Annotated in this window: 34 protein-coding genes and 1 tRNA gene; 13 read left to right on the top strand and 22 right to left on the bottom strand. The window is 70.6% G+C overall.

Going from position 1 to position 40,524, the window contains the following annotated elements; all coding sequences use genetic code 11:
• Nucleotides 1-105: 105 nt before the first annotated feature.
• The gene (locus AC3RXY_RS13860) at nucleotides 106-1,341 is read right to left on the bottom strand and encodes a cell division protein PerM (RefSeq protein ID WP_491511507.1); all 1,236 of its coding nucleotides are present in this window, start codon (nucleotides 1,339-1,341) and stop codon (nucleotides 106-108) included.
• A 187-nt stretch (nucleotides 1,342-1,528) separates the two neighbouring features.
• On the opposite strand from AC3RXY_RS13860, the gene AC3RXY_RS13855 reads away from it, so the two are divergent.
• Entirely contained in the window at nucleotides 1,529-3,004 is a 1,476-nt protein-coding gene (locus tag AC3RXY_RS13855) for an NCS2 family permease (protein WP_491511506.1), read from the top strand.
• A 135-nt stretch (nucleotides 3,005-3,139) separates the two neighbouring features.
• Here AC3RXY_RS13855 and AC3RXY_RS13850 read toward each other — a convergent pair whose 3' ends face one another.
• On the bottom strand, nucleotides 3,140-4,501 hold the full coding sequence (locus AC3RXY_RS13850) for a helix-turn-helix domain-containing protein (protein WP_498224784.1): 1,362 nt from the start codon (nucleotides 4,499-4,501) through the stop codon (nucleotides 3,140-3,142).
• Between the two features lie 303 nt (nucleotides 4,502-4,804).
• Here AC3RXY_RS13850 and fepB point away from each other — a divergent pair, with 303 nt between their 5' ends.
• Genes fepB through AC3RXY_RS13825 form a run of 5 tightly spaced genes read left to right on the top strand, consistent with a single transcriptional unit; the run spans nucleotide 4,805 to nucleotide 9,604 of the window.
• Nucleotides 4,805-5,812 (top strand): Fe2+-enterobactin ABC transporter substrate-binding protein, encoded by a 1,008-nt coding sequence (gene fepB / locus AC3RXY_RS13845; RefSeq protein WP_491511504.1) that lies wholly within the window; start codon nucleotides 4,805-4,807, stop codon nucleotides 5,810-5,812.
• Nucleotides 5,809-6,867, top strand: coding sequence for a FecCD family ABC transporter permease (locus AC3RXY_RS13840; protein ID WP_491511503.1), 1,059 nt, complete (start codon nucleotides 5,809-5,811; stop codon nucleotides 6,865-6,867). Before fepB ends, AC3RXY_RS13840 begins: the two co-directional genes overlap by 4 nt.
• The gene (locus AC3RXY_RS13835; protein ID WP_491511502.1) at nucleotides 6,864-7,910 is read left to right on the top strand and encodes a FecCD family ABC transporter permease; all 1,047 of its coding nucleotides are present in this window, start codon (nucleotides 6,864-6,866) and stop codon (nucleotides 7,908-7,910) included. Before AC3RXY_RS13840 ends, AC3RXY_RS13835 begins: the two co-directional genes overlap by 4 nt.
• 36 nt (nucleotides 7,911-7,946) lie before the next feature.
• Complete coding sequence (locus AC3RXY_RS13830; RefSeq protein ID WP_491511501.1) at nucleotides 7,947-8,777, top strand: ABC transporter ATP-binding protein; 831 nt, start codon at nucleotides 7,947-7,949, stop codon at nucleotides 8,775-8,777.
• Nucleotides 8,774-9,604, top strand: coding sequence for a siderophore-interacting protein (locus AC3RXY_RS13825; protein WP_491511500.1), 831 nt, complete (start codon nucleotides 8,774-8,776; stop codon nucleotides 9,602-9,604). The genes AC3RXY_RS13830 and AC3RXY_RS13825 overlap by 4 nt, the downstream gene beginning before the upstream one ends.
• A gap of 101 nt (nucleotides 9,605-9,705) precedes the next feature.
• On the opposite strand, the gene sucD is transcribed toward AC3RXY_RS13825, so the two are convergent.
• Nucleotides 9,706-10,608, bottom strand: a complete 903-nt coding sequence (gene sucD / locus AC3RXY_RS13820; RefSeq protein WP_491511499.1) for a succinate--CoA ligase subunit alpha — start codon at nucleotides 10,606-10,608, stop codon at nucleotides 9,706-9,708.
• 29 nt (nucleotides 10,609-10,637) lie between these two features.
• The gene (sucC, locus tag AC3RXY_RS13815) at nucleotides 10,638-11,804 is read right to left on the bottom strand and encodes an ADP-forming succinate--CoA ligase subunit beta (RefSeq protein WP_491511498.1); all 1,167 of its coding nucleotides are present in this window, start codon (nucleotides 11,802-11,804) and stop codon (nucleotides 10,638-10,640) included.
• Between the two features lie 239 nt (nucleotides 11,805-12,043).
• Between sucC and AC3RXY_RS13810 the strand changes: the two genes are divergently transcribed.
• On the top strand, nucleotides 12,044-12,715 hold the full coding sequence (locus AC3RXY_RS13810) for a TetR/AcrR family transcriptional regulator (RefSeq protein ID WP_491511497.1): 672 nt from the start codon (nucleotides 12,044-12,046) through the stop codon (nucleotides 12,713-12,715).
• Nucleotides 12,716-12,874: 159 nt separating this feature from the next.
• Here the strand turns inward: AC3RXY_RS13810 and AC3RXY_RS13805 are convergent, their stop codons facing one another.
• The gene (locus AC3RXY_RS13805) at nucleotides 12,875-13,363 is read right to left on the bottom strand and encodes a hypothetical protein (protein ID WP_491511496.1); all 489 of its coding nucleotides are present in this window, start codon (nucleotides 13,361-13,363) and stop codon (nucleotides 12,875-12,877) included.
• Between the two features lie 91 nt (nucleotides 13,364-13,454).
• Here AC3RXY_RS13805 and AC3RXY_RS13800 point away from each other — a divergent pair, with 91 nt between their 5' ends.
• The gene (locus tag AC3RXY_RS13800; RefSeq protein ID WP_491511495.1) at nucleotides 13,455-14,903 is read left to right on the top strand and encodes a phytoene desaturase family protein; all 1,449 of its coding nucleotides are present in this window, start codon (nucleotides 13,455-13,457) and stop codon (nucleotides 14,901-14,903) included.
• Nucleotides 14,904-14,997: 94 nt separating this feature from the next.
• On the opposite strand, the gene AC3RXY_RS13795 is transcribed toward AC3RXY_RS13800, so the two are convergent.
• Nucleotides 14,998-16,020: a DNA polymerase domain-containing protein gene (locus AC3RXY_RS13795; RefSeq protein WP_491511494.1), complete on the bottom strand. Its 1,023-nt coding sequence runs from the start codon at nucleotides 16,018-16,020 to the stop codon at nucleotides 14,998-15,000.
• A gap of 71 nt (nucleotides 16,021-16,091) precedes the next feature.
• On the bottom strand, nucleotides 16,092-16,985 hold the full coding sequence (locus AC3RXY_RS13790) for a LysR family transcriptional regulator ArgP (RefSeq protein WP_491511493.1): 894 nt from the start codon (nucleotides 16,983-16,985) through the stop codon (nucleotides 16,092-16,094).
• A 69-nt stretch (nucleotides 16,986-17,054) separates the two neighbouring features.
• Here AC3RXY_RS13790 and AC3RXY_RS13785 point away from each other — a divergent pair, with 69 nt between their 5' ends.
• Nucleotides 17,055-17,705: a LysE/ArgO family amino acid transporter gene (locus AC3RXY_RS13785; protein WP_491511492.1), complete on the top strand. Its 651-nt coding sequence runs from the start codon at nucleotides 17,055-17,057 to the stop codon at nucleotides 17,703-17,705.
• An 88-nt stretch (nucleotides 17,706-17,793) separates the two neighbouring features.
• Here AC3RXY_RS13785 and AC3RXY_RS13780 read toward each other — a convergent pair whose 3' ends face one another.
• The 4 genes from AC3RXY_RS13780 to AC3RXY_RS13765 all read right to left on the bottom strand — a co-directional run bounded on the left by AC3RXY_RS13780 (nucleotide 17,794) and on the right by AC3RXY_RS13765 (nucleotide 22,639).
• Nucleotides 17,794-18,807 carry a sugar phosphate isomerase/epimerase family protein gene (locus AC3RXY_RS13780; protein WP_491511491.1) on the bottom strand — a complete coding sequence of 338 codons (1,014 nt, stop codon included), beginning with the start codon at nucleotides 18,805-18,807 and terminating at the stop codon, nucleotides 17,794-17,796.
• A complete protein-coding gene (locus AC3RXY_RS13775; protein WP_491511490.1) occupies nucleotides 18,804-19,766 on the bottom strand; it encodes a sugar phosphate isomerase/epimerase family protein in 963 nt (320 codons plus the stop codon). The genes AC3RXY_RS13780 and AC3RXY_RS13775 overlap by 4 nt, the downstream gene beginning before the upstream one ends.
• Nucleotides 19,767-20,019: 253 nt before the next feature.
• A complete protein-coding gene (locus AC3RXY_RS13770; protein WP_491511489.1) occupies nucleotides 20,020-21,504 on the bottom strand; it encodes a GMC oxidoreductase in 1,485 nt (494 codons plus the stop codon).
• A 28-nt stretch (nucleotides 21,505-21,532) separates the two neighbouring features.
• The gene (locus AC3RXY_RS13765; RefSeq protein ID WP_491511488.1) at nucleotides 21,533-22,639 is read right to left on the bottom strand and encodes a Gfo/Idh/MocA family protein; all 1,107 of its coding nucleotides are present in this window, start codon (nucleotides 22,637-22,639) and stop codon (nucleotides 21,533-21,535) included.
• A 101-nt stretch (nucleotides 22,640-22,740) separates the two neighbouring features.
• Between AC3RXY_RS13765 and AC3RXY_RS13760 the strand changes: the two genes are divergently transcribed.
• Nucleotides 22,741-23,934: an ROK family transcriptional regulator gene (locus tag AC3RXY_RS13760; protein WP_491511487.1), complete on the top strand. Its 1,194-nt coding sequence runs from the start codon at nucleotides 22,741-22,743 to the stop codon at nucleotides 23,932-23,934.
• Between the two features lie 191 nt (nucleotides 23,935-24,125).
• Here AC3RXY_RS13760 and rplA read toward each other — a convergent pair whose 3' ends face one another.
• The 9 genes from rplA to gabT form a co-directional block, all read right to left on the bottom strand.
• Complete coding sequence (rplA, locus tag AC3RXY_RS13755; protein WP_491511486.1) at nucleotides 24,126-24,815, bottom strand: 50S ribosomal protein L1; 690 nt, start codon at nucleotides 24,813-24,815, stop codon at nucleotides 24,126-24,128.
• Nucleotides 24,816-24,826: 11 nt separating this feature from the next.
• On the bottom strand, nucleotides 24,827-25,258 hold the full coding sequence (gene rplK, locus AC3RXY_RS13750; protein WP_491511485.1) for a 50S ribosomal protein L11: 432 nt from the start codon (nucleotides 25,256-25,258) through the stop codon (nucleotides 24,827-24,829).
• A gap of 240 nt (nucleotides 25,259-25,498) precedes the next feature.
• On the bottom strand, nucleotides 25,499-26,560 hold the full coding sequence (gene nusG, locus AC3RXY_RS13745) for a transcription termination/antitermination protein NusG (protein WP_491511484.1): 1,062 nt from the start codon (nucleotides 26,558-26,560) through the stop codon (nucleotides 25,499-25,501).
• Between the two features lie 59 nt (nucleotides 26,561-26,619).
• Nucleotides 26,620-26,889, bottom strand: a complete 270-nt coding sequence (gene secE / locus AC3RXY_RS13740) for a preprotein translocase subunit SecE (RefSeq protein ID WP_491511483.1) — start codon at nucleotides 26,887-26,889, stop codon at nucleotides 26,620-26,622.
• Between the two features lie 40 nt (nucleotides 26,890-26,929).
• Nucleotides 26,930-27,002, bottom strand: a tRNA-Trp gene (locus AC3RXY_RS13735).
• Nucleotides 27,003-27,242: 240 nt separating this feature from the next.
• On the bottom strand, nucleotides 27,243-28,598 hold the full coding sequence (locus tag AC3RXY_RS13730; protein ID WP_491511482.1) for an NAD-dependent succinate-semialdehyde dehydrogenase: 1,356 nt from the start codon (nucleotides 28,596-28,598) through the stop codon (nucleotides 27,243-27,245).
• Between the two features lie 35 nt (nucleotides 28,599-28,633).
• Nucleotides 28,634-30,103, bottom strand: a complete 1,470-nt coding sequence (locus tag AC3RXY_RS13725) for an NAD-dependent succinate-semialdehyde dehydrogenase (RefSeq protein ID WP_491511481.1) — start codon at nucleotides 30,101-30,103, stop codon at nucleotides 28,634-28,636.
• Nucleotides 30,104-30,151: 48 nt separating this feature from the next.
• Nucleotides 30,152-31,510, bottom strand: coding sequence for a flavin monoamine oxidase family protein (locus AC3RXY_RS13720; RefSeq protein ID WP_491511480.1), 1,359 nt, complete (start codon nucleotides 31,508-31,510; stop codon nucleotides 30,152-30,154).
• Between the two features lie 196 nt (nucleotides 31,511-31,706).
• Entirely contained in the window at nucleotides 31,707-33,062 is a 1,356-nt protein-coding gene (gene gabT / locus AC3RXY_RS13715; RefSeq protein ID WP_491511479.1) for a 4-aminobutyrate--2-oxoglutarate transaminase, read from the bottom strand.
• A gap of 217 nt (nucleotides 33,063-33,279) precedes the next feature.
• Between gabT and AC3RXY_RS13710 the strand changes: the two genes are divergently transcribed.
• Nucleotides 33,280-34,818 (top strand): PucR family transcriptional regulator, encoded by a 1,539-nt coding sequence (locus tag AC3RXY_RS13710; RefSeq protein WP_491511478.1) that lies wholly within the window; start codon nucleotides 33,280-33,282, stop codon nucleotides 34,816-34,818.
• Between the two features lie 129 nt (nucleotides 34,819-34,947).
• On the opposite strand, the gene AC3RXY_RS13705 is transcribed toward AC3RXY_RS13710, so the two are convergent.
• Nucleotides 34,948-36,303 carry an NtaA/DmoA family FMN-dependent monooxygenase gene (locus AC3RXY_RS13705; RefSeq protein ID WP_491511477.1) on the bottom strand — a complete coding sequence of 452 codons (1,356 nt, stop codon included), beginning with the start codon at nucleotides 36,301-36,303 and terminating at the stop codon, nucleotides 34,948-34,950.
• 170 nt (nucleotides 36,304-36,473) lie between these two features.
• On the bottom strand, nucleotides 36,474-37,910 hold the full coding sequence (locus AC3RXY_RS13700) for a helix-turn-helix domain-containing protein (protein ID WP_491511476.1): 1,437 nt from the start codon (nucleotides 37,908-37,910) through the stop codon (nucleotides 36,474-36,476).
• Nucleotides 37,911-38,214: 304 nt separating this feature from the next.
• On the opposite strand from AC3RXY_RS13700, the gene aceB reads away from it, so the two are divergent.
• Both aceB and AC3RXY_RS13690 read left to right on the top strand, forming a co-directional pair.
• Complete coding sequence (gene aceB / locus AC3RXY_RS13695) at nucleotides 38,215-39,846, top strand: malate synthase A (protein WP_491511475.1); 1,632 nt, start codon at nucleotides 38,215-38,217, stop codon at nucleotides 39,844-39,846.
• Nucleotides 39,847-39,957: 111 nt separating this feature from the next.
• Nucleotides 39,958-40,356 (top strand): YccF domain-containing protein, encoded by a 399-nt coding sequence (locus AC3RXY_RS13690; protein ID WP_491511474.1) that lies wholly within the window; start codon nucleotides 39,958-39,960, stop codon nucleotides 40,354-40,356.
• The last annotated feature ends 168 nt before the right edge of the window (nucleotides 40,357-40,524 follow it).

Raw genomic sequence — 40,524 nt, 5'->3', positions numbered from 1 at the left:
CGAGGGAGCAGCCGCCGCGCGGCCTGCCGAGTCACCAGGATTTTCGGGTGCGCGCACCCGAAAATCCTGGTGACTCGGCAGGAGGGGTGGCGAAGCCGCCCCTCCTCAGCGCACCGCGTCGTCGATCGACGGCATCCGCTGCTCGCGATGGAGGGGCATCGCGAGCAGCGCCAGGGCACCGACCAGCACCTCCACCCCGATCGCGAGCGCGAGCGGCCCGGGGTCGGGACCCACGTCGGCGAGACGCCCCGGCCCGATCGAGCCGGACCCGAGGGCCGCGGCGAGCGCGGCACCCCCACCCGCGAGAACCGCCGCGCCGACCGCCATCGTCAGCCGCGGCCAGATTCCCGGATCGCCCTCGAGGGAGACCAGCCGGGAGCGGGCGATCCACCCCGCGAAGGCGCCGGCGCCCACCGGCACGAGCGCGACGAGCAGCAGCCAGACCGACGACGCCTCCGGAACCAGACCGAGCATGGGGATGCCGGGCAGCACGCCCAGCTGGGTCCCCCCCGGGGACACCGCGGTTCCCACGCCGAGCGAGAATCCGGGTCCGGCCAGCCACGACAGAGCCCACACCAGAAGCGTCGGCAGATAGGCCAGCTGCGCGAGCCCGATCGTGACGACCCCCAGGCCATCGGCCCGCAGCGCCTCGAACAGCGCGATCACCTCACTGCCGCGCGTGAGCACGGCGATCACGACGAGGACGCCGGACGCGGCCGTCACGGTCACGAGCGCCGCGGCCGCGGTGCGCACGGCCTGCTCGGGAACGAGCCCCCATTCGCCCCAGCCGTCGCAGAGGTCGCGGAGGCGATCGACGACGCCGCCGTCTCCCTCGCTCCACGCGTACGTCACGGCACCGCAGAGCGCCCCGATGAGGTAGGCGCTCGCGGGGAACAGCACACCCTGCCAGAGTTCGGTGTCCGCGACCGCGAGCTGTCCGGTCAGCGCGGCTCCCGCCGCGATCAACGCGAAGACGGCTGTCCCGGCGAGCACGCCGATGAGCCACGACCCGGCCTGCGCGGCGCGGCGCCCGGAGCGCGCGGCGAAGGCCACCGTGAACACGAGGAAGGCCAGCGGCGCCAGCGACACGGCGAACACCGCGGCTTCTGGGGGGATGCCCAGGGCCGCCGTAGCGGTGTCCGGGATCGCCACGGCGACGGGAACGGCGTGCCCGAGCTGCCAGATGGTCACGGACGCCGGCCACAGCGCCGTCCAGTCGGCGCCACCGCCCAGGGCGATCGCCCACAGCAGCGTGAGGGGTGCGAGAAGCGCCGCGAGACCGGCGGCCGCGGCGACGGCCGCGTCGACGGCGGCGAGCAGGGCGACGAGGAGGCGGTGCATGACCTGTCGAGACTACGACGGACTGCGATGAGAACGCCCGGACGCTCCGCGTGCCTGCCGAATCACCAGTGTTTTCGGGTTGGTGGCCGGGGCCGCCAACCCGAAAACACTGGTGATTCGGCAGGCCGAGCGTCTCGACGCACGCCGGACATCCGCCGCACGGTACCCTCCTGTTCGGAGGTCCCCCATGACTGATACCCGCGCCGACGCGCCGCCCGCATCCACCGCAGAACCGAAGAACGCGCTCGACCGCTTCTTCGAGATCTCCCGACGCGGCTCGACCGTGGGCGCCGAGGTGCGCGGAGGCCTGGTGACGTTCGTCACGATGGCCTACATCGTCATCCTCAACCCCATCATCCTGTCGGGCAAGGAAGACATCGCCGGGAATGCGCTCGACTTCTACGCGGTGGGGGCGGCGACCGCACTCACCGCCGGCGTCATGACCATCCTGTTCGGCATCATCACCCGCCTGCCGTTCGGCTTCGCGGCAGGCCTGGGCATCAACGCCTTCATCGCGTTCAGCGTCATCGGTCACGTCACCTGGCCGGAGGCGATGGCCCTGGTCATCATCAACGGCCTCCTGATCGTGCTGCTGGCCGCCACCGGCCTGCGCAAGATGATCTTCGACGCGGTGCCCTTCCAGCTGAAGATCGCGATCACGGTCGGCATCGGCCTGTTCATCGCGTTCATCGGCTTCGTCAACTCCGGGTTCGTCACCGCCACCGGTGCATCGTCCCCGCCGGTGGGCCTGGGCGTCGACGGCTCCGTCGCCACCATCCCGAGCCTCCTCTTCGTCGCGACGCTGATCATCACCGGCATCCTGGTCGCCCTGCGGGTCAAGGGCGGCATGCTGATCGGCCTCATCACCGGAACCGTGCTCGCGGTCATCGTCGAGGCGATCTGGCACGTCGGACCGCGCACCTTCGACGCGGACGGAAACGTGGTCAACCCGGGCGGCTGGGGGCTCACGGTTCCCGCCCTGGAAGGCTCGCCGGTCAGCGTCCCCGACCTCAGCCTGATCGGGCAGGTCGACTTCGCGTTCGACATCGGCCGGATCGGTGCCGTCGCCCTGGTGATGATCGTCTTCACCCTGCTGTTCACGAACTTCTTCGACGCCATGGGAACCATGACGGGCCTGGCCAAGGAGGCCGGTCTCGCCGACGAGAAGGGCGACTTCCCGCGCATCAAGTCTGCGCTCGTGGTCGAGGGCGTCGGCGCGATCGCCGGTGGCGCGACCTCGTCGTCTTCTGCGACGGTGTTCATCGAGTCCGGCGCCGGCATCGGCGAGGGCGCCAGAACGGGTCTCGCGAATGTGGTCACCGGCGTCGTGTTCCTCGCGGCGATGTTCCTGACACCCCTCACCTCGATCGTGCCGACCGAGATCGCCGCAGCCGCCCTCATCATCGTCGGCGCCATGATGATGGCGCAGATCCGCCACATCGACTTCGCCGACTTCCGGGTGCTGCTGCCGGTGTTCCTCACGGTGTCCGTCATGCCCATGACGTACTCGATCGCCAACGGCATCGGTGCGGGCTTCGTCAGCTGGGTGCTGATCCACGCCTTCTCCGGCCGCATCCGGACGATCAGCCCGCTGCTGTGGGTCGTCGGCGCCGGCTTCCTGATCTTCTTCGCGCGCGGCCCCATCGAGTCCCTGTTCGCCTGACCGGCACCGGCTGCCCCGATCTGCACACGTCGCCCCGATCTGCGGGCGAATCCGCCGAACCCGTGTGCAGATCGGGGCATCGTCCGCAGATCGGGCACCCCGAACTCGGGCCCGAGCCCGGGCGGCCGAAGGTCGTCAGCTCGCGCGGCGGTCGGCGTCCGCCGCCGCCTGATGAATGCGATCGGCCATCTCTCGGCGCCAGCGCCCGCCCTCGCCCACGCGTCCGGCCGGCACCGCGATCCCCTGGGGGCTGCGGCCGTGCACCTCGCGGAAGGCACGCGAGAACGCCGGCAGGTGCGCATAGCCGAGCCGCCGCGAGACCACGGAGGCCGGTTCGCCGCCGTGCAGCTGAGCACGGGCCCGGGATGCGCGCAGCATCCGGCCCCACTGGGCGAACGTCATCCCGGCGCGATCATTGACGATGCGGCTCAGTTCCCGCTCGGTCACGCCGAGCCACCGCGCGCACGCGGCGAGCGTCGGCTCGGCGACCGCACCTGTCGCCAGGCCGCTCGCGAGCGCGGAGACCGCCGCATCCTCCGCCGTCGGCTCCGCGCGGACCGAGCGGTCGTGCACCGCGTCGAAACCGGCGAACGGCGCCAGGCCGGCGGGGCGGATGTCGGTGTAGGCGGCGACCATCGCCTGAATGAGGTCGTCCTCGTCCGCCGCCGATATCGCGGCCGGCACGAGCGGTCCGCCGATCCCGCGCTCGCGCCCAGAGCGGAAGCCCACCGGCAGCATGAGCGAACCCGCCGACATCCGGATGCCGTTGGGCACGCCGGCCGGGAGCACGACGGCGCCACCGGTGGGCACCACGATCTCGCGCGTCCCGGTCGTGAGCTCCGCGCGGCCGCGCAGCACCCAGACCGCCACGTGTGATCCGTTCGCCCGTGACCACGTGCGCTGGGCGGGGAGTTCGTCGACCCCGGGGGCGTCGGCAGGACGCACGGCGACCGGGGCATCCGCTGCCCGGTCACGCCAGCGGCCGGGCGACATGCCGGTGAGCTGCCGGAACAGGCGGGAGAACCCGCTGACCGTCGCGAAGCCGACCGCGTGCGCCACCGACTCGATGTCGCGCCCCGCTGCCAGCAACGCGGATGCGGCGGCGATACGCCGCCGGCGCGCCCACTCCTCCGGGGCGACGCCGGTCTCTGCCACGAAGCGGCGCTGCAGGGTGCGCGGGCTCCACCCCGCCAGACGTCGCCGTGCGAGCTCCGACACCGGCACCGCCGGGGACGCGATGATCGCCGCGGCGAGCGCCCGCAGATCCTCCGACACCGGCAGGGGCGCGGAGGGGAGACCGGCAGGATCAGCGGCGGCGGCATCGAGCAGCTGCTGCAGGGCATCGCCCTGCAGACCCGTGTCGAGGTAACCCAGCGCCTCGCCGAACGCGTGCAGGAGCCAGGGACGCCAGGACGGCGGCACCGCGACCAGCACGGGCTCGGTGTGCTCCCCCACGGCGAGACCGGGCACGGGCAGGACCACATCAGTGCCGCCCATTCCGATTCCTACCCGCCGACCGCCGGGCACCCAGAGGGCGCTTCCCGCCGCGACGCGATGCGGACGGCCGTCGATGAGGATGCGGATCTCACCGCGCACCGCCCAGTAGAGCACGGGTCCGGTGAGATGGCCGTCGCAGAGCGGAGGAGATGACGGATGCGGCGCGGGAAGTGGTAACACGTTGACGCTCTCGGGTAACACTTTCAGGTAAGGCTTGGCTAACTTCAGATACTACGCGTGTTCCCGGCGGCCGTCGCCCGACGGCCGACGCCGCTTCGCGCCCGCTCTCACCAGAGGAATCACATGCGCTCACGTCTGCTCGCCGCTGCCACCGCGGCGACCCTGTCCGTTCTCGCCCTCGCCGGCTGCTCCGGCGCGGCCGATCCCGCCGAGCCGGCCGAGCCGGCCGACACCGCGTCCGCCAGCGACAGCACCTGGCCCCGCACGGTCGAGCACGCTGCCGGTGAGACCGAGATCACCGCAGAGCCGCTCCGCATCGTCTCCACGTCGCCGTCGATCACCGGCAGCCTCCTCGCGATCGGCGCGCCGCTCGCTGCCACCGGGGCGGCCCCGGTGACCCCCCTCACCGACGACAAGGGCTTCTTCACGCAGTGGGCGTCCGCAGCGGACGCCGCCGGTGTCGAGGTGCTCTACACCGACCTGCAGCTCGATCTGGACGCGGTCGACCTCTTCGAGCCGGACCTCATCATCGGCTCCGCCAACGGCGGAGACTCCACCCTCGACGCCTATGAGCAGCTGAGCGAGATCGCCCCGACCGTGCTCATCGACTACGGCACGATCACCTGGCAGGAGCTCACCACCGAGCTCGGTGAGATCACCGGCCTCGAGAAGGAGGCCGCGGCGACCCTCGCCGAGTTCGACGCGTCGGTCGCCGAGCTCGCCGCCGGCATCGCCCTCCCTGAGCAGCCCGTGACCGCCGGCGTCTACATGGGCGCCGACGGCCTGTGGGCGTTCGGGGAATCCAGCCCGCAGGCCCAGCTGCTCACCGCGCTCGGGTTCACCTATGAGCCGGCGGCCGCGGAGTTCCGCGCCGATCAGGCCGGCGCCAACGGCGTGGACGTCATCAGCGCCGAGAACCTCGCCGGCGCCTTCGACGCCACCCAGACGATGTTCCTCGTGGCGATGGGCGGCGGCGACCCGGTGGCCGCCTTCACCGCCGACCCCCTCGTGGCCAACCTTCCGGCCGTCGCCGCGAAGCGGGTGTACTCGATGGGCAGCGAGTCGTTCCGCCTCGACTACTACAGCGCGAAGAACACCGCCCAGCTGATCGCGGACGCCTTCTCCGGATGACGCACTCCGCTGCGACGCTCGCAGAGCGGGGCTCCGCCGCCACGGCGCGCCCCGCTCTCGGGCGTCGCGCCCTGCTCCTCATGGTCGGCTCGATCGCGGTGACGATCGCGGCGGCCATCCTCGGTCTCGGCCTCGGCTCCCATCCGGTCGCCCCGGCGACCGTCGTCGAAGCCCTCGTCGCCTACGACCCGACCCAGAACGACCACCTGGTGATCGTGACGTCCCGCCTGCCGCGCATCATTCTCGGCATCCTCGTGGGCGCAGCGCTCGGAGTCGCCGGCGCGCTCATGCAGTCGCTGACGCGCAACCCGCTCGCCGACCCCGGCATCCTCGGCGTCAACGCCGGTGCATCGCTGCTGGTCGTCATCGCCATCGCCGCGTTCGGGGTGACCTCGGTGCACGGCTACATCTGGTTCGCGTTCGTCGGCGCCGCGTTGACGGCGATCCTGGTGTACGCCCTGGGGTCAGCGCATCGCAGCGCGGCGACCCCGGTGCGGATCGCCCTGGCGGGAACCGCCGTGGCCATCGCGATCGGCGCGGTCACCCAGATGCTGCTCATCAGCCATGAGACGGTGTTCCTGTACTTCCGCTACTGGTCGGTCGGATCGCTGCAGGGTCGCGGCTTCGACATCATCCTCGCCACCCTTCCCTTCATCCTCGCCGGGCTGCTCCTGGCTCTCCTGCTCGGTCCGTCCCTGGATGTGATCGCGCTCGGCGACGAGGCGGCCCGTTCGCTCGGCACCAGGGTGGGCGCGGTGCGGGTCGCCACGGCGCTGGCCGTGGTGCTGCTCGCCGGCGGCGCGACAGCCGCCGCCGGTCCCATCGGCTTCATCGGGCTCGCCGCCGCGCACATCGTGCGGCAGGTCACCGGCAACTCCCACCGCTGGCTGCTGCCGTGCTCGATCGTCGTCGGTGCGGGGCTGCTCGTCACCGCCGATGCGATCGGCCGCGCGCTGGTCGCCCCCGCCGACCTGCAGAGCGGCATCGCCGCCGCGCTCCTGGGCAGCCCGCTGTTCATCGCACTCGTGCGCTCCCGACGGGTGGCGTCGCTGTGAGCGCCCCGGTCGGACCATTGCTTCCCGGGTATCGCACGATCCGGGTGGGCGGCTGGTCGTTCCGGGCGCATCGCCGCTCGGCGCGCACCGCGGCGGTGCTGCTCGTCGTGGCGCTGCTGGCCGTGCTCACCGCGCTGTGCGTCGGCACGATCATGCTCACCCCGGCCGACCTCGTCGCGACCATCACCGGCGAGGCGTCCGCGTCGACCATCCGCTCGGTGTGGGGACGCCGGCTGCCGCGGGCGATCACCGCACTGCTGGTCGGTGCTGCTCTGGGCATGAGCGGCGCGGTGTTCCAGTCGCTCTCCCGCAATCCGCTCGGCTCCCCCGATATCATCGGGTTCACCTCGGGCGCCGCGACCGGCGCCGTCGCCCAGATCCTGCTGTTCGGCGGCGGGGTGTGGGAGACCGCGATCGCCGCGGTCGCGGGTGGCTTGATCACCGCAGCCGTGGTGTATCTCCTCGCCCGTCGCGACGGCGTCAGCGGCGGCATCCGCCTCGTGCTGGTCGGCATCGGCGTCGGGGCGGGGGTGAGCGCGCTCACCTCGCTCCTGATCGTGCGCGCCGACTTCTCCGACGCCCAGATGGCGCAGGTGTGGTCCGCGGGGTCACTCACCGGCCGCGGGTGGCCGCACGTGCTGACGCTCGTGATCGTGCTCGCGGTGCTGGTACCGCTGCTGATGCTCACCGTGCGCAACGTGTCGGCACTGGAGATGGGCGACGACGCCGCACAGGCCATCGGCGTCGCGGCAGAGCGCACCCGGTTCCTCGCGATGATCCTCGCGGTCATCGCCGCGGCGATCGCCGTCGCCGCGGCGGGACCGATCGCGTTCGTGGCCTTCGCCGCACCGCAGATCGCCCGCCGCCTCTCCCCCGCCACCGGTGTGCAGCTCGGGTGCTCCGCGCTGCTCGGCGGCCTGCTCCTGCTGCTGGCCGACCTGCTCGCGGAGAACCTCGATGTCGGCCTGCGCACCCCCGTCGGGCTCGTCACGAGCCTGCTCGGCGGCGTGTACCTGCTGTGGCTGCTCGCCCGACGCATCTGACCGGCGCCTGCCCTGCCTCATCCGATCTGGAGAACGATGGAACCCACCGCCCTCGAAGCCCGCGACCTGCGTCTGAGCTACGCCTCTCGCACGATCGTCGACGGCCTGTCGCTGTCGATCCCGCCCGGCGGCTTCACCGTGATCGTCGGCCCGAACGGCTGCGGCAAGTCCACCCTGCTGCGCGCGCTGGGCCGCATGCTGACCCCGCGCGCGGGGGCGGTGAGCATCGACGGGGTCGACCTCGCCACGATGCGCGCCAAGCAGATCGCCCGGCGCATCGCGCTGCTGCCGCAGTCGCCGCTCGCCCCCGGCGCGATCACCGTCGCCGACCTCGTGGCGCGCGGCCGCAACCCGCACCAGAGCCTGCTGCGCCAGTGGGCTCCCGATGACGAGCGGGTGGTCGACGAGGCGCTGCGCGAGGTCGGGATGCGCGACCATGCCGACCGGCTGGTCGAGGAGCTCTCCGGTGGTCAGCGTCAGCGGGTGTGGATCGCCATGACCCTCGCCCAGCAGACTCCGGTGCTGCTGCTCGACGAGCCGACCACCTATCTCGACATCGCGCACCAGATCGACGTGCTCGATCTGTGCTCTCGGCTGCATGCCTCCGGCCGCACGCTGGTCGCCGTGCTGCACGACCTCAACCTCGCCGCACGCTATGCCTCGCATATCGTCGCGATGCGCGACGGCGCGATCGTCGCGCAGGGCGACCCGGAGGTCGTCTTCACCCCCGACATCCTGCGCACCGTTTTCGATCTCGACGCCCTCGTGCTGCGCGATCCCGAGAACGGCCGTCCGCTCATCGTCCCGCGCGACCTGCGCGGCACCCCTGCTTCCCCAGCCCGACCCCTGACCGAGGAGACCCCATGACCGAACAGACCCCCCTGCACGAGCACCCCGTCATCCGCTCGGCCGATCACGACGCCGGAATGCACCGCGTGCCCGGCGAGGTGCGCGAGATCATCGAAGTGTCGCCCGCGCTGGTGCGCGTGGTCGTCGCGATTCCCGGCCTGGCCGAAGACCCGGCGTGGGCGCAGCCCAACGTGGCGATCCGCCTGCACGTCCCCGCGCCGGACACGGAGGTCTCCCGGGTGTACACCGTGCGCTCCTGCGACCTCGCCGCCGGCACGGTGGAGGTCGACGTGGTGCGCCACGGCGAGACGAGCCCGATGATGCGCCTGGTCGATGACCTGCAGATCGGCGACGTGATTCCGCTGATCGGTCCGCGGCCGCACTTCGCCTTCCCCGCGGCGCACGGCCGCGAACTGGCCCTCTTCGCCGACGCCACCGCGATCCCCGCCGTCTATGCACTGCTCGAGCAGGCTCCGGACGACCTGCGTGGCCGGGGGTGGATCGCGACCGCGGACGAGGTCGCCTTCGCCGAGCTGCCGACGGTGCCGGGGTTCACGCTCGAGCGCATCGAGCCTGGCACCGGTTTCGCTGCCCAGTTCGCCGCGTACGCCCCCGGCACGGAGGTCGTGGTGTGGGGCGCAGGGGAACGCGACGAGATGCGGGCGGTTCGCTCGCACTTCCGCGGCGGCCTGGGCCTGGGCAAGGACGACGTGTCGGTGTTCGGCTACTGGAAGCGCGGCACGAGCAACACCGAGATCGACCGCGCGCGCCTCAACGCCGTGCAGGCCATGCTCAACGCCGGCGACCCGATGACCGACCTCGACGACCTGGCTCTGCCGATCTGATCGACCGCGCCCCGTGCACAACGGGTAACCGGACATGCCGCAGGCCCCGGATGCTCAGCATCCGGGGCCTGCGGCATGTCCGGTTACCCGGGAGCGCCTCGTCAGAGGCTCTCGATGACCTCGCGCATGAGGGCAGCGGTCTCCGAGGGCGTCTTGCCCACGCGCACGCCAGCGGCCTCCAGGGCCTCCTTCTTGGCCTGGGCGGTGCCGGCAGAGCCGGAGACGATGGCGCCGGCGTGGCCCATCGTCTTACCCTCCGGCGCGGTGAAGCCCGCGACGTAGCCGACGACCGGCTTGGTGACGTTGGCCTTGATGAACTCGGCCGCGCGCTCCTCGGCGTCGCCGCCGATCTCGCCGATCATCACGATCGCCTTCGTCTCGGGGTCCGCCTCGAAAGCCTCGAGGGCGTCGATGTGGGTGGTGCCGATGATCGGGTCGCCGCCGATGCCGATGGCGGTCGAGAAGCCCAGGTCACGCAGCTCGAACATCATCTGGTAGGTCAGGGTGCCCGACTTCGAGACGAGCCCGATCGGCCCCTTGCCGGTGATGGTCGCCGGGGTGATGCCCACCAGCGCCTCCTCCGGGGTGATGATGCCGGGGCAGTTCGGCCCGATGATGCGGGTCTTGTTGCCCTTGCTCTTGGCGTAGGCCCAGGCCTCCGCGGAGTCGAGCACCGGGACGCCCTCGGTGATGACCACCAGGAGCGGGATCTCGGCGTCGATGGCCTCGATCATCGCGTCCTTCGTGAAGGCACCAGGCACGAAGGCGATCGACACGTCTGCGCCGGTCTCCTTCATCGCCTCGGCGACAGAGCCGAAGACCGGAAGCTCGACCGAGCTGCCGTCCTGCGCCTCATGGGTGACGGTGGTGCCGGCCTTGCGCGCGTTCACGCCGCCGACCACCTGGGTGCCGGCCTTCAGCATCCGCGCGGTGTGCTTGGAGCCCTCGCCGCCAGTGATGCCCTGGACGATGACCTTGGAGTCCTTGTTGAGGAAGATCGACATTTCCTTGTCCTTCTGTCTCTCTGCGCGGCTCAGGCGTTCGCCAGCTCGGCGGCCTTGTCGGCGCCCTCGTCCATGGTGGCGGCGAGGGTCACGAGCGGGTGGGCGTACTCGGCGAGGATCGCGCGACCCTCGTCGACGTTGTTGCCGTCCAGGCGCACGACCAGCGGCTTGGATGCGGTGTCGCCGAGGGTCTCCAGGGCGCCCTTGATGCCGTTGGCGACCTGGTCGCACGCGGTGATGCCGCCGAAGACGTTCACGAACACGCTCTTGACCTGCGGGTCGCCGAGGATGACGTCCAGACCGGCGGCCATGACATCGGCCGAGGCGCCGCCGCCGATGTCGAGGAAGTTGGCCGGCTTCACGCCGCCGTGGTTCTCACCGGCGTATGCGACGACGTCGAGGGTCGACATCACCAGGCCGGCGCCGTTTCCGATCACGCCGACCTCGCCGTCGAGCTTGACGTAGTTCAGGCCGGACTCCTTCGCCTTGGCCTCGAGCGGGTCAGCGGCGCCCTTGTCCTCGAGCTTCTCGTGCTCGGGGTGACGGATCTCGCTGGCGTTGTCGTCGAGCGACACCTTGCCGTCGAGGGCGATGATGTCACCCTCCTCGGTGCGCACCAGCGGGTTGACCTCGACGAGCGTCGCGTCCTCGCCGGTGTAGACCTCGTAGAGCTTGACGAAGACGTCGGAGACCTTCTCGACGAGCTCCTCGGGGAAGCGTGCCGCGCGAGCGATCTCGAGCGCCTTCTCCTTGTCGATGCCCTGGATGGGGTCGACCTCGATGCGCGCGAGCGCCTCGGGCTTCTCGACGGCGAGCTGCTCGATCTCCATGCCGCCCTCGACAGAGCACAGCGAGAGGTAGGAGCGGTTGGCGCGGTCCAGCAGCACGGAGAAGTAGAACTCCTCGGCGATGCGGGCGCCCGCGGCGACCATCACACGCTTGACGACGTGGCCCTTGATGTCGAGCCCGAGGATGGCCTTGGCCGCCTCGTACGCCTCGTCGGGGTTCTTGGCGACCTTGACGCCGCCGGCCTTGCCACGGCCGCCGGTCTTGACCTGGGCCTTGACGACCACGACACCGCCGAGCTTCTCGGCCGCTGCCTTCACCTCCTCGGGGGTGTCGGCGACGATGCCGGCAAGAACCGGCACTCCGTACGACTCGAAAAGGTCTCGTGCCTGGTACTCATAGAGATCCACAGTGCAGTCCTTCGCTGATGCGGCTGGATTTCACGACAAGAAATGCCGGGGATGTCGAAGATCGTTCGACCCGAGAAACCAGCCTACTACCCGCCTTACCACGCCGATCACCGCCGGATTGCGGGGGTGGGGGCCGATGATCGCGCTCGCTTCCGCTGCGGCCGGATCAGCGCGGAGACCGGGTCCCGCGCGCCGCCACGTTCCGTCCCACGCGGGGTGGAGGCCAGTAGGCTCGACGCATGTCTGAGAAGGTCGATGCCCTCCCCGCCCGCACGCGAGTCGTCGCCGCCGCGCTGGAGCTCTTCGACACACAGGGGTACGACGCGACCTCGGTGGAGAGCATCGCACGGGCCGCAGGCATCTCACGTTCGACGTTCTTCCGGCAGTTCGGCGGCAAGGACGACGTCGTCTTCGCCGACCACGAGGAGATGCTCGCCGAGCTGCGGGCGTTCCTGGCCAAGCCGCACCCGAACCCGTGGGTCGCCACCACCGATGCTGCCCTGATGGTGTTCCGCCACTTCTCCGCCGACCCGGAGATGGCCCGCCGCCGCTACCGCGTGGTGCGCCAGGTGCCGTCACTGCGCGATCGGGAGATCGTGACCGTTTTCCAGTACGAGCGGCTGTTCGACGAGTACCTGCGCCAGTCGCTTCTGGGCCTGGACCCGGTCGACGCCGTCAGCTTCGCCGCGGCCATCGCCGCGGTGCACAACCACGTGCTGCGCCGTCTGCTGCGCGGCGCCCGGGTGCCGATCTCCGTTCTGCGCCAGGCGCTGGACCGGACTCTGCTGCGCTTCGGCGTGCACCCCGGAGGCGCGGAGGCGCCCCGCTCCGACGACGTGGTCGTCGCGGTCTTCCCGCGGTCGATGCCGATCGCGGAGATCACCCGCCGGGTGCAGTCCGAGCTCGGCTGACACGGACAGCGGACGCCGGATCGGCGCCGACCGCAACTCAGGCATAGTCGTCGCGCTCAGCGCGTTTGCCGGCAACCAGCGCCCGTTGCGCTGATTCTGCCTGAGTCCGGCATCGTCGGACGGGCGCCGCTGACGGCGCCCGGCCGACGATGCGGCGCGTCAGCAGCCGCAGGTGCCAGAGGGGCTGCGCACCATGAAGCACACGTCGCAGACGCCGTAGTCGCGCTCGACCGGCTTCGGCGCGGTCACGCGCTCGGCCCGCGGTGCCGCGGGGGCGCGGGTGCCGGCGGCGCGCTTCGTCTTCGCAGGGGCGGGTGCGGGGGCGGTCGTCGGATGCGAGATATAGAGATACGGCGGGCGGCCCTCGCTCGGTCGCATCACCAGCGTGACCCCGTTCACGACGACCTGCTCGTCCTCGGTGAAGCCGTTGGTATAGGTCTTGCCGATGTGCAGGCTCGCCCCTGCACCGCGACGGATCGCCTCGATGTAGCGACCGCGGTCGATGAAGCTCGTGATCCCGACGGCGTCGGCGAGCGCGGCGATGAACGCGTGGTTCTCGGGAGGGATCCGGTGGGCGCGCAGCGCCTCGGTCAGGTTTCGGTACGGTCGGGATGTTCCTGCGGGGGTCGGCCCCTGTACTTCGCTCATTTCCCTTCCAGGATCGCAGATCGCGGCGTCCCGCGCTGCGCCTCTCGGCGCGGGAGCGGATGCGCCGCATTCGCGGTGCGAGACTGGACGCATGGCGCGGGCGACGGTGATCGGCAGCGGACCCAACGGCCTGGCCGCTGCGGTGACCCTCGCGCGGGCCGGATACGCCGTCACCGTTGTGGAGGCTGCCGACACCGTCGGCGGCGGGGTGCGCACCCTCTCCGGCCCGGCCGACGGCTTCGTCTCCGACGTGTGCTCCGCCGTGCACCCGGCCGCCCTCGCCTCGCCGTTCTTCCGCGCCTTCGGCCTCGCCGGCCGCGTGCCCTGGATCACCCCGGAGATCTCCTACGCCCATCCGCTCGACGGCGGTCGGGCCGCGATCGCGTGGCGTGACATCGAGCGCACCGCCGACGCGCTCGGCGCGGACGCACGAGCCTGGCGCGCGCTGCTCCGGCCCTTGGTGCGCCGCATCGACGGCGTCACAGACGCCACAGGGCATGCGCTCCTGCGGCTGCCCTCCGATCCGATCGCCGCCGCGCGCTTCGGCATCCGCATGCTGGAACAGGGCACCGCGCTGGCGCGCGCGACCTTCCGCTCGGCGGATGCTGCCGCTCTCCTCGCCGGTGTCGTGGCGCACGCCAACACCGCGTTGCCCGCGCCGAGCGCTGCGGCAGCCGGCCTGCTGCTGGCTGCTCACGGCCACGCCGGCGGGTGGGCGTACCCCCGCGGGGGCGCGCAGCGCATCGCCGATGCCCTGCGCGCCGATCTGGAGGCCAACGGCGGGGTCGTGCGCACCGGCGAGCACGTGCGCGACCTGGGGGATTTCGAGTGGGGCGACCCGCGCCGCGGCGACCTGCTCGTCCTCAACACCGCGCCGCGGCTCGCCCTGACCCACCCCGGCATCCCGCCGCGCTATGCTCGCGCGCTGCACCGTTACCGCTACGGCGCCGCCGCAGCGAAGGTCGACTTCGCGCTGGACGGCCCGATCCCGTGGAGCAATCCGCTGGTCACCCGGTCCCCGACCGTGCATCTGGGCGGCACCCGCGCCGAGATCTGGGCATCGGAGACCGCGGTGTCTCGCGGGCGGGTGGCCGATCGCCCCTATGTGCTCGCGGTGCAGCCCTCGGTGCTCGACGACACCAGGGCTCCCGCCGGTGCACACGTGCTGTGGTCCTACATCCACGTTCCCGCGGGTTCCCCCCTCGACCCGACAGAGCTCGTCACCCGGCAGGTCGAGCGCTTCGCGCCGGGCTTCCGAAACCGCATTCTGGCGTCTCACGCGGTGCCGGCATCCGAGCGCGCGCGGCTGAACCCGGCGGAGATCGGCGGGGACATCTTCGGGGGCGCCTTCACCATCGCACAGGCCGTCCGTCGTCCCACCGTGTCGGCATCGCCCTGGCGCACGCCGATGCCGGGGGTCTATCTGGCCTCTGCTGCCACTCCGCCGGGCCCCGGTGTCACCGGAATGCCCGGCTGGCTCGCCGCGCGTGCGGCGCTGCGCGACGCCGGCCTCCCCCACGCCCTCTCCGACCTGTTCTGAGCCCGCGCGAGAACAGGCAGACGGCACCAGAACAGGCTGGAAGCCGCAGCACCTGCCTGTTCTGGTGCCGTCTGCCTGTTTTCGCGCGCGGCCCTCACGCGCCGGGCGCCGCGGCCCTCCTGCTGGGCTGCACCCGGGGCGGTTCGCCGGGCATCTTGGGGAAGTCGGGCGGAAAGACCAGCTCGCCGAGTCCGGCGGCGACATCCCGCTCCCACCACGTCAGGAGGGTGTCGATACGCCCGGAAGCGGCCGGCATATCGGCCCACGGATCACCGAGGTCGGCAAGCCGCTGCGGAATCGTGCGCACGGTGAACACCGCCGGGTCCAGCCCCTCCAGCTCGTCCCAGTGCACCGGCGTCGACACGGGCACCCCGGGCAGGGCACGCGGGCTGTACGCCCCCGCCATGGTGCGGTCGCGGTTGGCCTGGTTGTAGTCGAGGAAGATGCGTTCGCCGCGCTCCTCCTTCCACCAGTTCACCGTGACCAGCTCCGGCATCCGCCGTTCCAGCTCTCGTCCGGCGGCGATCACGGCGTGGCGCACGTCGAGGAATCCGTGGGTGGGCTCGATCGGGCAGAACACATGCAGGCCGCGGTTGCCGCTGGTCTTCACGAACGCCGTGAGGCCGGCCTCTGCGAGGACGTCACGCAGCACCAGGGCGACCGGAACGGCGTCTGCGAGGTCGGTGCCGGGCTGCGGATCAAGATCGATGCGCAGCTCGACCGGATGGTCGGTGTCGACGGCCAGCGACGCCCACGGGTGGAAGACGACCGTGTTCATCTGCACCGCCCAGACGATCGCGGCCGGCGAGCCGAGCACGATCTGCGGGTGGCGCCGCCCGCTGTTGTAGGTCACCATGACCTCGTCGACGAAGTCCGGCGTGCCCTTCGGCGGATTCTTCGAGAAGAAGCCCTCGCCCCCGATACCGTCGCGGAATCTCTCCAGCGACACCGGCCGGAACCCGTTCGCGGCGAGGAACGGACCGGAAACGAGCTGCACGTACTCTGCGAGCTCCGCCTTGGTGATCCCGGGCCACACCTCGCGATTCGGGCTGGACAGGCCGATGGTCTGCGGGCCGTCCGTCCCGGGGACCGTGAGGGAGATGCGCTCGGTTGCCATGCCCTGACGCTACCCCGCCGCCTCTCCTCGCGGAACGGCGCGCTGCCCGGGCTGGCACCGCGCAGGACGGGTCAGGCGAGCACCCGCGATGCCTCTGCCGCGATCTCCGCGGCGATCGCGTCGAGCAGCGCAGAGCGCAGACTCCATTGCTGCCAGAACAGCTCCACCCGCGTGGCCGGCCCGCCGAGCGCGACGAGGCTGCCGTCCGTCGGCGCCTGGAGGCGCGGCACGAGCCCCCAGCCCAGTCCCAGTGCGACGGCGACGGCGAAGTCGTGCGATGCGGGCACGCGATGCCGCGGCACCGACCACGGTTCCACGCCGCGGGCGCGCAGCCAGTCCTGCTGGAGAACATCCTTGTCGTCGAAGTCGACGAAGGGAGCGTGCGCCAGGGCGTCGACCGTCACACCGTGCGGGAACCACCGCGCCCGGTACGCCGGTGTCGCCATCGCCTCGTACACGATCGCGCCGAGCGGGCGGACGGCGCACCCGCCCACCGCGGTCTGCTGGGACGTGACCGCGGCCATCACGGTACCGGTCTCCAGCAGTCGGGCGGTGAAGTTCTGGTCGTCGCGGTGCAGGTCGACGTCGATGCCGTGCTCATCGGCCAGGCGGGCGAGCGGCGGAAGGAACCACGTCGCCATCGAGTCGGCGTTCACCGCGAGAGGGACGCGCACGCGGTCAGCGGCGTCGGGGGTGACGGCGGCACCCGGGAGGCCGAACGCGGCGAGGGTGTCGTGCTCGAGAAGCGCGATCTGTCGCGCGAGCCGCACCACCGCCGCACCGGCCTCGGTGGCCTGCACGGGTCGCGAGCGCACCAGCAGCACTCGACCGAGCTGCACCTCGAGCGCCTTCACCCGCTGGCTCACCGCCGACGGCGTGATGTGCAGCCGGCGGGCAGCGGCCTCCAGGCTGCCGTCGTCCACCACGGCGGCAACCGTCGCCGCGAGTTCCGGATCGATCTTCATGAAGCCACGCTAATGCTGATGAAGAGAAATTCGCTGGTACTGATGATCGGTGCGCCCTAATCTCAGAGCGTGCTCGTCTTCCTCTCCGGCCTCGGTCTCGGCCTGTCGCTGATCATCGCGATCGGCGCACAGAACATGTTCGTGCTGCGCCAGGGGATCCGGCGCGAGCACATCGCCGCGGTGGTGGCGATCTGCGCCCTGTCCGATGCCGCGCTCATCGCGGCCGGCGTCGCCGGACTCGGCGCGCTGGTGCAGGCCGCGCCGTGGATCGTGACCGCGATGCGCTGGCTCGGCGCGATCTTCCTCGTGACCTACGGCGTCCTCGCCGCACGACGCGCGAGCCGGGGCGGGGAGACCCTCGACCCGACGGCCGACCCTGGCCCGGCACGCAGCGGCGCGCGCGGCGGAGGCACGACGACGACGCGGCTGGCTCCGGTCGTGCTCACCACCCTCGCCCTCACCTGGCTGAACCCCCACGTCTACCTCGACACGGTGCTGCTGCTCGGCTCGGTCGCCGCCACCCACGGGGCTGCCCGGTGGGTGTTCGCCGCAGGGGCGATGCTGGGCAGCATCGTGTGGTTCACCGGGCTCGGGTTCGGCGCGCGCTTCCTCGGGCGCTGGCTGCGCACTCCGCGGGCGTGGCGCATCCTCGATGCGGTGATCGCCGTGGTCATGATCGGCCTCGGGATCACTCTCGTGCTTCCCGTGCTCTTCCCCTGACCTCCGGCGCGACCGCGCCGTGCCCCGGGGCCCCGCACCGTTGTGGTGCGGGGCCCCGGGGCACGGCTGGCTCTGCGGCGCGGGGACGCTACTGGTTGCTGAAGGCTGCGTCGAAAGCCGCGGTGGGCTGGGGCCACAGCAGGGAACGGACGTACGTCACGGCCTCGGCCGCGCCGTGCAGGCGATCCATCCCGGCGTCCTCCCACTCGATCGAGATGGGGCCGGTGTAGCCGATCGCCTCGAGCGCGCGGAACGAGTCCTCCCACGGCACGTCGCCGTGCCCGGTGGAGACGAAGTCCCAGCCGCGCCGCGGGTCGCCCCACGGCAGGTGAGAGCCGAGCACCCCGGCGCGGCCGTTCGCCGGCCGCATCCGGGTGTCCTTGCAGTCGACGTGGTAAATGCGGTCGGCGAAGTCGACGATGAACCCCACCGGGTCGATGTTCTGCCACATCATGTGCGAGGGGTCCCAGTTGAAGCCGAAGGCCGCGCGGTGGTCGATCGCCTCGAGCGCACGCACCGAGCTCCAGTAGTCGTACGCGATCTCGCCGGGGTGCACCTCGTGGGCGAAACGCACCCCCTCCGCGTCGAACACATCGAGGATGGGGTTCCACCGCGCCGCGAAGTCCTCGAAACCGCCCTCGATGACCGAGGCGGGCACCGGCGGGAACATCGCGACGTAGGGCCAGATCGACGACCCGGTGAATCCCACGACCGTGTCGACGCCGAGCTTGCGCGCCACGCGCGCGGCGCGCTTCATGTCGTCCGCGGCGCGCTGGCGCACACCCTCCGCCTCGCCGTCGCCCCACACGTAGTCGCGCAGGATCGCCTCGTGGCGGAAGTCGATGGGCGCATCGCACACCGCCTGGCCGGCGAGGTGGTTCGAGATCGCATAGAGCTTGAGGCCGTGCCGATCCAGGATCTCGCGGCGCGAGGCGACATAGGCGTCGTCCTCGTCGGCTCTGCGCAGGTCGAGATGGTCGCCAGACGCGGCGATCTCCAGCCCGTCATAGCCCCAAGACGCGGCCAGACGTGCCACCTCCTCGAACGGCAGGTCGGCCCACTGGCCGGTGAACAGGGTGACGGGGTGGCTCGCGGTGCTCATCGGGTCGTCTCTTCCTCACGCATACGGTTCACCCAGGCGGCAGACACCTGCGCGCTCTCGACCGGGTCCATCGACGCCCGGTCGACCTCGATCACGACCCAGCCGCCGAAGTCCTCGGGGAGCACGTCGAGCGCCCCGGTGAGGTCCATGTGGCCGAGCCCCGGCTCCAGGAACAACCGCCGGTTGCTGGCTTCGCTGTAGGGCGTCGGGGCCTCGCGCGTCGCCCGTGCGACATCGAGATCGAGGTCCTTCAGATGGATATCGACGAGCCGCTCGGCCCACTTGGCCAGGTAGCTCGGCGCATCGATTCCGGCCCACTCGAGGTGACCGATGTCGAAGGAGGCGCCCAGCAGGGTGTCGTCGATCTGGGCGAGGACGTACTCGATCTCCTCCTCGGTCTCGACCCAGGTTCCGACGTGGTTGTGCAGGCCGGGACGGATCCCCTCGGCGCGCAGCACCTCGGCGGCCTGCGCCAGGTACTCGACCACCTCATCGAGCCGGTCCTGCTGGAAGTCGTGCCCGACCGCGACGGCCTCGGCGAACCGCGCTCCGCGGAAGTTCACCTCCGGCGCGAGGAAGATGGTGTCCAGGCCCATGAAGTTGGACTCCTCCGCGCGGCGGCGGGCGAGGTCGAACCAGTGGGTCCACGCGCTGCTCCCGCGCTCGAGGCGATCGCCGTGGTCAGACGGGATCGGCACCTGCAGGTAGCCGGGGGCGGGCAGGAGCCCGGCGCCGTCGAGCATCGCGCGGTAGTTCTGCAGCGTCTGGGTGTCGAGCACCTCCATCATCGCCGCGTCGAATCCGGCCGCCTTGATCTCACGCAGCACATCCGGATACTCCGCGACGAACGTCGGGTCGGCGTAACGCCACAGGTCAGCACTGCGGGGATCGGACGGGTCCTCCTTCACATTGATCCACTGGATCGCGTTGAGCGCGAACTTCAGGTTCTGACGAGACATGCGAGACCTTTCTGACCGGAACGGAGATCGCGAGACGACCCGCGCCCGGCAGGGGCGGGGTGGTTCGCCAGGAGGGCGACGGGATCGGCGACGACCCGATGACGGCGACGATACGCCGACCGCGGGAGAAGGCCGTCCTGCCGGGCGGCCCGAGGCCGTCCAGACACGACGTCCGGAGCACGAAGACCGGTGGGCTTCGTCACGGCCGTGCCTCCTCCCGGAATGACGCGGGCAGTCCCCGCTGGCGTGTTCCTCAGCGGGCGGTGAGGGCGCGGGCGGTGCGCACGGCGAGCGTGGCACCGGTGAGGGTCGAGTTGCAGGTGAGCGCGGTGGGGATGACCCCGTTCCCGGCGAGGAACAGATTGCGGTAGCCCCACACCCGACCGTCGGTGTCGACGACCGACGTTCCGTCGTCTTCCGCGCCCATCCGGGTGGTGCCGGTGAAGTGCAGCGACGCGCCGGCAGGAAGCACCGCGGAGTCCTCGGCCGCGAAAGATCCGATCGCGTTCGCGGCGGCGCTCTGCACGTCCTGCGTGGCCCGGATCATCTCCCAGTCCTTCTCCGAGTAGGAGAAGTGCACGGTCATGTGCGGCATCCCGAGCGCATCGGTGAGCTCGTCTGAGAACTCCACCCTGTTCTCCGGGCGGATCTCGGTGACGCAGTACCAGCCGACACTGAGCACGTGCCCAAGGTCTTCGATCTCGCGCTCCATGAGCTGGCCGTGCATCGGACGGGCCTCGCCGAGCGACGGGCTCCAGTAGGCGCCGATGAAGGGCTCGCCCGCCGGCGGGGTCGGGATGTCGGCGTCGGTCAGGCCGAGACGCTCGGCGTCGATGACCACGTCTCCGCTGATCGAGGCGTGCTCGTTCAGGCGCACGCCCAGGGCCTCCGGGCGGATGCCGGACGCCCACAGCAGCTGCGGCGTGCGCAGCGAGTCCGCGGCCAGCAGGTAGCGGGTTCCGGTGTAGACGGTCTCCTCGCCGGTCACCACGTCGCGACCGACGATGCCGGTCACCTCATCGCCCTCGGTGAGCACGCGCGTGCACAGCACACCGCTGCGCAGCTGGACGTTCGGCGCGCTGCCGTCGAAGACGAACGGCGCGATGTCGCGGGGCCCGGTGCGCGCGAACGGCCGGTCGGTGTGCGGGATACCGGCCATCGGCATGTACCCGAAAGCCCGGGTCTCGTCGTCCGCGGGAAGGGCCTCGCGGAGGGCGGCGAAAAGCGGCTCGGTGAACGGGTTGTCCACCAGCGGCCCGCGCTGTACGCGCAGGCGGCGCCGCGCGCTCTCCAGATCGGCATCCCACTGGGCGCGCGGAAGGAAGTCGGGGATCTCGTTCTCATACGCCCACGGGCACGCGGCGGTCCAGTGCACGCCGAGCCCACCGAGGTTCCATCCCACCGATGCGCCGGGGAACTGGGCGAAGTTGTGGCCGAAGAAGGCCAACGGGAACACGCCGGGCATGTCCGCGTTCCACGAGTCGCCTTCGATCTCGTTCATCGCGGTCGCCCCGGCGACATACTCGATCTGCTGCGCACGGCGCATGAGGGTCTCGTACGACGCGTTCATGGCGCTCTCGTCCGCTTCGACGAGGTGCTCACCGGCGTTGTCCGTGATGTCACGGCCTGCTTCGAGGACGAGAATCGATGCACTCGGATCCTGGGCGTGCACCTCGGCCGCGACGATCGCGCCGTTGATGCCGCTGCCCACGATGACGAGATCGAATGACATGGTCATGGATGTTCTTCCTTCGGGATGTCGGTTGTCAGGATGCCGTCGCGACCCACTGGCCGGTCTCGGCGGAGCGGAGGACGGCTTCGGTGAGGAGCGCGGCGCGGGCGCCGTCGGCGAAGACCGGCAGGCCTTCTGGCTGCTCGCCGCGCACGGCTGCGAGGACGTCGGCGACGAAGCCGTTGAAGGCGTCCTGGTAGCCCATCGGGTGGCCGACGGGAACCGCGGACAGTCGGGCGGCGTCGCGGTTCGGCGATTCAGGGGTGCGGAAGAGCACGGTGTTGCCTTCCCGGCCACCGAACCACAGCTTCTCCGGGTCCTCCTGGTCGAAGCGCACGCTGGCTGCGGCCCCGTGCAGCTCGAGGGTCACGGCGTTCTTGCGCCCGGCTGCCATCTGCGACACCAGCAGGGTGCCGATCGCGCCGGACTCCAGCTCGACGACGATCGCCACGGCATCCTCGTTGGCGACCGGGGCGCCCCCGCGCGACTCGTAGAAGCGGCGGGTGCGGGCGACGAGGGAGACGATGCGCTCCCCGGTGACGAACTCGAGAAGGTCGCAGAGGTGCGAGCCGATGTCGGCGAAAGCGCGCGACGGGCCGCCCTCGGCGGATGCGGTGCGCCAGTCGGTGTCGTCGGCCAGCAGCATCCAGTCCTGCAGGTAGCCGCAGTCCACGGTGATGAGGGCGCCGATCTCTCCCGCGCGCACGCGGGCCCTAGCCTCGCGCACCATCGGGTGGTAGCGGTAGACGAAGGGGACGGCGGCCACGAGGCCACTGGCCTCGGCGGCTGCCGCCAGTTCCGCCGCCTCGTCGAGCGAGACCGCGAGGGGCTTCTCGCACACCACGTGCTTGCCGGCGGCGAGGGCCGCGCGGGCGAGCTCGGCGTGCGAGGCGTTCGGGGTGCAGACGTGGACGACATCGACGTCGGCTGCGGTGATGAGCGATGCCGCGTCGGACTCTCCCCGCTCGATGCCGAGCGCTTCCGCGGCGCGCGCAGCACGTTCCGGCGATGACGCTGCGATCGCCGTCAGGGCGGCGCCGGCGGAGCGGAGGGCGCGGGAATGGACCTGGCCCATGAAGCCGGCGCCCAGGATGCCGGCGCGCACGGGCCGGACGTCAGTGTCGGTGACAGTCGTTGTCATGCGGTCGATTCTGACACAGAAAACGAGCTTTTGTCGAGCATCATGCAAAAGTCGTCTGTCAGTGATCTGAACCTGTGAGCCTGGCATGGTTTACTACTCGCGTGAGTGACATCCCGCGGCCACCCCTGACCGCCCCGCCGGGCGCGGGAGACATCCTCCAGATCTTCCTGGACGGACAGGCCCGCACGAAGGCCGAGCTCGCCCAGATCACCGGCCTCGCACGGTCAACGGTCTCGTCGCGGGTGGATGCGCTGCTCACCGCCGGCCTGGTCCTGCCCGCCGGGGAAGCCGCGTCCACCGGAGGCCGTCCGCCCTCGCGGATCGCATTCAACCCCCGGGCCGGCACAATCCTGGCGATCGACCTGGGCGCGACCCATGCCACCGTCGCCATCGCCGATCTGGGCGGCAGCATCCACGGCGCCACGACGCGTGAGCTGCTCATCAGTGCCGGGCCGGAGAGCGTGCTCGACACCGTGCTCGCCGACGGCGCGGCCCTTCTGGCCGACGCCGGGCACGACCTCGGCGCCCTGGTCGGCATCGGCATCGGCGTGCCGGGCCCGGTGGAGTTCTCCTCGGGACGCCCCACCAATCCCCCGATCATGCCGGGATGGGACCGTTTCGACATCCCCTCCTATGTGCGTCGCTCCTTCGACGTCACCGTCCTGGTCGACAACGACGTGAACCTCCTCGCGCTCGGCGAGCACGCCCTGACCTGGCCTCACATCGACGATCTCGTGTTCGTGAAGGTCTCCACCGGTATCGGCGCCGGCATCATCTCCGGGGGACGCCTGCAGCGGGGCGCGCAGGGAACGGCCGGAGACATGGGCCACGTGCAGGTGCCGGACAGCCATGACTCCCCGCGCCCGCCCGGAGACGAACGCGACCTCGAGGCGATCGCGAGCGGACCGGCGATCGCCGCAGCCCTGCGCGCCCAGGGCATTGACGCCCGGACGGGATCCGACGTCATCGAGCTCGTGCGGGCCGGCAACCCCGCCGCGATCGCGGCCACCCGTCAAGCGGGCCGGGAGGTGGGCGAGGTGCTGGCGACGGTCGTCAACATGCTGAACCCGTCGATGATCGTGATCGGCGGCAGGATCGCCCGCGCCGGAGAGCACCTGCTCGCGGGTGTGCGCGAGGTGGTCTACCGGCGCTCCATCCCCCTGGCGACCCAGCATCTCGGGATCGTGCAGAGCCGCGGCGGCGAGCGGGCCGGCGCGCTCGGAGCGGCGATCCTGGTCAGTCGCCACGTGCTCTCCCCCGGCACCGTGGAGGGCTTCCTCACCCCCCGCGGCTAGCCCCTCACCCCGCCCCCGCCCCCGGTATCCGCCCACCCGAACTCAGGCAATACCCGCACCGCACCATCGGAAACCGGTGTCTCGGCGCCGCGGCCGCAATTCTGCCTGAGTACGGGCACGCGCTCGACGGAGACCGCGGGAACGCCGAAGGCCCCCGCCGGAACGGCGGGGGCCTTCATGCTGAGCGCGGCTCAGATGACGTTGACGTCCAGCGGGATGGCCGGGCCGAACGTGGTCGACACGGCGCCCTTCTGGATGTAACGACCCTTCGAGCTCGACGGCTTCAGACGCACGATCTCTTCCAGCGCTGCGCTGAGGTTCTCGTCGAGCTGCTCGGCCGAGAACGACGCCTTGCCCACGATGAAGTGAACGTTTGCGTGCTTGTCGACGCGGAACTCGATCTTGCCGCCCTTGATCTCCTCCACGGCCTTGGCCGGGTTGGGGGTCACGGTGCCGGTCTTCGGGTTCGGCATCAGGCCACGCGGACCCAGCACCTTGCCGAGACGCCCGACCTGACCCATGAGCTCCGGGGTCGAGACAGCGGCATCGAAATCGGTCCAGCCGCCGGCGACCTTCTCGATGAGCTCGGCGCCGCCGACCTCATCGGCACCCGCGGCGATGGCGGCCTCAGCGGCCGGGCCCGTCGCGAAGACGATCACGCGGGCGGTCTTGCCGGTGCCGTGCGGGAGCATGACGGTGCCGCGCACCATCTGGTCTGCCTTGCGGGGGTCGACCGAGAGCTTGAGGGCGACCTCGACGGTGGAGTCGAACTTCGCCGAGCCGGTCTCCTTCGCCAGGGCGACGGCCTCGGTCGGGGTGTAGAAGCGGTCTGCATCGATCTTCGCGAGCGCCGCCTGGTAAGCCTTGGACTTGGTAGCCATGTTTATCTCCCTCAGCCCTCGACCGTGATGCCCATGGAACGGGCGGTTCCGGCGATGATCTTCGAGGCGGCCTCGATGTCGTTCGCGTTCAGGTCTGCCTGCTTCTGCTCGGCGATCTGACGCACCTGGTCGGCGGTGATCTTGCCGACCTTGACGGTGTGCGGGGTGGCCGAGGCCTTCTGCACACCGGCAGCCTTCTTGATGAGCTCCGCCGCCGGCGGGGTCTTCAGGACGAAGGTGAAGCTGCGGTCCTCGTAGACGGTGATCTCGACAGGGATGACGTTGCCGCGCTGCGACTCGGTCGCGGCGTTGTACGCCTTGCAGAACTCCATGATGTTGACGCCATGCTGACCGAGCGCGGGGCCGATCGGCGGCGCCGGGTTGGCGGCGCCGGCGTTGATCTGGAGCTTGATCAGGCCGGTCACCTTCTTCTTCGGTGCCATTTCTCTCTCCTTTTCGTGCGCCCCGATGGGCGCGCTGCCACACGTCAGGCTCTTCCTGGGCGTGGTGGGGATGCCGGCCCGCACGGGGCCAACCGCTCCATGTTACCCGAAACAGCAGGGTTACCCGAATCAGAGGTCCGGCTTCCCCTCGCCATCGGCCGCTGTGCGAACGCCGTGCGCGCAGAAATGCAGCGCGCCCCGCCGGCCGAGGCCTGCGGGGCGCGCTGCGAGCCGTTCGGCTCAGAGCATCTTGGTGACCTGGTCGAAGGACAGCTCAACCGGGGTCTCACGCTCGAAGAGCGAGACGAGGACGGTGAGCTTGCCGCTTTCCGGCTTGATCTCGCTGATCGTGCCGGGAAGACCCGCGAAGGAGCCCTCCTTGATCGTGATGGTCTCGCCCACCTCGAAGTCGACCTCTGCCGCGACAGGCCGCGCGACGGCCTGGCCGCCCTTGGCCGCGACGGCCTTGGCGGTGGGAACGTCCTTGACCTCGACGAGGGACTTCAGCATGCCGAAGGCCTCCTCGAAGCGGAGCGGGATCGGGTTGTGCGCGTTGCCGGCGAACCCGGTGACACCCGGGGTGTGCCGCACGACAGACCAGGTCTCTTCGTTCAGCTCCATGCGCACGAGCACGTAGCCGGGGTAGCGCACCCGGGTGACCATCTTGCGCTGGCCGTTCTTGATCTCGACGACGTCCTCCATCGGGACCTCGACCTGGTAGATGTCGTCCTCGACCTCGAGCGTGGCCTTGCGCTGCTCGATGTTGGCCTTCACCTTGCGCTCGAAGCCGGCGTAGGAGTGGATCACGTACCACTTGCCGGGGAGCATGCGCAGGTCGATGCGGAAGGCCTCGTAGGGGTCCTCCTCCGCGGCGTCGTCATCCTCGACCTCGACGTCGACCTCAACGTCGACCTCGGCCTCGGCCTCGGCCTCGGCGCTGTCGTCGTCCTCGTCCGGTCCGTCGTAGGGGGCGACCTCCTCAGCCGCGGCGGCCTCGGCGTCCGCGACCTCCTCGGCGAGCGAGTCGCTGAGCACCTCCGCCGCGGCCTCGGCCTCGGCGGTCTCGTCAATGTGAAGGGCGTCGTTCACGATCGCGTCTGCCTCCGGGTCGTCGATCTCGATGTCTTCGTCTTCGTCGCTGACAACGGCCTCGTCGTCCTCGACATGGATGGCGAGGTGCTCGGCCGGGGTGGCGGAGAGCTCCTCTTCCGCCAGGACGGCACCCTCCTGGGCTTCGTCGTCCTCGCTGGACTGCTCTGCCGCGGTCGCCCAGTCGGCGTCGTCGGAATAACGTTCAGACACTTCAGATCATCTCCATGGGGGCGCGGTCCTCGTTCGTGGCCAGGACCGCTGTACCGGGCTCAGCGCCCCGGAACACCGAACACCTGAGTGGTGAGCCACGAGGAGACGAAGTCGAGGCCGTAGACCAGACCCATCATGATCAGGACGAACACCAAGACAACCAAGGTGTAGGTGACGAGCTCCTTGCGCGTGGGAGTGACCACCTTGCGCAGCTCGCCGATGACCTGACGGAAGAACAGCGCGATCCGTCCGAAGAAGCCCAGCTTCTTCTCCCGGGTGCCGACGCCGCCCGCGGCGGAATCCTCGGCGCGCGACGCGTCCTGAACCATCGTGAAATGCACCTTTCATGTGTCAGCATGCGCTGACGCGCAGGGCGGACAGGAATCGAACCTGCAACCTGCGGTTTTGGAGACCGCTGCTCTGCCAATTGAGCTACCGCCCTAGGGCCTCGCGGCCCTCTGCACCCTTCTTCCCACCTGATCAGGCACGGCAAAGGATGCAGATGATTACTGCGGGATCAGTCTACGGCATGCCCGCCGAGTGCGCGAACCGGACGCGAAAGTGCGCCGCCGCCGCCCCCGGAACCGCGCTCGGCCGGCCCGGGGAACGGCAGGCAGACGCTCCCCGCCGAGCGGGGCGGCCCCTGGCCGGGACCGCCCCGTTCCGCACGGCGGGCGCCGGCTCAGCCGACGCGGACGAGCTTCTTGTTGACGAACTCGTCGGCCGCGAGCAGACCCATCTCACGCGAGGTGCCGCTCTTCTTCACTCCGCCGAAAGGCAGCTCCGGGCTGTCAGCGAGAGCGATGTTGACGTAGACCATGCCCGCCTCGATGCGGTCGGCGACGCGCTGCGCCTGCTCGGGGTCCGTGGTGAAGAGGTACGAGCCGAGACCGAACTCGGTGTCGTTGGCCAGCTCCACCGCCTCGTCCTCGCTCGAGACGCGGTAGACGACGCCCACCGGGCCGAAGAACTCCTCGCGGTAGGCGTTCGTGCCCTTCTCGACATCGGTGAGCACGGTGGACGGGTAGAAGCAGCCGTCGCGCTCACCGCCGAGCACCAGGGTCGCCCCTTGCTCACGTGCGGTGTCGACCTGCGCTTCGAGGGTCTTCGCGGCGGTCAGCGAGGAGAGCGGCCCCAGCACGGTGTCCTCCGCGAGCGGGTCGCCGAGGGTGGCTTCGGCCATGCGCGCGACGAACTTCTCCAGGAACGCGTCGTACAGCTCGTCGATGACGATGAAGCGCTTCGGGGCGTTGCACGACTGACCGGAGTTGTCCAGGCGCGCATCGACGGCGTACTGCACGGTGGCGTCGAGGTCGGAGGTCGACAGCACGATGAACGGGTCCGATCCGCCGAGCTCCAGCGCGACCTTCTTGAGGTTGCGTCCGGCGACCTCGGCGACCGCCGCTCCCGCGCGCTCAGAACCGGTGACGGACACCCCCTGCACCCGCGGGTCTGCGATCACGTCGGCGGCCTGCTCGTTGGTCAGGCGCAGATTGACGTACCACCCGGCCGGGAAGCCGGCGTCCTGGTAGATCTTCGCGATCGCCTCGGCGGACTCCGGGCACTGCGACGCATGCTTGAGCAGGATGCTGTTGCCGATCGCGATGTTCGGCGCCGCGAAACGCGCCACCTGGTAGTAGGGGAAGTTCCACGGCATGATGCCCAGGAGCACGCCCAGGGGGGCACGACGGATGACCGCAGAGCCCTCGCCGAGAATGTCGATCGGGGTGTCGGCGGTGATCTTGTCGATGTTGTCCGCGTAGAACTCGGTGATGTCGGCCGCGAACTCGACCTCGCCGATCGCGCCGGAGAGCACCTTGCCCATCTCGCGGACGATGATCTCGGCGAGCTCCTGCTTGCGTTCGCGGTGCAGCTCGGCGACACGGCGCAGCAGCGTCGCCCGCTCCGCGCGGCTCAGGCCGGTGCGGGAGGCCTCGTCGGCCGCGGCGATACCCGCCTCGACGGTCGCGGCGTCGGACAGATCGTAGGCGGCCAGCGTCTCGCCGGTCGCCGGGTTGATGACGGCGTAGGTGCTCATGTTCCTCCTTGAATCGTGAATCCCGTGAGACGTGGTCAGTCCGCCGGGATGAGCGTGTACTTCGTGGACAGGTACTCGTGGATGCCCTCGAGGCCGCCCTCCCGGCCGACACCGGACTGCTTGACGCCGCCGAAGGGAGCAGCGGCGTTCGAGACGACGCCGACGTTCAGTCCCATCATCCCCGTCTCGAGGGCGTCGATCATCCGCAGCCCGCGTGCGAGGTCGGTGGTGAAGACGTAGGACACCAGGCCGTACTCGGTGTCGTTGGCGAGGCGGACGGCTTCGTCCTCGTCACGGAAGGTCGTGATGGCCAGAACCGGTCCGAAGATCTCCTCGCGCAGGATGTCACTGCCCGCGACGACGCCCGACACGACGGTCGGCTCGAAGAAGCTGCCCTCCCCGGTGATCGGCTGTCCGCCGGCGAGCACCGACGCGCCCCGGTCGACGGCGTCCTGCACCAGCTCTGCCGCCTTGGAAACGGCGTCCTCGTCGATGAGCGGCCCGATGGTGACGCCCTCCTCTGTGCCGCGTCCGATCTTCATGGCCTCGACCCGCTCTGCCACCCGAGCGGCGAACTCCTGGGCGACGGCCTCGTGGACGATGAAACGGTTGGCCGCGGTGCACGCCTGGCCGATGTTGCGGAACTTCGCCAGCATCGCCCCGTCGACGGCCTTGTCCAGGTCAGCGTCCTCGAAGACGACGAAGGGTGCGTTGCCGCCCAGCTCCATGGATACGCGCAGCACTCCCTGCGCGGCCTGCGCGATGAGGCGGCGACCGACCTCCGTCGAGCCGGTGAACGACAGCTTGCGCAGCCGCGGGTCGGCGATGATGGGGCTCGACAGCGCGCTCGACCGCGAGGTCTGCACCACGTTCACGACGCCGGCGGGGACGCCGGCCTCCTCGAGGATCGACGCGAAGAGCAGCGTGGTCAGCGGAGTCACCGCGGCGGGCTTCACCACAACGGTGCATCCGGCGGCCAGCGCAGGAGCGATCTTGCGGGTCGCCATCGCGAAGGGGAAGTTCCACGGGGTGATGAAGAACGACGGCCCGACGGGACGCTGCGAGACGACCATGTGGCCGGTGCCTTCGGGGTTCTCGCCGTAGCGGCCAGCGATGCGCACCGCCTCCTCGCTGAACCAGCGCAGGAACTCCCCGCCGTACGCGACCTCGCCCCGAGCCTCGGCGAGGGGCTTGCCCATCTCCAGGGTCATCAGGAGCGCAAGCTCCTCCTTGCGCTCCTGCACGATCTCCCACGCGCGGCGCAGGATCTCGCTGCGCACCCGCGGGGCGGTGCCGGCCCAGGCGTCCTGCGCGGCGACGGCGGCGTCGAGAGCGCGGATGCCGTCGTCCGGCGTCGCGTCGGCGACGCTGACGAGCACCTTCCCCGTCGACGGGTCATAGACGTCGAAGGTGCCATCGGTGTTCCGCCACTCACCCCCGATGTAGAGGCCCGTGGGGATGCGGTCGAGGAGGTCGCGCTCCTGCGCGGAGAGCTGCGTGGTCATCGGGGTGCTCCTGTGCTGTGTGTCGGGTGGGGGGTGTGTCGTGGTGCGTCAGAGGGTGTGCCGGATCTCGGCGGCGACGGCGCGGCCCATCCGGATCGCCCCGTCGACGTGCTGGAAGCCGGCTCCGGCCACATCGCTGCACGCGACGTGGATCGGGCCGACCGGGGTACGCAGGTGCGGGCCGTAGCGGTAGAGACCGCCGAGGTCGAAGCTCGCGGCGTAGGCACCGCGGGTCCACTCCTCGGCGCCCCAGTCGCTCTCGTAATAGACGATCGGATCCTTCGCCGCGGGGCCGTAATAGTGCGAGAGCGACTCGAGGATCCGCTCGCGGCGGTCCGCCGCGGACAGCGCGAACAGGCCATCGGCGAGCCGGTCGGACACGAAGCCCACCAGCGTGCCGCGCTCGTCGCCGTGGTTGGTGTTGTCGTAGGCCTCGTGCGAGATCTCATAGGGGCTGAACGCGGTCCCGGAGAGCCCCTGCTCCCGCCAGAACGGACGGTCGTAGACCGCGTGGACCTTGATCACGAAGCCCATCGAGATGTGCTGGTGCATCTGCTGCTGCAGCCGCGGCAGCGGCGGCACGAAGGAGATCCGCTCGGAGAGCACCGGCGCGAGGGCGAGCACCGCGCGTCGGGCTCGGACGACGAGGGTGTCGGTGCGGGCGACCACGCCCTCATCGCCCCAGGTGATGCTGCGGACGGGCTGCGCGAGGAACACATCGTCGGCCAGCCGTTCGGCGAGCCGGATCGGCACCTGCTGGAGGCCGCCCACGACCCGGCGGTCGAGGATGAAGTCGGCGTCGACGAGATGCGAGAAGCTCCCGGCACTCGCGGCCATGAGCAACGCCTGGAGCGTGGAGAACGCATACGCCGGCTTGGTGAGCATCGCCGGACCGATGAAGAGGGCGATGTTGTCGCGCGCCTCCTGGTCGTCGGTCTCGCGTGCGAGCCAGGCCTCGAAGGAGATGCGATCGAGAGCGTCGGCGTCTGGATGCTCCCACGGGCGATCCGGGTCGATCTCCGCGGCCAGCTGGTCGAGACGCGCGATCAGCCGCGCGATCTCACGCTCCGTCTCCGGCGCGGCAGGGAAGATGTCTCCGGTGAAGCGGGTCGGCTTGCCGTCCCGGCCGATATAGACGCTGTCGCCGTCGCGATAGCGCTCATAGGTGGCAAGGTCCAGCTCCGCGAGCATCGCGATCAGCGCGTCCTGATCGGGCGAGACCCACTGACCGCCGATCTCGAGCATCGCGCCGTCGATGACCTCGGTCCACAGCCGGCCGCCCACGCGGTCCCGCGCCTCGAGCACCGCGACGCTGAGTCCTGCGCGGCGCAGCTCATGGGCGGCGGTGAGACCAGCGGCGCCCGCGCCGACGATCACGACATCACGGACGATCTCCTCGGTGGTCACTGTCGGCACGCTCCTCGGTTCTTCTCCATCGTCCCTCGGGGATCGGGGTCTGTCGAGGCCCGCGGCCTCGTTGTCGCGCAGGATGTTGTTCTCCGACCGGACTGTTCCCTCGCGGGTCATCCGGTCAGAGAGCCTGTCGAAGGTCCCGGACCCCCAAGACTCGGGTCCTTCGACAGGCTCGGTCGGTGCTCCCGCCTCAGGCAGACCGCAGAGCGGCCGCGACGACGTCGAGGCCGTCGTTGAGCAGATCGTCGCTGATCGACAGCGGCGGGAGGAAACGGATGACGTTGCCGTATGTGCCGCAGGTGAGCACGACGACGCCCTGCTCCAGGCAACGCTTCGCCACGGCGGCGGTCAGGGCCGCGTCCGGGGCCTGGGTCTCCGGGTCGACGAACTCGGCGGCCACCATCGCGCCGCGGCCGCGCACATCGCCGATGCGCGGGTCTGCGGCCTGCATCTCGCGCAGGCGCCCGACGAGGATCTCGCCGATCTCGCGGGCGCGGGAGGAGAGGTCCTCCTCCTCGAACACCTCGATGGCGGCGAGCGCTGCCGCACACGCCACCGGGTTGCCGCCGTAGGTGCCGCCCAGGCCTCCGGCGTGCGAGGCGTCCATGATCTCGGCCCGACCGGTGACCGCGGCCAGCGGCAGGCCGGCCGCGATGCCCTTGGCCGTGGTGATGAGGTCCGGCTCGATGCCGAACTGCTCGCTGGCGAACATCGTGCCGGTGCGGGCGAATCCGGTCTGCACCTCGTCGGCGATGAAGACGACGCCGTTCGCCCGGCACCAGTCGACCAGCGCGGGGAGGAAGCCGTCTGCGGGCACGATGAAGCCGCCTTCGCCCTGGATGGGCTCGATGATGACGGCGGCGAGGTTCTCCGCGCCGACCTGCTTCTCGATGATCGTGATCGCCCGGGCGGCCGCCTCCGCACCGGTCAGGCCGTCACGGAACGGATACGACAGCGGCGCGCGGTAGACCTCCGGGGCGAAGGGCCCGAAGCCGCTCTTGTACGGCATGTTCTTCGCCGTCAGCGCCATCGTGAGGTTGGTGCGGCCGTGGTAGCCGTGCTCGAAGGCGACGACCGCCGGACGGCCGGTGTGCTTGCGGGCGATCTTGACCGCGTTCTCCACGGCCTCAGCGCCGGTGTTGAACAGGGCGCTCTTCTTGGCGAAGGAGCCGGGGGCGAGGCGGTTCAGCGCCTCGGCGACCTGAACATAGGATTCGTACGGCGAGACCATGAAACAGGTGTGGGTGAACTGCGCGGCCTGGGCGGCCACCGCGGCCGCCACCTTCGGGTGGGCGTTGCCGACGGTGGTCACGGCGATGCCGCTGCCGAGGTCGATGAGCGAGTTGCCGTCGGCGTCCACGATGACACCGCCGCCCGCAGCGACCGCGGCGATCTGCACCGAGTGCCCGACGCCCTGGGCGACGGACTCCGCCTTGCGGGCGAGCACCTCCGCGGAACGGGGGCCCGGGATGGACGTGACGAGGCGCCGCTCCTGCGGGAGAGTGGGCCCGCCGAGGGGAAGGATGTCGGTGGTGGTGATCGTCATGCGGCGAGCGTACGTCCGGGGCGAGGGTCGGTGCATCCGCCCGCTTGTATAATCTGATCGATCTGTTCGCCTGATGGGCGAACTCTCACAAGCCCCGGGCCGGCCCGCCGTCGGCTGCCGAGTCACCAGGATGTTCAGGCCCGCGGGCCTGAACATCCTGGTGACTCGGCAGCCGCGCGCAGCGCGGCCCGCGCCCCACCCGAACCAGGGAGACAGGATGACCGCCACCCCCACCCTGCGGGCCCTGCTGGGCCGCGGCGATCTGGGTCTGCGCGCGGTGCTGCCGGCCGACCCGGCGGCGGACGCGGCGTTCGACCGGACGCTGCGCTGGGTGCACTCCTCCGACCTCGCCGACCCCACCCCGTTCCTCGCCGAGGACCTCGCGCTCCTCACCACGGGAAGACAGTTCGTCGACGGCGCGGATGCCGCCGTCTACGTCGCGCGTCTGCGAGCCCGCGGTGTCGTCGGACTCGGCTTCGGCAGCGAGGTGTACCGCACCGGCATCCCCGACGACCTCGTCACCGCGTGCCGCGCCGAGAGCATGCCTCTGTTCGAGGTGCCGTACAGCACGCCGTTCATCGCGATCGCCCGCGCGCACGCCGAGGCGATCGCGGCGCAGGCCTACGCCCGGCGCACCTGGGCGCTCGACGCGCAGCGGGCGATCGGCCTCGCGGCGCTCCGGCCCAGCGGCGTGCAGTCCGCGATCGACGAGCTCGCGAAGCGGCTGGGCACCTGGGCGGCGATGACCGACGCCGCCGGCACGATCGTCCATGTCGCCGGCCAGCTCTCCCCCGCAGCGCGTGAGTCGCTCGCTGCGCGAGCCGCGGAGCTCCTGGCCCACGGCTCGCTCGCCGCTCAGGCGATCACGGTGGCAGACCACTCCGGCACGCTGTACACGGTGGGCCGGACCGGGCGCCTGAGCGCGGCGATCGCCGTGGGCGCCGATGGTCTCGACGCCGAGTCCCGCTCGGTCGTCACGACCGTGATCGCGATGGCCGGTCTGGCCGCCGAGCAGACCGCCGACCTGGCGCGCGCGCGTCGGCGTCTGCGCGCGCGGATGCTCGAAGCCCTCCTGCGGGGCGAGCACGACCTCGCCCGGCAGGTGCTGGGCGGACTCCCGAAGGCGCCCGTTCTGGTGGTGGTCGCAGCGCCCGCCACCACGGCATCCGGGGCGAGGGTCCCCGTCGACGCGCTCGCCGAGTGGATCGGGCAGCGCACGGCGAGCGCCGCCTCCGGTCGCGGCGGTCCGGGTGTGCTGGTCGCCGACGACGGTGCTGGTCGCGCGGTGCTGTGCCTGCCATCGTCTGGTGTCACGGGCCGGTCGTCCGAGCAGCTGCTGGGCGACGCCGCCGAGCGGTTCGGGCTGTCGGTCGGCGTCTCGGTGCCGACACGGTACGACGGCTTCGCCGACGCCCACGCGCAAGCGCTCGTGGCCCTGCGCCGGACCCGCGGGGTCGGTGTCACCCGCTTCGGCGCGGAGACGGGGCTCATCGCTGCCGTCGCGGGCGGCGATGCGCGCGCGCTGGCCACCGCCCGGCTCGCACCGTTGCACGACGGGACGGATGACCTCGTGGGGACGCTGCGCAGCTGGCTGGAGCACGATGCGCGCTTCGCGCCGACGGCGCAGGCCCTCGGCATCCATCGGCACACCCTGCGCACGCGCCTGGGCCGCATCGCGTCGCTGCTGGCGGTCGACCTGGACTCCTTCCCCGCGCGCGCCGAGCTGTGGGTGGCCTTGCAGGCCCTGGAGGCCTGACCCGGGCGGGGGTGTGGGCGCCCACACCCCGCCCGATCTGCGGGGGTTGCCCCGTTCTGCGGGCGAAGCCCGCAGAACCATCCGCAGACCGGGGCAACCCCCGCAGATCGGGCGGGTGACGCCCCGGCGTCAGGACGATGTGCGCCGGTGCGCCCCGCCCGGATGGCTCGCGGGCAGGGCGGGGCCGGAGCCCATCAGCCGCTCGCGCAGCGTGGCCCCGGCCGGCGCCACGGGCGGGAGCATCCCGCGCTCGCGCAGCACCGGCATCACGTGCGCGATGAAGTCGCGGGTGGATGCCGGCGGAACCGTCGGCGCGAACAGGAAGCCATCCAGATCTGCACCATCGGCGAGCTCGGCCATCCGATCGGCCACCTGCTCCGGCGTGCCGACGACCGGCCGTGTGCCGACGCCGTGGGTGGCCCAGTCGGCGAGCACCTCGCCGACCGTGGTGTCTCCGAACCGAGCGACCTGGGTCTGCGACAGCTCGGTGTGCAGCGCGGACATCGGCGTCGCCGGATCGTAGGAGGACAGATCAAGACCGGTGAACCACGCATAGGAGGCCACCGCGACATCCGGGCTCTGCGCGGCCAGGACGCCCTGCCACTTCTCCTCCGCCTCGGCCGCCGTCTCGCCGACGACGGCGGAGAACGCCGCCATGACCTTCACATCGTCTGCGCGCCGTCCGGCGTCGGCCGCCGCCGCACGCACGCTCCGGACGTGTCCGGCGAGCTGCTCCACGTCGCCCCCGCCGATGAACACCGCCTCGGCGTGCCGACCGCCGAACGCCAGACCCGCGGGCGACGCGCCCGCCTGGAACAGCACCGGCGTGCCCTGCGGCGAGCGGTGGGTGTTCCCGTAGCCGTGCGAGACGAAGTAGGGACCGGTGTGCGAGATGCGGTGCACCTTGGCCGGGTCCGCGAACCGACCGTTCTTGTCCCGCTCCAGGGCATCCGGCTCCCAGGCCTCCTCCCACAGCTTGTAGACGACGTCGAGGAACTCGTCCGCCATCCGGTAGCGCTCGTCGTGGCCGACCATCGCCACCCCGAAGCCGCGCACCGCGGTGTCGGCGGTTCCCGTTGTCACGATGTTCCAGCCGATGCGCCCGCCCGAGAGGATGTCGAGCGTGGCGAGGCGGCGAGCGAACGAGTAGGGCGCGGAGAGCAGTGTGGAGCCGGTGACGACCAGACCCAGCCGGGAGGTGAGCGGGATGAGCGCGGCGAGCACGATCGCGGGGTCGAGGCGCGGCAGGTCGAGTCCCTCCGCCGTGCAGACGTCTGGCCGGGAGCCGTTCACGTCGGCCCAGCCCCACGCATCGGCCAGGAAGAGGAAGTCGAACCCGGCATCCTCGACCATCCGCGCCGTGTCGCGCCAGTAGTCGAGGGTGTCGAAGAGATGACGGCCGTGGTCGGGGTGCCGCCACACCGATGTGCCGGAGTCATTGGCCTGGGCATTCTCGAACAGGCCGAGACGCAGCTGTCGCACCATGCCCCCAGCATCCCATGCGGCGCAGGAACAGACCGGCGCACCCCGACCGGGCTGAGCCAACTCAGGCAGAACCAACGCGCTGCCCCGAAAACCCCCGTTTCGGGCCCGCCGCGCGCGATTCTGCCTGAGTGAGGGGCGCGCCACCGAGCACCCGACGAGACCGGGGCCCGTCACACCGGCGCGTGCGTCTCCAAGAACTCGTAGACGTCGGTCGTGTCGACCCCCGGGAACGCTCCGGTCGGCAGCGTCGCGAGCAGCGTGCGCGGGGTGCGCACGTTCGGCCAGGAGTGCTCCCGCCACCGCTCCTCCAGATCGGCGGGCGCGCGCCGGCAGCACACCTCGACGGAGTGCTTCGAGACGCCGCGGTTGGGGGTGTCTCGCCCGACGAACCACTTCGTGTCGTCGAAGCGCACGCCGACGCTCACCGAGTGCAGACCCTCGCTGGAGGACTCCACCCGCGCCGTGCACCAATATGTCCCGTTGCCGGTGTCGGTGTACTGGTAGTACGGATTGAAGTGGTCGTCGACCTCGAACACCACCCGGCTGGTCCATTTGCGACAGCACAGCTGCCCCTCGATCGACCCCAGCCGGTCGGTCGGGAAGTTCACGTCGTCGTTCTCGTAGGCCTTCGTGATCGTGCCGGACTCGTGCACCTTCAGGAAGTGCACCGGGATGTCGAGGTGCCGGGTGGCGAGGTTGGTGAACCGGTGAGCAGCGGACTCGTAGGAGATCGCATAGGCGTCGCGAAGATCCTCGATCGAGATCTCGCGGCGGCGCTTGGCGTCCTGCAGAAAGGGCACGACGTCCGCTTCCGGCGCCAGGAGCGCCCCGGTGAGATAGTTCGTCTCGACCCGCTGGCGGAGGTACTCCGCATAGCTGCGCGGCTCCTCGTGATCGAGCACCCGGCTTGAGAGCGCCTGCAGCACGGCCGTGCGGGCATCGCCGCGGGTCTGGGCGAGGTAGAGACGACCGTGCGCGAGGTCGGCGACGCTGCGGGTGGTCTGCGGCAGGTCGGAGACGTAGTGCAGGGTGAATCCGAGATGCGCGGCGATGTCGGACACAACGCGCTGTGTGAGCGGGCCGCCCGGGTGGTTGACGGCCGAGAGCATGCGGGTGGCTTCCGCGTCGAGGTCCGGGAAGTAGTTGTCCTGATCGCGCATCAGGTGGCGGAGGTCCACGTTCGCCCGGCGGGCTTCCTCCGGGGTGGCGGCACGCTCATCGCGCAGACGGTCGATCTCGCCGTGCAGCGCGAGAAGAGCCTTGAGCGCCTCCGTCGGGACCGCCTTGCCGATCCGGAACGGATCGACCCCGAGCGCCCGGAAGGTGGGTCCGCGCATCGCGCGCTCCAGGGAGATCTCCAGCGCTGACCGCTCATCGAGGGGCTCGTTCTCCAGGAGCGCATCCACCGACGTGCCGAGCGCACGGGCGATCGCCTGCAGGAGGGTGAGCTTGGGCTCACGCTTGCCGGTCTCGATCATCGACAGCTGGCTCGGCGCGCGCCCGACGGCGCCGGCCAGCTCCTCCAGGGTCATCGACCGTGCCGTGCGCAGCTGGCGGATGCGGCGGCCGATCGTCAGCGCGTCGGCGTCCGGGCCTTCATCGTCCATGCGTTGCCTCCTCCACGGTGCGCATCCCGCCGCTGCCCGGGTGGCGCCGCAGGGATCACGTTTCTTCTCCATTGATACCGCGTTTCGCGCCCCGCATCGGCCACTTCCCGTCGGCGACCGCGGTCAGCGACCTCATGGAGCCGATTCTGTCACTGGAAGAGAAAAACAACAAAACTTCTCCCCGGATTTGGCCAGGCAGCGGCTCGAACTTCACTCAGAGTGGACTCAAGCAACGGAGCACCGCTCCTTCGCCCCTTGCCCCTATCCGCCCCGCCCATCCCGCCGTTTTCGAAAGGACGACCTCATGAGCATCACGCCGACCACCGGCACTCTTCCCGTCACCGGGCCTGCGATCGAGGTCGCCGGCCCGCTCGCGGAGCGCTACGAGGAGATCCTCACCCCCGAGGCGATCGCGTTCATCACCGAGCTGCACCACCGCTTCGCCGGACGCCGGCACGACCGCCTCGCCGACCGGATGCGCCGCCGCTTCGAGATCGGCAACGGTCACGACCCCCGGTTCCGCGACGACACCGCGCACATCCGCGAAGACCAGTCGTGGCGCGTGGCCGGCGCAGGACCAGGGCTGGAGGACCGCCGCGTGGAGATCACCGGCCCCACCGACCCGAAGATGACCATCAACGCGCTCAACTCCGGTGCCCGCGTGTGGCTCGCCGACCAGGAGGACGCCACGAGCCCCACCTGGGCGAACGTGATCGAGGGCCAGCTGTCGCTGCGCGACGCGATCCGCGGCGAGCTCTCGTACACCTCGCCGGACGGCAAGGAGTACCGGGTGACCGCCGAGCGCACGCCCACCATCGTGATGCGGCCGCGCGGCTGGCACCTGACCGAGAAGCACATCGCCTTCACCGACCGCACCGGCCGGCAGACGGCGGCATCCGGATCGCTCGTCGATTTCGGCCTGTACTTCTTCCACAACGCCCAGGCGCTGATCGACGCCGGCCGCGGACCGTACTTCTACATCGCCAAGCTCGAGAGCAGCGAGGAAGCACGCCTGTGGAACGACGTGTTCACCTTTGCCGAGGAGTACCTGGGCCTCGCGCACGGCACGATCCGCGCCACCGTGCTGATCGAGACGCTGCCGGCGGCCTTCGAGATGGAGGAGATCCTCTACGAGCTGCGCGACCACTGCGCCGGCCTGAACGCCGGCCGCTGGGACTACATCTTCTCGATCATCAAGAACTACCGCGGCCGTGGCGCGCGCTTCGTGCTCCCCGACCGCAGCGAGGTCACGATGACGGTGCCGTTCATGCGGGCCTACACCGAGCTGCTCGTGAAGACCTGCCACCAGCGCGGCGCACACGCGATCGGCGGGATGAGCGCGTTCATCCCCAACCGCCGCGACCCCGAGGTGACGGCCCAGGCGTTCGAGCGCGTCGCCGCAGACAAGAACCGCGAGGCCGGCGACGGTTTCGACGGCACCTGGGTGGCCCACCCCGACCTGATCCCGGTGGCCCTGGCGGAGTTCGACGCGGTGCTCGGCGAGCAGCCGAACCAGATCGAACGCCAGCGCCCGGAGGTGACGGTGCGCGCGGCCGACCTGCTCGACGTGCACATCGGCCGCGACATCACCGCGGAGGGCGTGCGCTCGAACGTGTCCGTGGCGATCCGGTACATCGAGGCCTGGCTGCGCGGCCAGGGCGCTGTGGCGATCGACAACCTGATGGAGGATGCCGCGACCGCGGAGATCTCGCGTTCGCAGGTGTGGCAGTGGATCCACCAGGATCAGCGCACCGACGACGGCACCCACATCACGCGGGAGTATGTCGAGGGGCTCATCGCCGACATCCTCGCCAACGATGTCGAGCGCCACGACGGCGACCGCTTCGATGACGCTGCCGAGGTGTTCCGCGAGGTGGCGCTGCAGGAGACGTTCCCGGCTTTCCTCACGGTGCCGGCGTACGCCCGGTACCTCTGACACCCCCGCAACGGGGCGGTCCGGCATCAGCCGGGCCGCCCCGTTCGCGTGTGAGCCCGCCGGTTCTGCGATACCCGGCGTTCTCGCGGCGACGCACGAGAGAATGAGTGCATGCGCACCCTGCTCAACATCATCTGGCTGATCTTCGCGGGCTTCGCCCTGTTCCTCGGCTATGTCCTCGCCGGCGTGCTGCTGTGCATCCCGATCATCACGATTCCGTGGGCGATCGCCTCGTTCCGCACGGCGGGGTTCGTGATCTGGCCGTTCGGACGCACGATCGTGTCGAAGCCGACCGCGGGTGTCGGCTCGTTCATCGGCAACGTGATCTGGGTGGTCCTGGCCGGGTGGTGGCTCGCTCTGGGGCACATCCTCTCGGGCATCGCGCTGTGCATCACGATCATCGGCATCCCGATGGCGATCGCCGACTTCAAGATGGTGCCGATCTCCCTCATGCCCCTCGGCAAGGACATCGTCTCGACGCGCGACAGCGCCTTCGCCCGCACCCTCTGATCCCCCCGCGCCGCGCGGGCCGCCGAGTCACCAGGATTTTCCGGTTGGGGGGTGTGTGGAGCCCCAAGTTGGTCAGCCCCCCCCCAGAAAAGCCTGGTGGCCCGGAACAAGGGAAGCGAATTCTGCTCGGCGGGGGGGCGACACAGAGGGTAGTTCAACAGAAAAACG

The organism is Microbacterium longlingense (genome assembly GCF_058349825.2).
Note: the sequence above shows the minus strand (reverse complement) of the source record. Positions and strands in the feature narration are given on the sequence as shown.

What these genes read in the sequence shown, in the direction of transcription:
- AC3RXY_RS13705 (WP_491511477.1), bottom strand. Translation starts at nt 36,303, where the DNA reads ATGGTGCGACAGCTGCGTCTCGGCCTGTTCGAGAATGCCCAGGCCAAT.
- AC3RXY_RS13830 (WP_491511501.1), top strand. Translation starts at nt 7,947, where the DNA reads ATGGAACCCACCGCCCTCGAAGCCCGCGACCTGCGTCTGAGCTACGCC.
- AC3RXY_RS13795 (WP_491511494.1), bottom strand. Translation starts at nt 16,020, where the DNA reads ATGGCAACCGAGCGCATCTCCCTCACGGTCCCCGGGACGGACGGCCCG.
- AC3RXY_RS13775 (WP_491511490.1), bottom strand. Translation starts at nt 19,766, where the DNA reads ATGTCTCGTCAGAACCTGAAGTTCGCGCTCAACGCGATCCAGTGGATC.
- AC3RXY_RS13825 (WP_491511500.1), top strand. Translation starts at nt 8,774, where the DNA reads ATGACCGAACAGACCCCCCTGCACGAGCACCCCGTCATCCGCTCGGCC.
- AC3RXY_RS13805 (WP_491511496.1), bottom strand. Translation starts at nt 13,363, where the DNA reads ATGAGCGAAGTACAGGGGCCGACCCCCGCAGGAACATCCCGACCGTAC.
- gabT (WP_491511479.1), bottom strand. Translation starts at nt 33,062, where the DNA reads ATGACGATCACCACCACCGACATCCTTCCCCTCGGCGGGCCCACTCTC.
- AC3RXY_RS13780 (WP_491511491.1), bottom strand. Translation starts at nt 18,807, where the DNA reads ATGAGCACCGCGAGCCACCCCGTCACCCTGTTCACCGGCCAGTGGGCC.
- sucD (WP_491511499.1), bottom strand. Translation starts at nt 10,608, where the DNA reads ATGTCGATCTTCCTCAACAAGGACTCCAAGGTCATCGTCCAGGGCATC.
- secE (WP_491511483.1), bottom strand. Translation starts at nt 26,889, where the DNA reads ATGGTTCAGGACGCGTCGCGCGCCGAGGATTCCGCCGCGGGCGGCGTC.
- AC3RXY_RS13855 (WP_491511506.1), top strand. Translation starts at nt 1,529, where the DNA reads ATGACTGATACCCGCGCCGACGCGCCGCCCGCATCCACCGCAGAACCG.
- AC3RXY_RS13710 (WP_491511478.1), top strand. Translation starts at nt 33,280, where the DNA reads ATGACCGCCACCCCCACCCTGCGGGCCCTGCTGGGCCGCGGCGATCTG.
- AC3RXY_RS13860 (WP_491511507.1), bottom strand. Translation starts at nt 1,341, where the DNA reads ATGCACCGCCTCCTCGTCGCCCTGCTCGCCGCCGTCGACGCGGCCGTC.
- AC3RXY_RS13725 (WP_491511481.1), bottom strand. Translation starts at nt 30,103, where the DNA reads ATGACCACGCAGCTCTCCGCGCAGGAGCGCGACCTCCTCGACCGCATC.
- rplK (WP_491511485.1), bottom strand. Translation starts at nt 25,258, where the DNA reads ATGGCACCGAAGAAGAAGGTGACCGGCCTGATCAAGCTCCAGATCAAC.
- AC3RXY_RS13810 (WP_491511497.1), top strand. Translation starts at nt 12,044, where the DNA reads ATGTCTGAGAAGGTCGATGCCCTCCCCGCCCGCACGCGAGTCGTCGCC.
- AC3RXY_RS13730 (WP_491511482.1), bottom strand. Translation starts at nt 28,598, where the DNA reads ATGAGCACCTACGCCGTCATCAACCCGGCGACCGGCGAGACGCTGGCC.
- AC3RXY_RS13765 (WP_491511488.1), bottom strand. Translation starts at nt 22,639, where the DNA reads ATGACAACGACTGTCACCGACACTGACGTCCGGCCCGTGCGCGCCGGC.
- AC3RXY_RS13840 (WP_491511503.1), top strand. Translation starts at nt 5,809, where the DNA reads ATGACGCACTCCGCTGCGACGCTCGCAGAGCGGGGCTCCGCCGCCACG.
- AC3RXY_RS13800 (WP_491511495.1), top strand. Translation starts at nt 13,455, where the DNA reads ATGGCGCGGGCGACGGTGATCGGCAGCGGACCCAACGGCCTGGCCGCT.
- AC3RXY_RS13770 (WP_491511489.1), bottom strand. Translation starts at nt 21,504, where the DNA reads ATGACCATGTCATTCGATCTCGTCATCGTGGGCAGCGGCATCAACGGC.
- AC3RXY_RS13850 (WP_498224784.1), bottom strand. Translation starts at nt 4,501, where the DNA reads ATGGGCGGCACTGATGTGGTCCTGCCCGTGCCCGGTCTCGCCGTGGGG.
- AC3RXY_RS13790 (WP_491511493.1), bottom strand. Translation starts at nt 16,985, where the DNA reads ATGAAGATCGATCCGGAACTCGCGGCGACGGTTGCCGCCGTGGTGGAC.
- rplA (WP_491511486.1), bottom strand. Translation starts at nt 24,815, where the DNA reads ATGGCTACCAAGTCCAAGGCTTACCAGGCGGCGCTCGCGAAGATCGAT.
- AC3RXY_RS13690 (WP_491511474.1), top strand. Translation starts at nt 39,958, where the DNA reads ATGCGCACCCTGCTCAACATCATCTGGCTGATCTTCGCGGGCTTCGCC.
- aceB (WP_491511475.1), top strand. Translation starts at nt 38,215, where the DNA reads ATGAGCATCACGCCGACCACCGGCACTCTTCCCGTCACCGGGCCTGCG.
- fepB (WP_491511504.1), top strand. Translation starts at nt 4,805, where the DNA reads ATGCGCTCACGTCTGCTCGCCGCTGCCACCGCGGCGACCCTGTCCGTT.
- AC3RXY_RS13700 (WP_491511476.1), bottom strand. Translation starts at nt 37,910, where the DNA reads ATGGACGATGAAGGCCCGGACGCCGACGCGCTGACGATCGGCCGCCGC.